The 50,140-nt window shown below is 71.7% G+C and carries 47 protein-coding genes, 4 pseudogenes and 1 riboswitch; of the genes and pseudogenes, 32 read left to right on the forward strand and 19 right to left on the reverse strand.

Annotation, left to right across the window (positions count from 1 at the left end; all coding sequences use genetic code 11):
- A pseudogene (locus ABD207_RS06340) lies at positions 1 to 310 on the reverse strand (hypothetical protein); the annotation flags it as partial.
- 151 nt (positions 311 to 461) lie between these two features.
- Positions 462 to 671, reverse strand: coding sequence for a hypothetical protein (locus tag ABD207_RS06345; RefSeq protein ID WP_344010709.1), 210 nt, complete (start codon positions 669 to 671; stop codon positions 462 to 464).
- Positions 672 to 799: 128 nt separating this feature from the next.
- Between ABD207_RS06345 and ABD207_RS06350 the strand changes: the two genes are divergently transcribed.
- Positions 800 to 1,774, forward strand: a complete 975-nt coding sequence (locus tag ABD207_RS06350; protein ID WP_344010711.1) for a carbohydrate kinase family protein — start codon at positions 800 to 802, stop codon at positions 1,772 to 1,774.
- Positions 1,775 to 1,794: 20 nt separating this feature from the next.
- Here the strand turns inward: ABD207_RS06350 and ABD207_RS06355 are convergent, their stop codons facing one another.
- Complete coding sequence (locus ABD207_RS06355; protein WP_344010712.1) at positions 1,795 to 3,174, reverse strand: cysteine desulfurase/sulfurtransferase TusA family protein; 1,380 nt, start codon at positions 3,172 to 3,174, stop codon at positions 1,795 to 1,797.
- A gap of 283 nt (positions 3,175 to 3,457) precedes the next feature.
- Between ABD207_RS06355 and ctaC the strand changes: the two genes are divergently transcribed.
- The 4 genes from ctaC to ABD207_RS06375 all read left to right on the forward strand — a co-directional run bounded on the left by ctaC (position 3,458) and on the right by ABD207_RS06375 (position 7,929).
- Positions 3,458 to 4,417, forward strand: a complete 960-nt coding sequence (gene ctaC / locus ABD207_RS06360; protein WP_344010714.1) for an aa3-type cytochrome oxidase subunit II — start codon at positions 3,458 to 3,460, stop codon at positions 4,415 to 4,417.
- Positions 4,414 to 6,150, forward strand: a complete 1,737-nt coding sequence (gene ctaD / locus ABD207_RS06365; protein WP_344010716.1) for an aa3-type cytochrome oxidase subunit I — start codon at positions 4,414 to 4,416, stop codon at positions 6,148 to 6,150. Before ctaC ends, ctaD begins: the two co-directional genes overlap by 4 nt.
- Positions 6,147 to 6,545 (forward strand): cytochrome c oxidase subunit 4, encoded by a 399-nt coding sequence (locus tag ABD207_RS06370; RefSeq protein WP_344010718.1) that lies wholly within the window; start codon positions 6,147 to 6,149, stop codon positions 6,543 to 6,545. Before ctaD ends, ABD207_RS06370 begins: the two co-directional genes overlap by 4 nt.
- A 130-nt stretch (positions 6,546 to 6,675) precedes the next feature.
- Complete coding sequence (locus tag ABD207_RS06375) at positions 6,676 to 7,929, forward strand: L,D-transpeptidase (RefSeq protein ID WP_344010719.1); 1,254 nt, start codon at positions 6,676 to 6,678, stop codon at positions 7,927 to 7,929.
- A 145-nt stretch (positions 7,930 to 8,074) separates the two neighbouring features.
- Here the strand turns inward: ABD207_RS06375 and ABD207_RS06380 are convergent, their stop codons facing one another.
- Entirely contained in the window at positions 8,075 to 8,476 is a 402-nt protein-coding gene (locus tag ABD207_RS06380) for a DNA-binding transcriptional response regulator (protein ID WP_344010721.1), read from the reverse strand.
- Between the two features lie 153 nt (positions 8,477 to 8,629).
- Between ABD207_RS06380 and ctaE the strand changes: the two genes are divergently transcribed.
- The 6 genes from ctaE to ABD207_RS06410 all read left to right on the forward strand — a co-directional run bounded on the left by ctaE (position 8,630) and on the right by ABD207_RS06410 (position 15,754).
- Positions 8,630 to 9,241, forward strand: coding sequence for an aa3-type cytochrome oxidase subunit III (ctaE, locus tag ABD207_RS06385; protein WP_344010722.1), 612 nt, complete (start codon positions 8,630 to 8,632; stop codon positions 9,239 to 9,241).
- Positions 9,242 to 9,323: 82 nt separating this feature from the next.
- Positions 9,324 to 10,136, forward strand: a complete 813-nt coding sequence (qcrC, locus tag ABD207_RS06390; RefSeq protein WP_344010723.1) for a cytochrome bc1 complex diheme cytochrome c subunit — start codon at positions 9,324 to 9,326, stop codon at positions 10,134 to 10,136.
- Positions 10,133 to 11,191 carry a cytochrome bc1 complex Rieske iron-sulfur subunit gene (qcrA, locus tag ABD207_RS06395; protein WP_344010724.1) on the forward strand — a complete coding sequence of 353 codons (1,059 nt, stop codon included), beginning with the start codon at positions 10,133 to 10,135 and terminating at the stop codon, positions 11,189 to 11,191. The genes qcrC and qcrA overlap by 4 nt, the downstream gene beginning before the upstream one ends.
- A complete protein-coding gene (gene qcrB, locus ABD207_RS06400) occupies positions 11,188 to 12,825 on the forward strand; it encodes a cytochrome bc1 complex cytochrome b subunit (protein WP_344010725.1) in 1,638 nt (545 codons plus the stop codon). Before qcrA ends, qcrB begins: the two co-directional genes overlap by 4 nt.
- A 127-nt stretch (positions 12,826 to 12,952) precedes the next feature.
- On the forward strand, positions 12,953 to 14,017 hold the full coding sequence (gene trpD, locus ABD207_RS06405) for an anthranilate phosphoribosyltransferase (protein WP_344010726.1): 1,065 nt from the start codon (positions 12,953 to 12,955) through the stop codon (positions 14,015 to 14,017).
- Between the two features lie 74 nt (positions 14,018 to 14,091).
- A riboswitch (SAM riboswitch) is annotated at positions 14,092 to 14,209 on the forward strand.
- Between the two features lie 177 nt (positions 14,210 to 14,386).
- Positions 14,387 to 15,754 carry an aminotransferase class V-fold PLP-dependent enzyme gene (locus ABD207_RS06410; RefSeq protein ID WP_344010727.1) on the forward strand — a complete coding sequence of 456 codons (1,368 nt, stop codon included), beginning with the start codon at positions 14,387 to 14,389 and terminating at the stop codon, positions 15,752 to 15,754.
- Positions 15,755 to 15,779: 25 nt separating this feature from the next.
- Here the strand turns inward: ABD207_RS06410 and ABD207_RS06415 are convergent, their stop codons facing one another.
- Together ABD207_RS06415 and ABD207_RS06420 are read right to left on the reverse strand one after the other, a co-directional pair.
- Positions 15,780 to 16,061: an Lrp/AsnC family transcriptional regulator gene (locus ABD207_RS06415; RefSeq protein ID WP_344001129.1), complete on the reverse strand. Its 282-nt coding sequence runs from the start codon at positions 16,059 to 16,061 to the stop codon at positions 15,780 to 15,782.
- Positions 16,058 to 16,798, reverse strand: coding sequence for a rhomboid family intramembrane serine protease (locus tag ABD207_RS06420; protein WP_344010728.1), 741 nt, complete (start codon positions 16,796 to 16,798; stop codon positions 16,058 to 16,060). The genes ABD207_RS06415 and ABD207_RS06420 overlap by 4 nt, the downstream gene beginning before the upstream one ends.
- Positions 16,799 to 16,964: 166 nt before the next feature.
- On the opposite strand from ABD207_RS06420, the gene ABD207_RS06425 reads away from it, so the two are divergent.
- The 5 genes from ABD207_RS06425 to ABD207_RS06445 all read left to right on the forward strand — a co-directional run bounded on the left by ABD207_RS06425 (position 16,965) and on the right by ABD207_RS06445 (position 22,405).
- Positions 16,965 to 17,204, forward strand: coding sequence for a hypothetical protein (locus ABD207_RS06425; protein ID WP_344010729.1), 240 nt, complete (start codon positions 16,965 to 16,967; stop codon positions 17,202 to 17,204).
- Positions 17,205 to 17,269: 65 nt separating this feature from the next.
- Positions 17,270 to 18,613: an NYN domain-containing protein gene (locus ABD207_RS06430; protein ID WP_344010731.1), complete on the forward strand. Its 1,344-nt coding sequence runs from the start codon at positions 17,270 to 17,272 to the stop codon at positions 18,611 to 18,613.
- Positions 18,614 to 18,889: 276 nt separating this feature from the next.
- Complete coding sequence (locus ABD207_RS06435) at positions 18,890 to 19,930, forward strand: C40 family peptidase (RefSeq protein WP_344010733.1); 1,041 nt, start codon at positions 18,890 to 18,892, stop codon at positions 19,928 to 19,930.
- Positions 19,931 to 20,164: 234 nt separating this feature from the next.
- Positions 20,165 to 21,181, forward strand: coding sequence for a C40 family peptidase (locus ABD207_RS06440; RefSeq protein WP_344010734.1), 1,017 nt, complete (start codon positions 20,165 to 20,167; stop codon positions 21,179 to 21,181).
- A gap of 33 nt (positions 21,182 to 21,214) precedes the next feature.
- On the forward strand, positions 21,215 to 22,405 hold the full coding sequence (locus tag ABD207_RS06445; RefSeq protein ID WP_344010735.1) for a hypothetical protein: 1,191 nt from the start codon (positions 21,215 to 21,217) through the stop codon (positions 22,403 to 22,405).
- Here the strand turns inward: ABD207_RS06445 and ABD207_RS06450 are convergent.
- Positions 22,381 to 22,611, reverse strand: a pseudogene (locus tag ABD207_RS06450) (PadR family transcriptional regulator); the annotation flags it as partial. The gene ABD207_RS06445 and the pseudogene ABD207_RS06450 overlap by 25 nt on opposite strands.
- 2 nt (positions 22,612 to 22,613) lie before the next feature.
- Between ABD207_RS06450 and ABD207_RS06455 the strand changes: the two are divergent.
- Positions 22,614 to 22,868: pseudogene (locus ABD207_RS06455) on the forward strand (MATE family efflux transporter); the annotation flags it as partial.
- Here ABD207_RS06455 and ABD207_RS06460 read toward each other — a convergent pair.
- Positions 22,826 to 24,070: a glycosyltransferase 87 family protein gene (locus ABD207_RS06460; protein WP_344010737.1), complete on the reverse strand. Its 1,245-nt coding sequence runs from the start codon at positions 24,068 to 24,070 to the stop codon at positions 22,826 to 22,828. The pseudogene ABD207_RS06455 and the gene ABD207_RS06460 sit on opposite strands and share 43 nt — an antisense overlap.
- A gap of 110 nt (positions 24,071 to 24,180) precedes the next feature.
- Here ABD207_RS06460 and ABD207_RS06465 point away from each other — a divergent pair, with 110 nt between their 5' ends.
- Complete coding sequence (locus ABD207_RS06465) at positions 24,181 to 25,323, forward strand: glycosyltransferase family 4 protein (RefSeq protein ID WP_344010738.1); 1,143 nt, start codon at positions 24,181 to 24,183, stop codon at positions 25,321 to 25,323.
- Positions 25,324 to 25,773: 450 nt separating this feature from the next.
- Here the strand turns inward: ABD207_RS06465 and ABD207_RS06470 are convergent, their stop codons facing one another.
- Positions 25,774 to 27,570 carry an AMP-dependent synthetase/ligase gene (locus tag ABD207_RS06470; RefSeq protein WP_344010739.1) on the reverse strand — a complete coding sequence of 599 codons (1,797 nt, stop codon included), beginning with the start codon at positions 27,568 to 27,570 and terminating at the stop codon, positions 25,774 to 25,776.
- Positions 27,571 to 27,853: 283 nt separating this feature from the next.
- On the opposite strand from ABD207_RS06470, the gene ABD207_RS06475 reads away from it, so the two are divergent.
- The 6 genes from ABD207_RS06475 to ABD207_RS06500 all read left to right on the forward strand — a co-directional run bounded on the left by ABD207_RS06475 (position 27,854) and on the right by ABD207_RS06500 (position 33,285).
- Positions 27,854 to 28,651 carry a metallophosphoesterase family protein gene (locus ABD207_RS06475; RefSeq protein WP_344010740.1) on the forward strand — a complete coding sequence of 266 codons (798 nt, stop codon included), beginning with the start codon at positions 27,854 to 27,856 and terminating at the stop codon, positions 28,649 to 28,651.
- 126 nt (positions 28,652 to 28,777) lie between these two features.
- On the forward strand, positions 28,778 to 29,218 hold the full coding sequence (locus tag ABD207_RS06480; RefSeq protein ID WP_344010741.1) for an SRPBCC family protein: 441 nt from the start codon (positions 28,778 to 28,780) through the stop codon (positions 29,216 to 29,218).
- Between the two features lie 292 nt (positions 29,219 to 29,510).
- Positions 29,511 to 30,659, forward strand: a complete 1,149-nt coding sequence (locus ABD207_RS06485) for an ArsA family ATPase (protein WP_344010743.1) — start codon at positions 29,511 to 29,513, stop codon at positions 30,657 to 30,659.
- A gap of 57 nt (positions 30,660 to 30,716) precedes the next feature.
- Positions 30,717 to 31,331 carry a DUF5304 domain-containing protein gene (locus ABD207_RS06490; RefSeq protein ID WP_344010744.1) on the forward strand — a complete coding sequence of 205 codons (615 nt, stop codon included), beginning with the start codon at positions 30,717 to 30,719 and terminating at the stop codon, positions 31,329 to 31,331.
- Positions 31,332 to 31,450: 119 nt separating this feature from the next.
- Positions 31,451 to 32,404 (forward strand): ROK family glucokinase, encoded by a 954-nt coding sequence (locus ABD207_RS06495; protein ID WP_344010746.1) that lies wholly within the window; start codon positions 31,451 to 31,453, stop codon positions 32,402 to 32,404.
- 134 nt (positions 32,405 to 32,538) lie between these two features.
- Positions 32,539 to 33,285 (forward strand): endonuclease/exonuclease/phosphatase family protein, encoded by a 747-nt coding sequence (locus ABD207_RS06500; RefSeq protein WP_344010748.1) that lies wholly within the window; start codon positions 32,539 to 32,541, stop codon positions 33,283 to 33,285.
- A 37-nt stretch (positions 33,286 to 33,322) separates the two neighbouring features.
- Here ABD207_RS06500 and ABD207_RS06505 read toward each other — a convergent pair whose 3' ends face one another.
- Both ABD207_RS06505 and ABD207_RS06510 read right to left on the reverse strand, forming a co-directional pair.
- Positions 33,323 to 34,024: a hypothetical protein gene (locus ABD207_RS06505; protein ID WP_344010751.1), complete on the reverse strand. Its 702-nt coding sequence runs from the start codon at positions 34,022 to 34,024 to the stop codon at positions 33,323 to 33,325.
- The gene (locus ABD207_RS06510; protein WP_344010753.1) at positions 34,017 to 34,814 is read right to left on the reverse strand and encodes an alpha/beta hydrolase; all 798 of its coding nucleotides are present in this window, start codon (positions 34,812 to 34,814) and stop codon (positions 34,017 to 34,019) included. The genes ABD207_RS06505 and ABD207_RS06510 overlap by 8 nt, the downstream gene beginning before the upstream one ends.
- 150 nt (positions 34,815 to 34,964) lie before the next feature.
- Between ABD207_RS06510 and ABD207_RS06515 the strand changes: the two genes are divergently transcribed.
- The 5 genes from ABD207_RS06515 to ABD207_RS06535 all read left to right on the forward strand — a co-directional run bounded on the left by ABD207_RS06515 (position 34,965) and on the right by ABD207_RS06535 (position 39,896).
- Positions 34,965 to 35,702, forward strand: coding sequence for a lysophospholipid acyltransferase family protein (locus ABD207_RS06515; protein WP_344010802.1), 738 nt, complete (start codon positions 34,965 to 34,967; stop codon positions 35,700 to 35,702).
- Between the two features lie 31 nt (positions 35,703 to 35,733).
- Positions 35,734 to 36,984 (forward strand): MacS family sensor histidine kinase, encoded by a 1,251-nt coding sequence (gene macS / locus ABD207_RS06520; protein WP_344010755.1) that lies wholly within the window; start codon positions 35,734 to 35,736, stop codon positions 36,982 to 36,984.
- Positions 36,981 to 37,667, forward strand: coding sequence for a response regulator (locus ABD207_RS06525; RefSeq protein ID WP_344010757.1), 687 nt, complete (start codon positions 36,981 to 36,983; stop codon positions 37,665 to 37,667). The genes macS and ABD207_RS06525 overlap by 4 nt, the downstream gene beginning before the upstream one ends.
- 53 nt (positions 37,668 to 37,720) lie before the next feature.
- A complete protein-coding gene (locus ABD207_RS06530) occupies positions 37,721 to 38,749 on the forward strand; it encodes a 6-phosphofructokinase (protein ID WP_344010758.1) in 1,029 nt (342 codons plus the stop codon).
- A 151-nt stretch (positions 38,750 to 38,900) separates the two neighbouring features.
- On the forward strand, positions 38,901 to 39,896 hold the full coding sequence (locus ABD207_RS06535) for a 2-hydroxyacid dehydrogenase (RefSeq protein WP_344010760.1): 996 nt from the start codon (positions 38,901 to 38,903) through the stop codon (positions 39,894 to 39,896).
- Here the strand turns inward: ABD207_RS06535 and ABD207_RS06540 are convergent.
- The gene (locus tag ABD207_RS06540; RefSeq protein WP_344010762.1) at positions 39,848 to 41,728 is read right to left on the reverse strand and encodes an anthranilate synthase family protein; all 1,881 of its coding nucleotides are present in this window, start codon (positions 41,726 to 41,728) and stop codon (positions 39,848 to 39,850) included. The two genes, ABD207_RS06535 and ABD207_RS06540, sit on opposite strands and share 49 nt — an antisense overlap.
- 118 nt (positions 41,729 to 41,846) lie before the next feature.
- Positions 41,847 to 41,909, reverse strand: coding sequence for a trp operon leader peptide (locus ABD207_RS32095; protein ID WP_425580635.1), 63 nt, complete (start codon positions 41,907 to 41,909; stop codon positions 41,847 to 41,849).
- A gap of 111 nt (positions 41,910 to 42,020) precedes the next feature.
- Between ABD207_RS32095 and ABD207_RS06545 the strand changes: the two genes are divergently transcribed.
- Both ABD207_RS06545 and ABD207_RS06550 read left to right on the forward strand, forming a co-directional pair.
- Positions 42,021 to 43,373 carry a class II 3-deoxy-7-phosphoheptulonate synthase gene (locus ABD207_RS06545; RefSeq protein WP_344010763.1) on the forward strand — a complete coding sequence of 451 codons (1,353 nt, stop codon included), beginning with the start codon at positions 42,021 to 42,023 and terminating at the stop codon, positions 43,371 to 43,373.
- 173 nt (positions 43,374 to 43,546) lie between these two features.
- Positions 43,547 to 43,780, forward strand: a complete 234-nt coding sequence (locus tag ABD207_RS06550; protein ID WP_344010765.1) for a (2Fe-2S)-binding protein — start codon at positions 43,547 to 43,549, stop codon at positions 43,778 to 43,780.
- 25 nt (positions 43,781 to 43,805) lie between these two features.
- On the opposite strand, the gene bfr is transcribed toward ABD207_RS06550, so the two are convergent.
- Complete coding sequence (gene bfr, locus ABD207_RS06555) at positions 43,806 to 44,285, reverse strand: bacterioferritin (RefSeq protein WP_344010766.1); 480 nt, start codon at positions 44,283 to 44,285, stop codon at positions 43,806 to 43,808.
- A gap of 199 nt (positions 44,286 to 44,484) precedes the next feature.
- Here bfr and ABD207_RS06560 point away from each other — a divergent pair, with 199 nt between their 5' ends.
- A complete protein-coding gene (locus ABD207_RS06560; RefSeq protein ID WP_344010768.1) occupies positions 44,485 to 45,132 on the forward strand; it encodes a sulfite oxidase-like oxidoreductase in 648 nt (215 codons plus the stop codon).
- Positions 45,133 to 45,181: 49 nt separating this feature from the next.
- Here ABD207_RS06560 and ABD207_RS06565 read toward each other — a convergent pair whose 3' ends face one another.
- From ABD207_RS06565 to ABD207_RS06585, 5 genes and pseudogenes are all read right to left on the reverse strand, one after another.
- The gene (locus ABD207_RS06565) at positions 45,182 to 46,051 is read right to left on the reverse strand and encodes a deoxyribonuclease IV (RefSeq protein ID WP_344010771.1); all 870 of its coding nucleotides are present in this window, start codon (positions 46,049 to 46,051) and stop codon (positions 45,182 to 45,184) included.
- Positions 46,052 to 46,111: 60 nt separating this feature from the next.
- Positions 46,112 to 48,046 (reverse strand): Stk1 family PASTA domain-containing Ser/Thr kinase, encoded by a 1,935-nt coding sequence (pknB, locus tag ABD207_RS06570; protein ID WP_344010773.1) that lies wholly within the window; start codon positions 48,044 to 48,046, stop codon positions 46,112 to 46,114.
- 291 nt (positions 48,047 to 48,337) lie between these two features.
- Complete coding sequence (locus ABD207_RS06575; protein WP_344010775.1) at positions 48,338 to 49,132, reverse strand: thiazole synthase; 795 nt, start codon at positions 49,130 to 49,132, stop codon at positions 48,338 to 48,340.
- 2 nt (positions 49,133 to 49,134) lie between these two features.
- Positions 49,135 to 49,335 (reverse strand): annotated as a pseudogene (thiS, locus tag ABD207_RS06580) (sulfur carrier protein ThiS); the annotation flags it as partial.
- 116 nt (positions 49,336 to 49,451) lie between these two features.
- Positions 49,452 to 50,140: FAD-dependent oxidoreductase (locus tag ABD207_RS06585; RefSeq protein WP_344010776.1), on the reverse strand; the 689-nt coding region annotated here is incomplete at its 5' end.

Genomic DNA, 50,140 nt, shown 5'->3' on the forward strand with positions numbered 1-50,140 from the left:
CGTTCTGCTCCGGCGTCCCGGCACCTGCGGCTTCTTGCTCGGGCGCCCCTGTCTCGGTGGCGTCCTGCTCCGGCGTCCCGGCATCCGCGGCCTCCCGCTCGGGCGCGGCGGCGCCCTCCGCCGCCCCTGCCTCGGAGGAGGCCGGGTCCGCTCCGGCCGGGGACTCACCGGCGTCGCGCTCGCCGCCGCCGGTGACCGCCCCTGCCTCGGGGGAAACCGTCTCCTCACTGCCCGGAGCTTCCCCGGTGCCGCGCACGCTGCCGTCGGCCTTCGCCTCGGCGTCGTCGTTGTCGGGTCGCTCGGTGTTCACCGCATCGCTCCTTCGGCTGCACAGCTGTCCCGGTAGACCCATGCCCGGTCGTACCCGGACTGCTGGTGGGTCGTATCCCGCATCCCCATTTCGGGGGACGGCGATGGGACGCAGCGGGGGAGCGCGCGGTTCCCCTGAAGGAACGGATCCGTCAGTCGCCGTAGTCCGGCATCGCGTCCACCAGCCGCGCCGACGACGAGGGCACCCGCACGCCGTGGATCAGGGACGGCGGGACCGGCCGGGACGCGGCCCGCTCCGGAGCCGCCCAGTGGGGAACCATGCGGGCACAGTCACCCTGGAGCGACGCCAGGTCGCCGTCGAGGTAGGCCGGGTCGGGAGCGTGGACTTCGAGGTTCGTCATGTCCGCACCGTATGCACGCCGAAGGTCACGAAGAAAGATCTACTATCGGGTAGTTTCGGCGCTTCAGCGCGCCGTCGCCACCCGGTAGCGTGAAGTGTCAAACCGCCTCCCTCAGGAGAGACCACGCCGTGCGCATCGCAGTCACCGGCTCCATCGCCACCGATCACCTCATGACCTTCCCCGGGCGCTTCGCCGACCAGCTCGTCGCGGACCAGCTCCACACGGTCTCGCTGTCGTTCCTGGTCGACAACCTCGACGTGCGCCGGGGCGGCGTGGGGGCGAACATCGCCTTCGGGATGGGCCAGCTCGGCACCCGCCCGATCCTCGTCGGCGCGGCCGGCTTCGACTTCGAGGACTACCGGGCCTGGCTGGAGAGGCACGGCGTCGACACCGACTCCGTCCGCATCTCCGACACGCTGCACACCGCCCGCTTCGTGTGCACCACCGACGCCGACCACAACCAGATCGGCTCCTTCTACACGGGCGCCATGAGCGAGGCCCGGCTGATCGAGCTGAAGACGGTCGCCGACCGGGTGGGCGGCCTCGACCTGGTCTCCATCGGCGCCGACGACCCGGAGGCGATGCTGCGGCACACCGAGGAGTGCCGCGCGCGGGGCATCCCGTTCGCCGCGGACTTCTCCCAGCAGATCGCCCGGATGAACGGGGAGGAGATCCGGATACTGCTGGACGGGGCGACCTACCTCTTCTCCAACGAGTACGAGAAGGGGCTCATCGAGGCCAAGACCGGCTGGAGCGACGCGGAGATCCTGCGGCGGGTGGGCCACCGGGTCACCACGCTCGGCGCTCAGGGCGTGCGGATCGAGAAGGCCGGCGAGGAGCCGGTCGAGGTCGGCTGCCCGGAGGAGGAGCGCAAGGCCGACCCGACGGGCGTCGGCGACGCCTTCCGGGCCGGCTTCCTGTCCGGGCTGGCGTGGGGCGTCTCGCTGGAGCGCGCCGCCCAGGTGGGCTGCATGCTCGCCACCCTCGTCATCGAGACCGTCGGCACCCAGGAGTACCAGCTGCGGCGCGGCCACTTCATGGAGCGCTTCACCAAGGCCTACGGGGACGAGGCGGCCGAGGAGGTCCGCAAGCACCTGCGGTAGCCCCCGGCCCCGCACGCGCCTCAGCCGACCCGGCGGACCAGGTACGCCGTGCCCTGCTCCGCCGGTTCCTCCCCCACGTACTCCTGCCCGCGCATCTCGCACCAGGCCGGGATGTCCAGGCGGGCCGCCTCGTCGTCGGCGAGCACCCGGACCAGGCCGCCCACCGGCACCCGGTCGATCACCCTGGCCAGTTCGATGACGGGGATCGGGCAGCGCCGGCCGAGGGCGTCCACCACCAGGGCGTCCTCCTGCACGGCCGCCGCGGCCGGCGCCGGCGCCCCCAGCTTCTCCCGCACCTCGCCCACCACCCCGGGCAGCACGGACAGGAACCGCTCCACGTCCTCCTCCGCCGTGCCCGGCGGCAGCGACACGCGGACGTTGCCCTCGCTCAGGACGCCCATCGCCTTCAGCACATGGCTCGGCATCAGCGTGCTGCTGGTGCAGGACGAACCGGACGAGACGGAGAAACCGGCCCGGTCCAGCTCGTGCAGCACGGTCTCGCCGTCGACATAGAGACACGAGAAGGTGACGATGCCGGGCAGCCGCCGCTCCGGATCGCCGACCACCTCCACGTCCGGCACCAGCCGCGGCACCCGCTCCCGGATCCGGTCCGTCAGTTCCCGCAGCCGCGCCGCCTCCTCGGCCGCCTCCGCCCGCACCGCCCGCAGCGCCGCCACCGCGGCCACGATCGCCGGGATGTTCTCGAAACCGGGCGCCCGTCCCGACTCCCGCTCGTCCACCGGGCCCTGGGGCGCGAAGCGGACGCCCTTGCGCACCACCAGCAGCCCGACCCCGGCCGGGCCGCCCCACTTGTGGGCGCTGGCGGTCAGCAGCGACCAGTCGCCCGGCACCGGGCCCCAGCCCAGCGACTGCGCCGCGTCCACCAGCAGCGGCACCCCGGCGGCCCGGCACACCTCGGCCACCTCGGCCACCGGCTGGACGGTCCCCACCTCGTGATTGGCCGACTGCAGACACGCCAGCGCGGTGTCCGGCCGCAGCGCCTCGGCGTACCCGGACGGAGCAACGGCGCCCTGCCGGTCCACCGGCACCTCGGTGACCGACCCTCCGCCGGCCCGGTGAACTTCCCCCGCGTGGAGCACCGAAGAGTGTTCGACCGCGGACACGACCAGGTGATCCCCGACCCGCCGCCGGCCCGCCAGCGCCCCCGCGATCCCCGAGTGCACCGCCACGGTCCCGGACGGGGTGAACACCACCTCGTCCGCCCGGCACCCCACGGCCTCGGCCGCGGCCTCGCGCGCGGCGTCCAGCAGCATCCGGGCCCGGCGCCCCTCCCGGTACAACCGCGCGGGATCGGCCCACCCTTCGTCCAGCGACGCCACCAACGCCTGCCGGGCGACGGGATGCAGAGGAAGACCGGAAGCGGCGTCGAAGTAGGCCATACGCCAACGTTAGAACCCCGCTAGCTGCACCAACCCCAAGGGGCGCGGGGCAGTGTCGAAATGCGGCTTCGCCGCGGGGCGCGACCAGCCCCGACGCACCCGCAGCCGCCAAACCAGCGAACCACCCGAGCTACTAGGCACCCCTCCCCGCGAACCCCCGGAGGGCGTCGGCTAGGGTTTGGTCCGCATAAACATCCAAACCCCTGCCCGTCGCAGGGCGGCGACCGACCAGCGAGAAGGCCGCAGCCACCACGCGCGGGCGAGACTCTCGGGAAGGCGCTACGTGAGTCCCAACGGCTCCGACCGCTCGCCGCGGCGCCCGATGCGGCGGAAGCTGCTGCAGGCACTGACCGCGGGCCTGGTCCTGGCGACCGCCACCGGTTGCACATGGGAGGACTTCCCCCGCCTTGGTATGCCCACCCCGACCACGGAAGAGGCTCCGCGGATCCTCTCCCTGTGGCAGGGATCCTGGGCTGCCGCGCTCGCCGTCGGCGTGCTGGTGTGGGGCCTGATCCTGTGGAGTGCTTTCTTCCACCGGCGCAGCCGCACCAAGGTCGAAGTTCCTCCGCAGACCCGGTACAACATGCCCATCGAGGCGCTGTACACGGTCGTTCCGCTCCTCGTCGTCTCGGTGCTGTTCTACTTCACGGCCCGTGACGAGTCCGAGCTGCTGAAGCTCGAGAAGAAGCCCGACGTCACGGTCAACGTGGTCGGCTTCCAGTGGAGCTGGTGCTTCAACTACGTCGAGAAGGTCGAGGGCTCCTCCGGCGACGCCAGGAAGTCCCCCGAGCTCGACGCGATCCCGAACCGCTACAAGGACGCCTTCCCGGCCAACGCCGGCGGCGTCTACGACTGCGGTACCCCCGGCACCCGCAACGCGCAGACCGGCAACCCGGGCCCCACCCTGTGGCTGCCCGAGGGCAAGCGGGTCCGCTTCGTCCTGACCTCTCGTGACGTCATCCACTCCTTCTGGGTGGTGCCGTTCCTGATGAAGCAGGACGTCATCCCGGGCCACACCAACGCCTTCGAGGTGACCCCCAACAAGGAGGGCACCTTCCTGGGCAAGTGCGCCGAGCTGTGCGGAGTGGACCACTCCCGGATGCTGTTCAACGTCAAGGTCGTCTCCCCTGAGCGCTACGAGCAGCACCTGAAGGACCTCGTGAAGAAGGGGCAGACCGGTTACGTGCCCGCGGGCATCCCGCAGTCGGGCCACGAGAAGAACCGGGAGTCGAACATCCTGTGAGCATCCTCAACGAACCCCAGGGTGCCGCGGCAGCAGGGTCCCACTACGAGGACGAGCTGCCGGTCCGGCGCCAGAACCGTGGCAGCGTCGTGGTCAAGTGGCTGACGACCACCGACCACAAGACCATCGGCACGCTGTACCTGGTGACGTCGTTCGCGTTCTTCCTGATCGGCGGCGTGATGGCGCTCTTCATGCGCGCCGAGCTGGCCCGTCCGGGCACGCAGATCATGTCGAACGAGCAGTTCAACCAGGCCTTCACCATGCACGGCACGGTGATGCTGCTGATGTTCGCGACGCCGCTGTTCGCCGGCTTCGCGAACTGGATCATGCCGCTGCAGATCGGCGCGCCCGACGTGGCCTTCCCGCGGCTGAACATGTTCGCCTACTGGCTGTACTCGTTCGGCTCGCTGATCGCGCTCGGTGGTTTCCTCACGCCGGCCGGCGCCGCCGACTTCGGCTGGTTCGCCTACTCCCCGCTGTCGGACGCGGTCCGCTCGCCGGGCATCGGCGCCGACATGTGGATCATGGGTCTGGCCCTGTCCGGCTTCGGCACCATCCTCGGCTCGGTCAACTTCATCACCACGATCATCTGCATGCGCGCCCCGGGCATGACGATGTTCCGCATGCCGATCTTCACCTGGAACGTGCTGCTGACCGGTGTGCTGGTCCTGCTGGCCTTCCCGGTGCTGGCCGCCGCGCTCTTCGCGCTGGAGGCGGACCGCAAGTTCGGCTCGCACATCTTCGACTCGGCCAACGGCGGAGCGCTGCTGTGGCAGCACCTCTTCTGGTTCTTCGGCCACCCCGAGGTGTACATCATCGCGCTGCCGTTCTTCGGCATCATCAGTGAGGTCGTCCCGGTCTTCTCCCGCAAGCCGATGTTCGGCTACATGGGTCTGATCGGCGCGACCATCGCGATCGCGGGCCTGTCCGTGACGGTGTGGGCCCACCACATGTACGTCACCGGCGGTGTGCTGCTGCCGTTCTTCTCCTTCATGACCTTCCTGATCGCGGTCCCGACCGGTGTGAAGTTCTTCAACTGGATCGGCACCATGTGGAAGGGCTCGCTCTCCTTCGAGACGCCGATGCTGTGGGCGGCCGGCTTCCTCATCACCTTCACCTTCGGTGGTCTGACCGGCGTGATCCTGGCCTCGCCGCCGCTGGACTTCCACGTCTCCGACTCGTACTTCGTGGTGGCGCACTTCCACTACGTGGTGTTCGGCACCGTGGTGTTCGCGATGTTCTCGGGCTTCCACTTCTGGTGGCCCAAGTTCACCGGCAAGATGCTCGACGAGCGTCTCGGCAAGATCACCTTCTGGACGCTGTTCATCGGCTTCCACGGCACCTTCCTGGTCCAGCACTGGCTGGGTGCCGAGGGCATGCCGCGCCGGTACGCGGACTACCTCGCGGCCGACGGCTTCACCGCGCTGAACACCGTCTCCACGATCTCGTCCTTCCTGCTCGGCCTGTCGATCCTGCCGTTCCTCTACAACGTCTGGAAGACGGCCAAGTACGGCAAGCCGGTCGGTGTGGACGACCCGTGGGGCTACGGCCGCTCCCTGGAGTGGGCGACCTCCTGCCCGCCGCCGCGGCACAACTTCCTCACCCTGCCGCGCATCCGCAGCGAATCCCCGGCGTTCGACCTGCACCACCCTGAGATCGCCGCGCTCGACGAGCTCGAGAACATCGGTCACGGCGAGAAGGCCGTCGCTGGCAGCAAGGAGGCCGGCAAGTGAAGATCCAGGGCAAGATGTTCATGTGGCTGAGCGTCTTCCTCCTCATCATGGCCGTGGTCTACGGCGTGTGGTCGAAGGAGCCGGCCGGTACCACCGCCCTCTTCCTGGCCTTCGGCCTGGCGATCATGATCGGCTTCTACCTCGGCTTCACGGCCAGGCGGGTCGACGTGGGCGCGCAGGACAACAAGGAGGCGGACGTCGCCGACGACGCCGGCGAGCTCGGGTTCTTCAGCCCGCACAGCTGGCAGCCGCTCTTCCTGGGCCTCGGCGGTTCCTTCGCGTTCCTGTCCGTCGCCATCGGCTGGTGGCTGATGTACTTCGCGGCACCGCTGATCCTGGCCAGCATCTGGGGCTGGGTCTTCGAGTACTACCGCGGTGAGAACCGCACCCAGTAGCGGGACCACTCGGGCAGGGGCCCGGACGCTCCGTCAGGAGGGTCCGGGCCCCTGCCTTTGGGCACAATCCCCGTCACTCGTTCGAGTCTCTCAGCGCGCCACGGTTGACGGGCCTTCCTAGCGTGAGGCCATGAGACACCACCCGCGCACCCGTACCGTCGTCGGCTGCACGCTGCTGGTGATCGCCCTCGGCGCGGGCGTCACCGGCTGCAGCTCGGACGGCAACCCGCTGTCCGCCGAGCCGTACGACGCGGCGGACCAGATCTCGTTCAGCGGCCCCGCCGGCGACAAGAAGACCGTCGACCCGGACAAGCCTCTGGAGGTCGTCGCCGAGGACGACGACGGCCGCATCACGGACGTCACCGCCCGCGACGCCACAGGCCGCTATGTCGCGGGTGAACTCGCCGCCGACGGCAGCCGGTGGCACAGCACATCACCGCTGGCCGCCAGCGCCCAGTACACGGTCCGGGTGAGCACCGAGAACGAGGACGGGGCGCCCGGCCGCAAGGTGATCACCTTCACCACGGGCAAGCCCTCCACCACCAAGCGCCTGGGCGTCACCTTCGGCCCCAAGGCGGGCACCTACGGCGTCGGCCAGCCCATCACCGTCGAGCTGAGCGCACCGGTCAAGGACCGCGCCCAGCGGGCGGTGGTGGAGCGCGGGCTGAAGGTCACCTCCACGCCCGCGGTGACCGGCAGCTGGTACTGGGTGGACGACAAGAAGCTCCACTTCCGCCCCAAGGACTACTGGCCGGCCCGCACCACCGTCCAGGTGCGCAGCAACCTGGAGGGCATCAAGATCAACGACCGGCTCCGCGGCGGGAAGGCCAAGCCGCTCACCATCACCACGGGCGACCAGGTCATAGCCGTGACCGACGCAGCCGCCCACCGGCTGACGGTGTACAAGAACGGCGAGGAGGTCAAGGCGATCCCCGTCACGACCGGCAAGCCGGGCTTCGAGACCCGCAACGGCGTCAAGGTGGTCCTCGGCAAGGAACGCTTCGTACGTATGCGCAGCACCACCGTGGGCATAGCCGAGGGCTCGTCGGAGTCCTACGACCTCGATGTGCAGTTCGCCACCCGCGTCACCTGGAGCGGCGAGTACGTCCACGCCGCCCCCTGGTCGGTCGGCTCCCAGGGCTACGCCAACGTCAGCCACGGCTGCGTCGGCATGAGCACCGCCAACGCCGAGTGGTTCTTCGACAACGTCCGCGAGGGCGACCTGGTGAAGGTCGTGAACTCCGACGGCGACACGATGGAGCCGTTCGGCAACGGCTTCGGCGACTGGAACGTCCCGTGGGAGAAGTGGCAGCAGGGCAGCGCGCTCACGGCCGGCCCCGCGGCACCCCAGGAGGCGGCACGGCTGCGCCCGGCGGCTGCCTGAGACGCCCCACGGAGGGCACGGGAGCCGCGCACCGGACACGGACCGCGCACCGGACACGGGACCGCGCGCCGGACACGGCGGCCCGCAGGCCCGCAGCCCCGCAAGGCCGCCGGACGGGACGCCCCGGCCCCCGAGGAGGCTCGAGCTAGGCGCTCTGCAGGCGCCGGGAGCGCAGCAGGGAGGCCAGCGCCGAGGCGAACTCCGCCGGGTCCACCGGCAGGGTCACCGCGGCCTCAGCCCGGCTCCAGGTGGCCAGCCAGGCGTCCTGGGGCCGCCCGATGAGCAGCAGCACCGGGGGAGCCTGGAAGATCTCGTCCTTGATCTGTCGGCACAGCCCCATGCCGCCCATCGGCACGGCCTCGCCGTCAAGCACGCAGACGTCGATCCCGCCCTTGTCCAGCTCGCGGATCACCGCGGCCGGGGTCGCGCACTCCACGAACTCCACCACAGGGACGTCCGGAGCCGGCCGTCGGCCGGTGGCCAACCGCACCTGTTCCCGCGTGTTCGCGTCGTCGCTGTACACCAGCACCGTGGCGGTCGGCTGCATGCTTCCTCCGTGACGTCAGCGTCGTAAGGACAAGCCCGTTGGGCCGGATGCTACTCCCTTGAACACCACGTCAACACCGGTGCGGCGGGTCGAGACACTCCGAACGGCACCCCCCGGAGTGAGGGCGGGATAAGCGACCGACATAATGTCGGCGTGGCGACAGCAACGACAGTAGATACCGGGCACGCGCACCCGTCGGTCAACCGGCCGAACCTCACCAGCGTCGGAACCATCATCTGGCTGAGTTCCGAGCTGATGTTCTTCGCGGCCCTCTTCGCGATGTACTTCACCCTGCGATCGGTGACCGGACCCGACTTCTGGTCGGAGAAGGCCGACGCGCTGAACTTCCCGTTCTCGGCGACGAACACCACGATCCTGGTGCTCTCCTCGCTCACCTGCCAGCTCGGCGTCTTCGCCGCCGAGCGCGGTGACGTGAAGAAGCTCCGGGGCTGGTTCATCGTCACCTTCATCATGGGCGCGATCTTCATCGGCGGCCAGGTCTTCGAGTACACCGAGCTGGTCAAGCACGAGGGCCTGTCGCTCTCGTCCGACCCGTACGGCTCGGTGTTCTACCTGACCACCGGCTTCCACGGCCTGCACGTGACGGGCGGTCTGATCGCCTTCCTGCTGGTCCTGGGACGCACCTACGCGGCCCGGAGGTTCACCCACGAGCAGGCGACCGCGGCCATCGTCGTGTCCTACTACTGGCACTTCGTCGACGTCGTCTGGATCGGCCTCTTCGCCACGATCTACATGATCAAGTAGCCGGGTCCGCAATCGCGCGCGCTTGAAGAAGCGCACCAAGCCAGAAGCATCGACGCAGAAGATCCTGACACCGGGGTAATCCGTGAAAAAGCTCTCCGCACGACGACGCCACCCGGCGGCGGCGCTCGTCGTCCTACTCCTCGCGCTGGCATGCACCGGGGGGCTGTACGCCGTGTTCGCGCCCGCGGACAAGGCGCAGGCCGACGAAACCGCCCAGTCCCTGACCATCGAGGAGGGGAAGAAGCTCTACGCGGTCGGCTGCGCCAGCTGCCACGGCACCGGCGGTCAGGGCACCTCCGACGGGCCGAGCCTGGTGGGCGTGGGCGCCGCGGCCGTGGACTTCCAGGTGGGCACCGGCCGCATGCCGGCCGCCACCTCGCAGGGCGCGCAGGTCCCGCGCAAGAAGCCGGTCTACACCCAGGCCGAGATCGACGCGCTGGCGGCGTACGTCGCCTCCCTCGGCGCCGGCCCGGCCATCCCGGCCGAGTCGCAGTACAGCCCCGAGGGTGCCGACATCGCCAAGGGCGGCGAACTGTTCCGCAACAACTGCGCGCAGTGCCACAACTTCACCGGCAAGGGCGGCGCCCTGACCCACGGCAAGTACGCGCCGAATCTCGAGGACGTCGACCCGAAACACATCTACGAGGCCATGCTCACCGGCCCGCAGAACATGCCTTCCTTCCCCGACAGCACCCTGTCGGAGCAGAACAAGAAGGACATCATCGCGTACCTGGACGAGGTCAACAGCCAGGACACCGAGAACCCCGGCGGCCTTGAGCTGGGCGGGCTCGGCCCGGTCAGCGAGGGTCTGTTCGGCTGGATCTTCGGTCTCGGCGGTCTGATCGCCGTCGCTGTGTGGGTCGCCGCTCGGACCGCAAAGGCCAGGAAGTCATGAGTAGCCAAGACATTCCAGAAGAGAACCTGCCCGCAGCGCAGGACGACGCCCACGGCGCGGTGCGTGTGGCGGACGAGAAGAACCCGTTCGCCGACCCGGGGCTGCCGCCTCACGAGCACCGGAGGCAGGACATCGACGAGCGGGCCGCCAAGCGGTCCGAGCGCACGGTCGCCCTGCTGTTCACGGTCTCGATGCTGGCCACCATCGGCTTCATCGCCGCGTTCGTGGCGATCCCGGTCGACGAGATCGTCTACATCTTCCCGTTCGGTCACGTCAGCGCGCTGAACTTCGCGCTCGGTGTGACGCTCGGCCTGTCGCTGTTCACCATCGGCGCGGGTGCGGTCCACTGGGCCCGCACGCTGATGTCCGACGAGGAGCTGACCGACGAGCGGCACGCGATCGAGGCCGAGCCCCAGGTCCGTGCCAAGGTCATGGACGACTTCCGCCAGGGCGCGAAGGAGTCCCAGCTCGGCCGGCGCAAGCTCATCCGCAACACCATGTTCGGTGCGCTGGCCCTGGTGCCGCTGTCCGGCGTCGTGCTGATGCGCGAACTGGGCCCGCTGCCCGAGGACAAGCTGCGCCACACCCTGTGGTCCAAGGGCAAGCTGATCATCAACATGAACACCGGGGAGCCGATGCGCCCCTCGGACATCGTGACCGGCTCCCTCACCTTCGCCAAGCCGGAGGGCCTGGAGGAGCACGACCACGACTTTCAGAACGAGATCGCCAAGGCCGCCCTGATGCTCGTCCGCATCCAGCCGGAGGACATCAAGGACAAGCGCACGCTGGAGTGGGGACACGAGGGCATCCTCGCGTACTCGAAGATCTGCACCCACGTCGGTTGCCCGATCTCCCTGTACGAGCAGCAGACGCACCACGTGCTCTGCCCCTGCCACCAGTCCACCTTCGACCTCTCCGACGGCGCCAAGGTGATCTTCGGTCCCGCCGGTCACGCTCTCCCGCAGCTGCGGATCGGCGTGAACGACGAGGGCTACCTCGAAGCGCTCAGTGACTTCGAAGAGCCCGTCGGTCCTGCATTCTGGGAGCGCGGATGAGCACCAACACCAGCACACAGCCCCGCTCTCGCGGGAAGGCGCCGGCCGGCGAGCGCGTCGCCGACTGGGCCGACGGCCGGCTGGGGATCTACTCCCTGGCCAAGGCCAACATGCGCAAGATCTTCCCGGACCACTGGTCCTTCATGCTGGGCGAGATCTGCCTGTACAGCTTCCTGATCATCATCCTCACGGGTGTGTATCTGACGCTGTTCTTCCACCCGTCGATGAACGAGGTGGAGTACCACGGCAGCTACGTCCCGATGCAGGGCCAGCTGATGTCGGAGGCGTACGCCTCCACGCTGAGGATCAGCTTCGACGTGCGGGGCGGTCTGCTCATCCGGCAGATCCACCACTGGGCCGCGGTCGTCTTCCTCGCCGGCATGTTCGTGCACATGATGCGCGTCTTCTTCACCGGCGCGTTCCGCAAGCCGCGTGAGATCAACTGGCTGTTCGGCTTCCTGCTGTTCGTGCTCGGCATGTTCACCGGCTTCACCGGCTACTCGCTGCCGGACGACCTGCTCTCCGGCACCGGTGTCCGCTTCACCCAGGGCGCGATCCTCTCCGTGCCGATCGTCGGCACGTACCTGTCGATGTTCCTGTTCGGCGGGGAGTTCCCCGGCACCGACTTCGTCGCGCGGTTCTACTCGATCCACATCCTGCTGCTGCCGGGCATCATGCTCGGTCTGGTGGTCGGCCACCTGATCCTGGTCTTCTACCACAAGCACACGCAGTTCGCGGGTCCCGGACGGAACAACAAGAACGTCGTCGGCATGCCGCTGCTGCCGGTGTACATGGCCAAGGCGGGAGGCTTCTTCTTCCTGGTCTTCGGCTTCATCGCGCTGCTCGCCGGCATCGCCTCGATCAACCCGATCTGGAACCTGGGCCCGTACCGCCCGGACATGGTCTCCACCGGAGCCCAGCCCGACTGGTACATGGGCTTCGCCGAGGGTCTGGTCCGTGCCATGCCCGGCTGGGAGATCAACTTCTGGGGCCACACCCTGGTCCTGGGCGTGTTCGTCCCGCTGGTGCTGTTCGGCCTCTTCCTCGGGGTCATCGCCCTGTACCCGTTCATCGAGTCCTGGATCACCGGGGACAAGCGCGAGCACCACATCCTGGACCGCCCGCGCAACGCCCCGACCCGTACGGCCTTCGGTGTCGCCTGGGTCACCGGCTACATGATCATGCTGATCGGTGGCGGCAACGACATCATCGCCACGCACTTCAACCTCTCGATCAACGCGGTCACCTGGTTCGTCCGGATCGGGTTCTTCGCCGGCCCGGTCATCGCGTTCATCGTCACCAAGCGGATCTGCCTCGGCCTGCAGCGCCGGGACCGGGACAAGGTGCTGCACGGCCGCGAGTCGGGCATCATCAAGCGCCTGCCGCACGGTGAGTTCATCGAGGTGCACGAGCCGCTCAGCCAGGAGGCCCTGTACACGCTCACCGCGCACGAGCAGTACAAGCCGCTGGAGATCGGCCCGACCGTCGACGAGCACGGCGTCGAGCGCAAGGTGAAGGGCACCGAGAAGCTGCGCGCCAAGCTCAGCAAGGCGTACTACGGCGAGGAGTCCCAGATTCCGAAGCCGACCGTCGAGGAGTACAACGAGATCACGAGCGGCCACGGCCACCACTGATCACTGCACTCGCCACGCCACCTGAAGGGCCCCGTCCGGTCTGCGGACGGGGCCCTTCGGCATGCCCCGGGCTGGATAGGGTGGTGCCCGAGACCTATCCGTGTTTCTAGGACCATCAGGAGCGGCTATGAGCGCTGTGACCCCCGCTGGAGGCGACACCGCGGCGGGCCGCTCCTGGCCAGTCCTGCTGAACGGGCTGCTGGACGGCCGGGACCTCACCGCGGACGACACCGCCTGGGCGATGGACCTGATCATGCGGGGCGAGGCCACCGATGCGCAGATCGCCGGGTTCGTGGTGTCGCTGCGCGCCAAGGGGGAGACGGTCGAGGAGATCACCGGCTGCGTCCGGGCCCTGTACGAGCACGCCAATGTCATCGAGGTGCCCGGGGAGACCGTCGACATCGTCGGCACCGGCGGCGACGGCGCCCGCACCGTCAACATCTCCACGATGTCCTCGATCGTGGTCGCCGGCACCGGCGCCAAGGTGGTCAAGCACGGCAACCGGGCCGCCTCCTCGGCCTCCGGCGCCTCCGACGTCCTGGAGAAGCTCGGCGTCAATCTGGAGCTGACCCCGCGGCGGGTGGCCGAGGTCGCCGAGGAGGCCGGGATCACCTTCTGCTTCGCGGTGAAGTTCCACCCCGCGCTGCGCCATGTGGCCGCCGCCCGTTCGCAGCTGGGCATCCGCACGGTGTTCAACTTCCTCGGGCCGCTGGCCAACCCCGCCCGGGTCAAGTGCCAGGCGGTCGGCGTCGCCGACCCCCGGATGGCGCCCATCATGGCGGGCGTGTTCGCCGAGCGCGGCAACTCCTCGCTGGTGTTCCGCGGCGACGACGGGCTGGACGAGCTGACCACCACCGCCACCTCCCGGGTGTGGGTGGTCCGCGACGGCACGGTCACCGAGGAGACCTTCGACCCGCGGGACGTCGGCATCGAGCTGGTGCCCGTCGAGGCGCTGCGCGGCGCCGACGCCTCCTACAACGCGGAGGTCGCCCGGCGGGTGCTGGACGGCGAGCGGGGCCCGGTGCGCGACGCGGTGCTGCTGAACTCGGCGGCGGCGCTGGTCGCGCTGCGGCCGGGCAGCGGCTCGCTCACCGAGCAGATCCGGGCCGGGATGGAGCAGGCCGCCGAGTCGATCGACTCCGGCGCCGCCCGGCGCGTACTGGAACGCTGGGTGGCCGTCAGCAACGCCTGACGCCCCACGGACGATGTCCCGCGATCCGGACACGGGTTGCGGGACATCGCTGTGATCGCCTACGTTCCTGTCCAGGTCATGAGTGACAGTCATCAGGCCCCGGCCGACTGTCCGGCAACCCTCCGTCCGTGGCGGGGTGCCCCGGGTGAAGACCAGGCCGTACGGCAGCAAGGCCTACGGCAAGCGCGGACCCCTCGCGACACCAGGGGTCCTGGTCCATCGAGGGAGTCTTCCGTGAGCAAGCGAATGCGCTAGGGCCGTTTCTCCGGCCCGCCTCCGCACACTCTTCTTACTCCTTTCGCCTTTCGCCTTTCGCCTTTCGGCCGGTGCCGCGTTCCCCGGTGCCTCTGCCTTCACGGGAGTTCCCCCATGTCTGTCGTCACCCCTGCCGCCGACGTGTCCGTTTGTGCCCCGCTGCCCGTTCTGGGGCGGGATGTCACCGTCCCGCTCGTCACCGGCGGCGAGGTCACCTACGCCGCGCTCGACTACGCCGCCAGCGCCCCCGCCCTCCAGCGCGTCTGGGACGACGTCGCCGCCTACGCCCCCTACTACGGCAGCGTGCACCGCGGCGCCGGATACCTCTCCCAGCTCTCCACCGACCTGTTCGAGAACTCCCGCCGGACCGTCGCCGAGTTCCTCGACTGCCGCGCGGACGACCAGGTCGTCTTCACCCGGTCCACTACCGACTCGCTCAACCTGCTGGCCTCCGCGCTCCCCACCGGCTGCCAGGTCTTCGTCTTCGAGACCGAGCACCATGCCTCCCTGCTGCCCTGGCGCGACGCGCACGTCACCTACCTCGACGCGCCGGACAGCCCCCGGCGAGCCGTGGAGACCCTGGAGCGGGCGCTGTCCGGCCGCGACCCGCACGGCCCGGCCCTGGTCTGCGTCACCGGCGCCTCCAACGTCACCGGCGAGCTGTGGCCGGTACGGGAACTGGCCGCCGCCGCCCACGCGCACGGCGTCCGGATCGTGCTGGACGCGGCCCAGCTCGCCCCGCACCACCCGGTGAGCGTCCGCGACCTGGACGTCGACTGGGTCGCCTTCTCCGGGCACAAGCTGTACGCCCCCTTCGGCTCCGGTGTCCTCGCCGGGCGGTCCGACTGGCTGCGCGCGGCCGAGCCGTACCTGGCGGGGGGCGGCGCCAGCCGCAAGGTCGGCCGGCGCGCGGACGGGGGAGTGGACGTCGAGTGGCACGAGGGCGCCGCCCGGCACGAGGCCAGCTCGCCCAACGTCATCGGCGCCTACGCCATCGCCTCCGCCTGCAAGGCGCTCACCGAGGCCGGCTTCGACACGCTGGTGGCGCGGGAGCAGTACCTGATCCGCCGGGTGCGCGAGGGACTGGCCGACGTGCCCGAGGTGCGCTTCCTGTCGCTGTTCGGCGAGGACGCCCCGCGCGTCGGCGTGCTGTCCTTCGTCGTCGACGGCTGGAACAGCTCCCACTTCGCCGCCGCGCTGTCCGCCGAGTACGGCATCGGCGTGCGGGACGGCCTGTTCTGCGCCCACCCGCTGGTGCGGACCCTGCTCGGCGCCGAGGCCCAGGCCCAGGGCGAGTGCGGCGCGCCCGAGGCAGCGCCGGGGGAGAAGTCCCTCAACGCCGTCCGGGTCAGCTTCGGCGCGGGCACCCCCGACGAGCACGTCGACCGCTTCGTGGCCGCGGTCAGGGAACTGGTCCGCGACGGCGCCCGCTGGACCTACCGCACGGTGGACGGCCGCTGCGTGCCGGACACCTCCGCCTGAGCGTCCGGCGCAGGTGGGCGGAGCGCTAGTTGTCCAGCCCGATGGCGAACGCGGCCTCGAGGTCGTGCTGCGAGTACGTGCGGAAGGCGACGTGCGTGTCGGTCGCCTCCACCCCCGGGATCTTGCTGATGCGGCCCGGGATGACCTCCGCCAGGTCCTCGTGCTCCTTCACGCGCACCATGGCGATCAGGTCGTAGGTGCCGGTCACGGAGAAGACCTCGCTGACGTTCTCCAGCGCGGCGATCTGCTCCGCGATCTCGGGGATCCGGTCCACGCTGGTCTTGATGAGGACGATCGCGGTGATCACGGCTGGTTCTCTCCCTCGGAGGCCGGTGCAGGGGCGGCCTTCACTCTAGTCGTACGGCCGAAGCGGACCCAGGCGAAGAGGAAGCCCAGGCCGAAGCCCACCAGATGGGCCAGATAGGCCACCCCCGGACCGTCCGGGGCCTGCTGCCGTGCCGCCGCCCACTGCAGCGCCGCCCAGAACGGCAGGACCACCCAGGCGGGCAGCCGCACCGGCAGGAAGAAGGCGAACGGCAGCAGACTGGTGACCCGGGCGCGCGGGAACAGGAAGAGGAACGCGCCGAGGACCGCCGAGATCGCCCCGGAGGCGCCCACCAGGGGCTGCTCCGACCGCGCGTTGGCCGCCGCGTACCCCAGCAGCGCGAGGCAGCCGCAGCCGAGGCAGAAGAAGGTGAACTGCACGCGGCCCATCCGCGCCTCGGTCATCACCCCGAAGACGTGGAGGAAGAGCATGTTGCCGAGCAGGTGCACCCAGCTCGCGTGCACGAACAGGGCGGTGGCCGGGGTGAGCACCGCCGCCGGGGACCCCTCGAACAGGTCTGCGGGGATCACGCCCCAGCGCCGGAACCAGGCCCGCTGCGCCGCGAGCAGCTCGTCCCCGGCGCCGTACAGCGGATTGAGGCCGCAGGCCGGTCCGAGCAGGAAGACCACGCAGCACAGGATGATCAGGGTGCGGGTCACCGGGGCCGGCGAGCTGAGGCCCGCCCCGTCGGCGGCCGGCGCGCTCCAGATGCGGATCATGGCTACAGAGCATGACGTAACCGGACGCAACCGCACAGAATGCCTCGCCGCCGTGGACGGGCGGGCGGCGGGGAGGCGCCAGGCCGTAGGGTTACGAGCCATGACGGACCGCGTGCGCGGGGCGTCGCCGACAATGGAAGCCCAGAAGGAAAAGAGCTAAGGCACGATGACGGTTCCCCTGCCGACCGCCACGACGCGGTGGCGCTGCACGCTCTGCGGCAATCTCACCCGCTTCGACGTGACCCGCTCGTCGAAGGCCGTGGAGTACGTCCACCTCGATCTGGCCGGAGAGCCCAAGGTCGAGGAGCGCGAGGTGCTCAGTGAGACGATCGAGTCGGTGCGGTGCCGCTGGTGCAACGCCGTGGACCAGGTGGAACTCGTGGACAGGCCGGGCGCCGGCTCCTGAGCGGAGCGGGCCCGCTGACGGTGACCCCGCTCGCGGGGTCACGCACAGGCATTGGGGTGTGACGGATGGTGGAGACCGGAGGCGGGGGGCCGCAGGACGGCACCGCTGAGGTGCTCGACCGTCCGCTGCCCGACGGGGTGCGCCGCCGCGTCGTGCAGATCGTCTCCGCCGGTTTCGGGCAGCTGACCGTCTCGGAGCTGCCCGCCCAGCTGCGGCAGTACGCGCGCTTCGCCCCGAACCGCAGAGCCAAGTTCGCGGGCAATGCCATGGCCGCCGCGCTGGAGACCGACCCGCTGTTCCGGCAGCGGATCGGGGAGAAGCTCAGAGAGGCCCAGCCGGAACTCGCCGGCGCCCTCGACTCCGGCTCCCCGCCCCCGGCCGCGGATCCGCTCGACGTGGCGGCCGCGGCCTATGTTCTGCGCCCGCCGGGCTGGGTGAAGCTGGTGGCCGCCGCCGGCGAGGAGGCCCAGCGGGCCGACGCCGAGCGCGCCGACGAGGAGATGCGGGCCGAGGTGGAGCGGCTGCGCGCCGAACTCGCCCGGGCCCGCGAGCACACCAAGTCGGAGACCGAGCGGCTGCGCGGCGAGCTGGAGACGGCCCGCAAGGAGGCCGAGTCGCTGCAGCGCAAGCTGCGCAGCGCGCTCAGCGACGTCAAGCGCGGCGAGGCGGCGCTGCGCAAGCTGCAGGGCGAGATGGAGGCCGTGCGCGCCGAGGGGCAGGCCCAGGTGTCCGCCGCCGAGAGCGAGACCCGGCGGCTCAAGGCCCGCCTCGGCGAGACGGAGGCCGCGCTGGAGGCGGCCCGCCGGGCGGCCCGGGAGGGCCGCAGCGTGGAGGACATGCGGGTGCGGCTGCTGCTCGACACCGTGCTGGACGCCGCCCAGGGACTGCGCCGCGAACTCGCCCTGCCGCCGGTGTCCGTGCGGCCCGCCGAGACCGTGGACGCCGTGGAGCCGGGCCGCATGACCCCGAAGGACATCGCCGCCCGCGCGCTCTCCGAGAACGACCCGGCCATCCTGGACCAGCTGCTCGCGCTGCCGCAGGCCCATCTGGTCGTCGACGGCTACAACGTCACCAAGACCGGCTATCCCCAGATGCCCCTGGAGAAGCAGCGCCTCAGGCTGCTGGGGCAGCTGGCCCAGCTCGCCGCGCAGACCGGCGCCGAGGTCACCTGCGTCTTCGACGGGGCCGAACTGGCCGCGCCGGTGCTGCTGGCGCCGCCGCGCGGGGTGCGGGTGCTGTTCTCCAAGCCCGGGGTCACCGCCGACGAGCTGATCCGCCAGCTGGTGCGCGCCGAACCGCCGGGCCGGCCCGTCATCGTCGTCTCCACCGACCGCGAGGTCGCCGACGGGGTCGCCCGCGCCGGCGCACGCCCGGTGGCATCGGCGGTGCTTCTCAAGCGGCTTTCCTGATACTCGGCCCGTACTCTCATCCCGCAGTCGGCAAGCGGCTTTCCTGATACTCGGATCACTTCCGTCCCCCGTGCAACGTAGCGTCCCTATGCCCGAATTGACGGAACCTTCACGCAACGTAGCGTCAACCCGGCATCACTGCAGGTGAGTTGAGGGTAAATAAACGCACTGTGGCGGAGATTTTGTGGCCGGGGATTTGAACTGATCACAAGAACATCATTAGGGTCTGCTCGAACCCGCGACCGCGCGATCACTCTCGAGAAGGAGCTCGTCTCCGTGGCGTCCCACCGTCGTCCCAAGCAGCCGAGCCGTGCACGTGTGACCGTGCTCACCACCGCTGCTGCTGCCGCTGTTGCCCTCAGCTCTCAGGCCGCCAACGCCGCTCCGAGCGAGAAGCCGAGCAAGGACGAGGTCAAGGCCAAGGTCGACAAGCTCTACGAACAGGCCGAGAAGGCCACCGAGAAGTACAACGGGGCCAAGGAGAAGCAGGAGAAGCTCCAGAAGGAGATCTCCACCATCCAGGACGACGTGGCCCGCGGTCAGCAGGAACTCAACGAACTGCGCGACGGCCTCGGTTCGATGGCCAGCGCCCAGTACCGCAGCGGCGGCATCGACCCCTCCGTCCAGCTGCTGCTCTCCTCCGACCCGGACGACTACCTCGACAAGGCGTCCACCCTCGACCAGCTCAGCGGACAGCAGGTCGAGGCGCTGAAGAAGATCCAGGAGAAGCAGCGCGAACTCGCCCAGCAGCGCTCCGAGGCGGCCGAGAAGCTCAAGGACCTCTCCTCCACCCGCACCGAGCTGGGCAAGAAGAAGAAGGAGGTCCAGAGCAAGCTCGCCGCCGCGCAGAAGCTGCTCAACAGCCTCACCGCCGAGGAGAAGGCACAGCTCGCCGAGGAGCAGAACCGCGCCAGCCGCGCCGCCGAGCGCGACGCCCTCAGCTCCAATGTCCCGCCCAGCTCCGGCCGCGCCGCCGCCGCCTTCGCCGCCGCGCAGAGCAAGCTCGGCAGCCCCTATGTCTACGGCGCCACCGGCCCGTCCTCCTTCGACTGCTCGGGCCTGACCTCCTGGGCGTACGCGCAGGCCGGCGTTCAGCTCCCGCGCACCTCCCAGGCCCAGACCGGCGCCGGCACCAAGATCTACTCGGTGGACCAGCTCAAGGTCGGCGACCTGGTCTTCTTCTTCAACGACCTGCACCACGTGGGTCTGTACGCGGGCAACGGCCAGATCATCCACGCCCCGCGCACCGGCACCGTGGTGCGTTACGAGTCGATGAACACCATCGGCGGCCCGTTCATGTTCGGCGTCCGCGTCTGACGGACCCTGCACCTGGTCTGACGGACCCCGCACCAGGTCCTGACGGACCCCCGCACCAGGTGCCTCCGTTCGGGGGAATCACCGCGCCGCCCGGCAAGCCTCCGCCCCGCCTGTGACCTGCGTCGCAGGCGGGGCGTCACCGTGTGTGGCGGCCGAGGTCGTTGGCCGGCCTGCGGGCTCGGGGCTACTGTCTGCCGCGTTTCCCGTCCGCGAGCGGAAGGAGTGCGGCTTCCCGTGGGGTCCCATCGCCGCCTTGCACCGTCCTCCGGTGTCGACCGGGGGGCCACCGTCGCCGTCGGTCTGCTCTCCGCGGCGGCCGCCGCCCTGGCCGCCGTACCGGCCGCGGCCGCACCCGCCGACGACACCCGCTCCGAGGTGGACCGACTCCACCGGCAGGCCGAGAAGGCGATCGAGGCGTACAACAAGGCCGACGAGCGGGCCGACCGGCTGCGCGGGCAGATCCGCACCGCCCAGGACGAGATCGCCCGGCAGCAGGAGCGGGTCAACACCCTGCGGGAGTCGCTGGGTTCGCTCGCCGGGGCCCAGTACCGCTCCGGCGGCCTCGACCCCTCCCTGGAGCTGCTGTTCTCCGACGACCCGGACGACTACCTCGACAAGGCGTCCGTGCTGGACCGGATCACCGGCCGCCAGGCCGGACAGCTCAGAACCCTGCACCAGGCGCTGCGCACCCTCGCCCAGGAGCGTTCCGCCGCGTCCGGGAAGCTGTCCGAGCTGGAGCGCAGCCGCAAGGCCGCCGCCGCGCACAAGCGGACCGTCGAGCGCAAGCTCGCGAAGGCGCGGCGGCTGCTCGACTCCCTTCCCGGCGCCGAGCGCGCCGCCTACGAACGCGCCACCCGCTCCGGCCGCGGCGACCTGCCCGGCCCCCTCGGCGCCGCCCCCGCCTCCTCGCGTGCGGCGGCCGCCGTCGCCGCCGCCCGCTCCGCCCTCGGCAGGCCCTACGCCTGGGGCGCCAACGGGCCCTCCGGGTTCGACTGCTCCGGGCTGACCCAGTGGGCGTACCGGCAGGCCGGGGTGTCCCTGCCGCGGACCTCGCAGGGCCAGCGGTACGCCGGCCGCCAGGTCCCGCTGTCCGAGGCGCGCCCCGGCGACCTGGTGATCTACCGCTCCGACGCCAGTCATGTCGGCATGTACATGGGCAACGGTCAGGTGATCCACGCCCCGTATCCCGGCGCGCCGGTGCGGTACGACCCGGTCGGCATGATGCCCGTCTCGTCGGTCACCAGGGTCTGACCACAGCGGGCGGGCGCCCGTACCCTCGGAAAGGTGGCTGGTCGAAGGCGGGTGTCGGGGGCGTCGGTGGTGGCGCTGTGTCTGCTGCTCGTCGCCCTGGTGGCGTGCGGCGGACCGCCGGTCGCCGACTCCGCGCGCGCCGAGGTGCAGTCGCTGCTCGACCGGCGGGCCCGTGCCGTCCTCGACCGCGACCCCGTGGCCTACGCCCGTACCGGCGACCGCACCGGCTACGACAGGCTCAGCGCCGTCCCGCTGGCCGACTGGTCCTACCGGGTGACCGCCGTGCGGCGCTCCGGCGACACCGCCACCGCCCAGGCCGACCTGAGCTACCGCGTCCGGGGCCACGACCGCGCCCCGGTCACCACCGCCCGCACCCTGCGGCTGAGCCGCGGTGCCGACGACCGCTGGAGCGTCGACTCCGACCGCCCGGCCCGCAAGGCCGGCCAGCAGCTGTGGGACCAGGGCACGGTGCGCGTCGCCCGGGGCGAGCGCAGCCTGGTGCTGGGCGTGGGCCGGCCCGCGGACCAGCTGCGCGGCTACGCCGAGCTCGCCGACCGCGCGGTCCCCGCCGTCTCGGACGCCTGGCAACGCCCCTGGCCCCGCCGCGTGGTCGTCCTGGTCCCCGATTCCCTGCAGGGCATGGCGGGCCTGCTGAACTCGCCCGCCTCCTCCTACCGGGGCATCGCCGCCGTCACCACCGGCGAGACCGGCACCGGCAGACGGGCGCCCGCGGACCGGATCATCGTCAACCCGGACGCCTTCGGCCTGCTCGGCGACTCGGGCCGCCGGGTGGTCCTCACCCACGAGACCACCCATGTCGCCACCCGCACCCACACCACGGCCGCCACCCCGCTGTGGCTCTCCGAGGGCTTCGCCGACTGGGTCGGCTACCGAAGCGGTGCACGCGCCCCCGCCGAGGCCGCCCCCGAGCTCGCCTACGCCGTCGGGCGCGGCGACCTGCCCACCGCCCTCCCCGACGACGAGGACTTCGGCTTCTCCGGCGACGCCGACCGCCTCGCCCGCGCCTACGAGAGCGGCTGGCTCGCCTGCCGCCTGATCGCCGACCGCTGGGGCGAGGACCGCCTGGGCGAGTTCTACCGCGCCGTGGGCGCCCACGGGCAGCGCGAGGGCGCGGTCGATTCCGCCATGAAGACCGTCCTCGGCACCACCCGCGAGGCCTTCACCGCCCAGTGGCGCGACTACCTGCGCTCCGAACTCGGCTGATCCAGCTCGGCGAGCGCCTCCCGCAGCCAGGCGCGTTCCGCCTCGCCCGTGGCCCGGGCCACCCGCAGCACCCCCTGCCGGAAGATGTCGTCCGCCTCCTCCGCCCGCACCGGATCGCCGTCCCGGTAGAAGAAGCTCGACGGGGTCTCGAGGAACTCCAGCCGGCGCCTGAGCACCGCGGCCTGCTCGCGGCGGTCCGGCAGATGAGCTGCTGACGGCCTGCTTCATCGCGCTCGGCGGAGTCCTCGAGGGCAGCGGCGCCCCCGTGCTGCTGCGCATCACCGTGTTCGGCACGGCCGTCCAGCTGGTCCTCGCCCACGCCCTCACCGGACTCGGGCTGCCCGGGGTGGCGCTGGCGCCGGCGCTCGCCATGGCCGTGCAGTGCGCCGGGCTGATGGTCCCGCTGCGGCGCACCCGGCCTCAGGAGGAGGGGACGCCCGCCTCGGGGGTGCGGGCCCGGTGAGCGGGGGCCGGGGAGGACGGCACGGGCCGGGGGACGGTGCCGGTCCACAGGCGGCGGGCCGCCAGCAGCGTGGCGGCCACCAGCAGGCCGTTGCGCAGGGCGAGCAGGGCGATGCCGAGGGCGTCGCCGGCCACCACCTCGGCGAAGAAGACGGGGAACTCCAGCACCGTGACCGGGCAGGCGGCCAGGACCAGGACGGCCGGGAGCGTCATGCGGCTGCTGCGGAAGCACAGGCACACCGCGGCCAGACCGACCAGCCACACCATGTACTGCGGGCTGATCACCCGGCTGGTGGTGGTGAACAGCAGGACGGCCGTGAAGGCCGCGTCGGCGACGGTGTGCGCCTCGAAGCGGGCGGCCAGCGCCCGCCACAGCAGCAGCCAGGCCAGGGCCAGGCCGGTGAGGACGAGCGCGCCCGTGCTCACCCAGGACACATGCGGTCCGAGGAACTCCACCGAGCCGTAGTTGAGCAGCACCTCGCCCTCCCAGCCGTGGTGCCGGGCGACATGGAAGACCAGCGCGCCCAGCGACTCGACCTCGGTACCCCGGTCCCGCTGGAAGGTCAGGAAGGCGAAGGAGCCCGGCATCAGCATCGCGAACAGGACGGCGACGGCGGCGGCCGTCGCCAGCGCCGACGTCCAGGTGCGGCGCCGGCGCGCCCCGAGCAGCAGCATCGCCGGCCACACCTTCAGCATCGCCCCGAACCCGGCGAGCGCCCCCATCAGCCGCGGGTGCCGGGCGCCGGCGACCACCGCGGCGACCGCCACCGCGGTCACCATCACGTCGTAGCGGGCGTACACCGTCGGCCCGAGCAGCGGCACCCCCGCCACCCACATCCACGCCCCGCGGCCGGACCGTCCGGCCCGCCGGCCCGCGTGCACCAGCAGGGCCAGCGTGACCGCGTCGGCGACGCAGGCCAGCACGAAGAACGCGGTGGCGTACTCGAGGAACGGCAGCAGGCCGGGGGAGAGGATCGCCAGGGCGGCGGCGGGCGGGTACTGCCAGGTGACGTCGTCCAGCGGGAACGTTCGGTCGCCCAGGACGCCGTACCAGCGCTGGTAGATCACGGAGACGTCGCTGGTGACGTCCGGGCCGGGGAAGGTGATCACCTTCAGGACGAACAGCAGCAGCGCGGCGCGGGTGAGACCCCAGACGGTCAGGAGCCCGGCGAGGGCTGCCCCCCGTGCGGCCGTCGTCTTCACGTGATCTCGTCCCGTCGCTCCGGGGGCTGCTGACCGGCCCATGATGTCCCGAGAAGCTGTGCGGGATCCAGCAAGCCCGGCTCCGACCGGGTCGGCTAGGGTCGGCGGCGATGCACAAGACCCTGATCGTGACCAACGACTTCCCGCCCCGCCCCGGCGGCATCCAGGCCTTCCTGCACAACATGGCGCTGCGCCTGGACCCGGACCGGCTGGTCGTCTACGCCTCCACCTGGAAGCGCTCCCGGGAGGGCATCGCGGCCACCGCCGCCTTCGACGCCGAGCAGCCCTTCACCGTCGTACGCGACCGCACGACGATGCTGCTGCCGACCCCCGGCGCCACCCGGCGGGCCGTCGGCCTGCTGCGCGAGCACGGCTGCACCTCGGTGTGGTTCGGCGCGGCGGCCCCGCTCGGGCTGATGGCACCGGCGCTGCGCCGCGCGGGCGCCGAGCGGATCGTGGCCACCACCCACGGCCACGAGGCCGGCTGGGCCCAGCTGCCCGCCGCCCGGCAGCTGCTGCGCCGCATCGGCGAGTCCACGGACACGATCACCTACCTCGGCGAGTACACCCGCTCGCGCATCGCCACGGCACTGACGCCCGAGGCCGCCTCCCGGATGGTGCAGCTGCCGCCCGGCGTCGACGAGAAGACCTTCCACCCGGCGTCCGGCGGCGACGAGATCCGGGCGCGGCTCGGGCTGACCGACCGGCCCGTCGTCGTCTGCGTCTCCCGGCTGGTGCGCCGCAAGGGCCAGGACACCCTGATCCGGGCGATGCCCGCGATCCTGGCGGCCGAGCCCGACACCGTGCTGCTGATCGTCGGCGGCGGCCCCTACGAGAAGGACCTGCGCCGGCTCGCCCGTGAGACCGGTGTCGCCGCCTCCGTCCGCTTCACCGGCCCGGTGCCCTGGGAGGAGCTGCCCGCCCACTACGGCGCCGGGGACGTCTTCGCCATGCCCTGCCGCACCCGGCGCGGCGGCCTGGACGTCGAGGGCCTCGGCATCGTCTACCTGGAGGCCTCCGCCACCGGCCTGCCCGTCGTCGCCGGCGACTCCGGCGGCGCCCCGGACGCGGTCCTCGACGGCGAGACCGGCTGGGTCGTCCGCGGCGGCGACGAGACCCAGACCGCCGACCGCATCATCACCCTCCTCGCCGACCCGGACCTCCGCCGCCGCATGGGCGACCGAGGCCGCTCCTGGGTGGAGGAACGCTGGCGCTGGGACCTCCTCGCCGAGCGCCTCAAAACCCTGCTGTAGAGCAACTCCCCCCAGGGCCGCGGGGACCACCTGCAACCCCGGGCGCGCCCAACACCCTTAGGGGCGCGGGGAACTGCGCGCCCAGCCCCACCCCACCCGCACTCCCCGACGGCGGCCAAGGGGCACCCGGGACCGGGCCCTGCCCACCGACCACCTGAAACCCGGCGCCGGGCCAACTCCCCCCAGGGGCGCGGGGAACCGCGCGCCCAGCCCCACCCCACCCGCACTCCCCGACGGCGGCCAAGGGGCGCCCGGGACCGGGCCCTGCCCACCGACCACCTGAAACCCGGCGGCGGGCCAACTCCCCCCAGGGGCGCGGGGAACTGCGCGCCCAGCCCCACCCCACCCGCATCCGCCCACCACGACAAACCACAACGGCGCTGAACGCGGCAAAACGGCGCCCCCGGGAAAACTCCCGAGGGCGCCGCAAACCTGCACAATCCCGAAGGACTACTTCGCGTAGATCGCCTCGATCTCGTGCGCGTAATCCTTCGCAACAACGTTCCGCTTCAGCTTCAGCGACGGAGTCAGATGCCCCGACTCCTCCGTGAACTGCGCCGGCAGAATCCGGAACTTCCGCACCGACTCCGCCTTCGACACCGCCGCATTGCCGTCGTCGATCGCCTTCTGGATCGCCGCGATCAGATCCGGATCGTCCCGCAGCGACGCCGCCGTGGAGCCGGCCGGCTTGCCGTTCTCCTCGCACCAGCGGGCCAGGAACTCCTCGTCGATGGTGACCAGCGCGCCCACGAACGGCCGCCCGTCGCCCACCACCATGCACTCCGCGACCAGCGCGTGCGCCCGGATCCGGTCCTCGATCACCGCCGGCGCGACGTTCTTGCCGCCCGCCGTCACCAGGATCTCCTTCTTGCGCCCGGTGATCCGCAGGTAGCCGTCCTCGTCCAGGGTGCCGATGTCCCCGGTGTGGAACCAGCCGTCGGCCAGCGCCTCGGCCGTGGCGGCCGGGTTGTTCCAGTACTCCTTGAACAGGTGCTCGCCGTGCAGCAGCACCTCGCCGTCGTCGGCTATCCGCACCACGGACCCCGGCAGCGGCTGACCGACCGTGCCGATCTTCTGCCGGTCCCACGGGTTGAAGGCGGTCGCCGCGCAGGACTCGGTCAGGCCGTAGCCCTCCAGCACAGTGAAGCCGATGCCGCGGAAGAAGTGGCCGAGCCGCTCGCCCAGCGGGGCGCCGCCGGAGATGGCGTACTCGCCGCGTCCGCCCAGCACCGCCCGCAGCTTGCCGTAGACGAGCTTGTCGAACACCTTGTGCTTGATCTTCAGGCCCAGCGCCGGGCCGGACGGGGTGTCCAGCGCCTGGCTGTAGGCGATCGCCGTGTCGGCGGCCTTGTCGAAGATCTTGCCCTTGCCCTCGGCCTGCGCCTTGGCCCGCGCCGAGTTGTAGACCTTCTCGAAGACCCGCGGCACACCCAGCACCAGCGTCGGCCGGAAGGCGGCCAGCTCGTCCGTGAGCTGTTTGATGTCCGGCACACAGCCCAGCTTGATCGGCGCCATCATCGGCGCGATCTGCACCAGGCGGCCGAAGACGTGCGCCAGCGGCAGGAACAGCAGCACCGAGCACTCGCCGGTGCGGAACAGCGGACGCAGCCGCTCCACGATGTTGCCGCACTCGGCGAAGAAGCTGCGGTGGGTGAGCACACAGCCCTTGGGGCGGCCGGTGGTGCCGGAGGTGTAGACGATGGTCGCCGGGTCGTCGGCCTTGGCGACCGAGCTGCGCTCGTCGACCGTCTCCTCGGTGACGCCCTGCCCCAGACGCCCCAGCTCCTCCAGCGCGCCCGCCTCGATCTGCCACACGTGCTTCAGCTCGGGCAGCCGGTCGCGCACCGACTCCACGGCGGCGGCATGGGCGTCGAGCTCCACCAGGCAGGCGGTGGCACCCGAGTCGCCGAGGATCCACGCCACCTGCTCCGGTGAGCTGGTCTCGTACACCGGCACGGTGATCGCGCCGGCGCTCCAGATCGCGAAGTCCAGCAGCGTCCACTCGTAGCGGGTGCGGGACATCAGGCCGACGCGGTCGCCGGGCTGGATGCCCGCCGCGATCAGACCCTTGGCGGCCGCCCGCACCTCCGCGAAGAAGGCGGTGGCGGTCACGTCCTGCCAGGCCCCGGCGACCTTACGGGCGATGACGGCGACATCCGGGTGCTGCGCGGCGTTTCTGCGGACGATGTCGGCCAGATTGCCGTCCGCTGGGACCTCGTACAAAGCCGGAAGGCTGAACTCGCGCAAGACTGCTGCTCCTCTTAGGGCGCCGACGCCACGACGGTGTGCGATGCGACGGTGCGGTCCAAGGCTCGGGAGTGCTCGCGACATTCAGAAGTTGAAATCCCGAGCACGACTGGACTGCCCGGACGTTACCCGCCGGTATGGCTTCTACGACAGGGGGCCCGGCGAGATGTTCGCTGCGTCACACAGGTTGGGGTTCCCAAGCGCACAGTAGTCCACCCCGCTCCCGACGAGCCAGTAAGCGCAGGTCCCGGCCCCAGGGTCTGCACAAGTACGCTGCATCTTCATGGCATCCACACCTGGCGGAAACCGGAGGACGCGTGTCCATGTGGTCAGCGACGTGCACGGCAACGTGCGCGACCTGGCCCGGGCCGGGGAGGGCGCCGACGCCCTGATCTGCCTGGGTGACCTGGTGCTCTTCCTCGACTACGCCGACCACTCGCGCGGCATCTTCCCCGACCTGTTCGGCGTGGAGAACGCCGACCGCATCGTGGAGCTGCGCACCGCGCGCCGCTTCGAGGAGGCGCGCGAGTTCGGCAGACGGCTGTGGGCCGGTATCGGCATGGACCGGGCGGCGGCCATCGAGAAGGCGGTGCGCAAGCAGTACGCCGAGCTGTTCGCCGCGTTCCCCACCCCGACGTACGCCACCTACGGCAATGTCGACATACCGCCCCTGTGGCCGGAGTACGCCACCGACGGCACCACCGTCCTGGACGGCGAGCGGGTCGAGATCGGCGGCTGGACCTTCGGCTTCGTCGGCGGCGGCCTGCGCACGCCGATGCGCACTCCGTACGAGATCAGCGACGAGGAGTACGCGGCGAAGATCGAGGCGGTCGGCGAGGTCGACGTGCTGTGCACCCACATCCCGCCGGAGGTCCCGGAGCTGGTCTACGACACCGTGGCGCGCCGCTTCGAGCGCGGCAGCCGGGCCCTGCTGGACGCGATCCGGCGCACCCGGCCGCGGTACGCGCTGTTCGGGCATGTGCACCAGCCGCTGGTCCGGCGCATGCGGATCGGAGCCACCGAGTGCGTGAATGTCGGCCATTTCGCGGGCACCGGGCGGCCCTGGGTGCTCGAGTGGTGACGCGATGTCCCAGGTCGGGTGAGTTCGGCCGGACCGGCGCGCGGTAGCCTTCACGCTGCACCGAACGTGCGCGTGCAGCTTGCGCACGGCGATCCGACACGGCCCGCATCCGGAGGAGCCACGGCGATGGCGGAACACACCAGCTCGAGCATCACGATCGAGGCGGCACCGGCCGAGGTCATGGGGGTGATCGCCGACTTCGCCCGGTACCCGGAGTGGACCGGTGAGGTGAAGGAGGCGGAGGTCCTCAAGAAGGACGACCAGGGCCGCGCCGAGCAGGTGCGCCTCGTCATGGACGCGGGGGCGATCAAGGACGATCAGACGCTGGCGTACACGTGGAGCGGGGAGCACGAGGTTTCCTGGACGCTGGTGAAGTCGCAGATGCTGCGGGCTCTCGACGGGTCGTACGTCCTGAAGCCGACGGGGAGCGGTTCCACCGAGGTCACGTATCAGCTGACGGTCGATGTGAAGATTCCGATGCTGGGGATGATCAAGCGGAAGGCGGAGAAGGTCATCATCGACCGGGCGCTGGCGGGGTTGAAGAAGCGGGTGGAGTCGGGGGTCTGAGCCTCGGCGCGTCTGCCGGTTTGATGAGGGTCGTCCGTCGGCCGGTCGTGGTCGGCTGCGGCCGGGTGGGGGCTGGTCGCGCAGTTCCCCGCGCCCCTTGGGTGAGGGCAGTCGCCTTGGGCGTCAGGTGCCCGGTGTGCGGGTGATGTGCGCGGTTCCCCGCGCCCCTGGGGGAAGTGCAGTCGCCCTGGTTGGCAGGTGCCCGGTGTTCCGGTGAGGTGCGCGGTTCCCCGCGCCCCTGAGTGGGTGGCCCGGCGTTCCAAGGGACTGGGGTCCGTTACCGTTCACGTTCATGCGCACCCTCCTGATCACCGGGCCGGGGGGCAGTGGACGTACGACCGTTGCCGCCGCCACCGCCGTTGCCGCGGCCCGTGCGGGCGCCCGGACGCTGCTGCTGGCCACCGACCGGACCGACACGCTGACCCCGGTGCTCGGTACCGGGGCCGTCCCGGGGCTGACCACCCGCTTCCTGGATGCCGCCGCCGGCTTCCGGGACGACCTCGCCGCCCTGCAGGAGCGTGCCGCCTCCGTCCTCGACCTGCTCGGCGCCTCCCGCCTGGACCCCGAGGAGATCACCCCGCTGCCCGGCGCCGGGGAACTGGCGCTGCTGCGGGCGCTGCGGGATGCCGCGCCGGCCGAGGAGCACGATGTGCTCGTCGTCGACCTGCCTCCCTTCGCCCGCGCCCTGGAACTGCTCGCTCTCCCCGAGGAGCTGCGGCGCTGTCTGCGCCGGCTGCTGCCGCCCGAGCGGCAGGCCGCCCGTGCGCTGCGCCCGGTGCTCGGGCGGCTGGCCGGAGTCCCGCTGCCCGCCGAGTGGCTGTACGAGACGGCGGCCCGGTGGGATGTCGAGCTCGGCGCCGCCGAGGCGGTGCTCGCCGATCCCGGCACCTCCGTCCGTCTGGTCGCCGAGCCCGGTCCGGCCGGTGCCGACGCGGTCCGCACCGCCACGCTCGGCCTGGCCCTGCGCGGTCTGCGCACCGATCTGCTGATCGCCAGCCGGGTCCTGCCGGAGCATGGGGCGGACGCCTGGCTGGCCACTCCGGTCGCCCAGCAGCGCAAGGTGCTGGAGGAGTGGCGGGAGACCCACCGGGTCCATGCCGTCCCGCATCTCGGCCGGGATCCGCGCGGCCTGGACGACCTCGCCGAGCTGGGCCTGCCCGGCGCCGATGCCGCGCCCGGCCGGGTCCGGTGGCCGGTCACCGACCGGCTCGCCGAGGACGGGGTGCTGGTCTGGCACATCCCGCTGCCCGGCGCCCGCCGCGAGGACCTGGACCTGATCCGGCGCGGCGACGAACTCGCGGTCACCGCGGGCCCCTTCCGCAGGACCGTTCCGCTGCCGTCGGCGCTGCGCCGCTGCACCGTGGACGGGGCCTCCCTGCGCGAGGGCGAGCTGCGCATCCGGTTCCGGCCGGATCCGGCGCTGTGGCCGCGCGGCCGGTGATGGCCGTGCGGCCGTTCGGGTAACGTCGGAGGGGCTCACCGTAGTCAGGAGTCCGTCATGAGCGAACAGCTCCCCCCGCCCGACGACGCACGCGACGGCGCTCGCGACCACGCAGGGGACGAGGCCCCGGACGACGCACGGGCGGACAAGGCCCCCGCCGAGGACGTCCCTGTCGAGGACGTCCCCGTCGAAGATGTTCCCGTGGTGGACGCACCCGCCGCCGGCCGGCCCCGGGAGGCCGACCCGGACGCCTGGGCGACCGCCGTCGCCGAGGACCTCGAGGCGGAGAAGGCCCGCCGCCGCGCTCAGCACGGACCGCCCCCGGGCTCCGCCGCCGAGGAGCTGAAGAAGCTCGTCGACACCGTGGCCGAGAAGCTCTCCGGCCTGCAGTCGCCGCTGCTCGGCGCCGTCGCCGGGCCCGCCGCGCAGCAGGTCGTGCGCCAGGTCGTGGAGCAGGCCAAAGCCGCGGTGGAACCGGTCATCGAACGCAATCCGGACGTCTTCGACCACCTCGCCGCGGCCGGCGGCGAGCTGCTCGCCGCCTACCGCTCCGCCGTGCAGGGCCAGGAGCGCCGCTGGACCTCCGGTGGCCGGCGCGACGCCCGCGACGTCACCGAGCGGCGCGACCGCGGGGACGAGTCCGGGCCCGGCGAGCGCATCGATCTGGACTGAGGGGGCCCGAAGGGGAGCCGGTCCCTCGGAACCCGTTCACCGTACGGGCGCCGCGAAATCCGGGGCAGCGCCTCGGGTACCGTGGGCGGTAGCGGGGCTCGACCGAAACTGAGGGATTCATGGGACTCACCATCGGCGTCGACATCGGCGGCACGAAGATCGCGGCCGGCGTGGTCGACGAGGAAGGCAACATCCTCTCGACCCACAAGGTGCCGACCCCGGGCACGCCCGAGGGAATCGTGGACGCCATCTCCTCCGCGGTGGAGGGAGCGCGCGCGGGACACGACATCGTCGGCGTGGGAATCGGTGCGGCCGGCTACGTCAACCGTCAGCGTTCCGAGGTGTACTTCGCGCCCAACATCCACTGGCGCAACGAGCCGCTGAAGCAGAAGGTCGAGGCCCGGGTGGGCCTCCCGGTCGTCGTGGAGAACGACGCCAACGCAGCGGCCTGGGGCGAGTACAAGTTCGGCGCGGGCAAGGGACACCGCAACGTCATCTGCATCACGCTCGGCACCGGCCTCGGCGGCGGCATCATCATCGGCAACAAGCTGCGCCGCGGCCACTTCGGCGTGGCGGCCGAGTTCGGCCACGTCCGCATGGTGCCGGACGGCCTGCTGTGCGGCTGCGGCTCGCAGGGCTGCTGGGAGCAGTACGCCTCCGGCCGCGCCCTGGTCCGCTACGCCAAGCAGCGCGCCAACGCCACCCCGGAGAACGCGGAGCTGCTGCTCTCCCTGGGCGACGGCACCCCGGACGGCATCGAGGGCAAGCACATCTCCATGGCCGCCCGCCAGGGCGACCGGGTCGCCATCGACTCCTACCGCGAGCTGGCCCGCTGGGTCGGCGCGGGCCTCGCCGACCTGGCCTCGCTCTTCGACCCCTCGGCGTTCATCGTCGGCGGCGGCCTCTCCGACGAGGGCGAGCTGGTCCTCGGCCCGATCCGCAAGTCCTACAAGCGCTGGCTGGTGGGCGGCAACTGGCGCCCGGTGGCCGAGGTCCTCGCCGCCCAGCTGGGCAACAAGGCGGGCCTGGTGGGCGCGGCGGACCTGGCCCGCGAGCCCGACCCGGTCATGTAACGCCGTCCAGGAGACCACGGGACCACAAGGCGACTGCCGTACCTTCAGGGGCGCGGGGACTGCGCGGCCGGGCGCGACGCACCGGCACCGGCGCACGACCTCGCGCCCCGGTCCGCGGGCGTACATTGATCCGCATGGAGCCGCTGCCCAACTCCCGCACCGAGCCGGACGGTTCTCCCCTTCTCCGCGTGCTGAGCTACAACGTCCGCTCGCTGCGCGACGACACGGCCGCCCTGGCCCGGGTCATCAAGGCATGCGCCCCCGACCTGGTCCTGGTCCAGGAGGCCCCCCGCTTCTTCCGCTGGCGCAAGAAGCTCGCCCAGCTCGCCCACGCCGCCGACCTGGTGATCCTCACCGGAGGCGCCACCGCTGCCGGCCCGGCGATCCTCTGCTCGCTCAGGGCGACGGCCGAGCGCACCGAGGACGTCCTGCTCCCGCTCACCCCCGGCCTGCACCGGCGCGGCTTCGCCACCGCCGTCGTCCGTTTCGCCGGGGCCCGCCTCGGCGTGCTCAGCTGCCATCTGTCCCTGGACACGAACGAGCGGTACGAGCAGGGCGGCATGCTCCTGGACCGGCTGGCGGCCCTGGGCACCGAGCACGCGATCGCCGGCGGCGACCTCAACGAACGCCCGGACGGCCGCACCTTCCGCCGGCTGGCCGCCGAGCTCCAGGACTGCTGGGCCACCGCCCCCTGGGGCACGGAGCACACCTGGACGCCGGGCAACCCCTACCAGCGCATCGACGCGATCTTCGCGACCAAGGGCATCGAGGTCCTGGGCTGCGGCGTCCCCACGGGGCACCCCGGGGTGACCGAGGCGGACCTCAGGGCGGCCAGCGACCACCTGCCGGTGCTGGCCGCGCTCAGGGTCCCGGCGGGGTGAGCGGCGGGCCCGCCCGCGGCGGGCCGATCAGCAGTGGCTAGACGACCGCGCCGCGCCCCGGGTCGTCGTCCTCCTCGTCGTCCGTGCGCATCCGCATCACCAGGGTGGCGACGCCGCCCAGGAAGCCGCCGATGGTCGCCGTGGTCAGCCACCACGACATCTCCCAGCCCAGCACCACCGCCAGCAGGAGCAGCACCGGACTGCCCAGCACTCCCAGCCAGGCGAACCTGGCGGTGGTGTCGGCCTCCGGCAGCGGGGGCGGCTCCGGCGGCACGAAGTGGCCCTCGTCGCTCTCGTCGAGGTCGTCGTCGGACGGCTCGGGCACGCTGTAGTCGCGCGGGCCGACACCGGGGGCGAAGGCGACCGAGCTGCCGAGCGGCCTGGCCGGTCCGCCCTCCGTCTTCTTCGGCGCCTCTTGCTTGGGCGCCTCTGGGTCCGCCGCGCTCTCGCCGTTGGTGTCGGACTCCAGCAGCGCCAGGTCCTCCACCGACTTGAAGGGCTTGGCGCCGGGCGGGTCCGGCGGCTCCTCGCCGTACCCGGCGACGATCGCCGCCCACGCGGCCTCCTCGTCGAAGGGGACGTTCTGCTCCCCGGGCTCACGGTCCTCGCGGTCCTCGCGGTCCTCGCGGTCCTCGCGGTCCTCGCGGTCCTCGCGGTCCTCGCGGTCCTCGCGGTCCTCGCGGTCCTCGCGGTCCTCGCGGTCCTCGCGCTCCTCGCGCTCCGAGTCGTGCTCAGCCACCTGCGGTCGTCCCTTCCTTGCCGAGACCGGGCTCCTTGACGGCTCCAGGCGCGAGCCGGCCGATGAACGCAGTGCTCTCCTCGAAGATCCGCGCCGCGTCGTAGTCCGACGTCGCCACGTGGTAGCTCTGTTCCAGCAGGACCTCGGTGACGTCCGTCGAGGAGATCCGGGCGAGGATCCGGGCCGGGTCGGCCGGCGGCACCACATGGTCCTGCGGGCTGCGCAGCAAGAGCAGCGGCTGCGTGACCTGGGGCAGCTCCCGGTCCACCAGCCGCAGGAACGTGCGCAGGGAGTGCGCCGCGTGCAGCGGCACCCGGTCGTACCCGGGCTCCCGCTCCACCGGCTTGGCGATGTCGCTGCCGATGCCCCTGGTGGCGGGCACCAGATGCCGCAGCACGGGCAGGGCGTGCGCCCCGAGACCGTGCACCCGGTTGGCCGGGTTGACGACCATCACCCCGCTCACCGCGTCGCCGTGCCGGGCCGCCAGCCGCAGGGCCAGCGCGCCGCCCATCGACAGACCGGCCACGAACACCCGCTCGCACCGCTCCCGCAGCAGCCGCAGCTCGCGGTCCACCTCCGCGTACCAGTCCTGCCAGCCGGTGACCCGCAGGTCCTCCCAGCGCGTGCCGTGCCCGGGCAGCAGCGGCAGCGAGACCGTCAGGCCCTGCCCGGCCAGATGCGCCGCCCACGGGCGCAGCGACGCGGGCGATCCCGTGAAGCCGTGGCAGAGGAGAACGGCGGTCTCGCCGCCCTGGTGGTGATACGGCTCGGCTCCGGTCAGGAGCGGCACGTCGGCCTCCTGTTCCTGGGACGGCGGTTGCAGGACCTTCACCGTACGCGACCGCACTGACACCGACCAGGGCCGTCGGAGCCTTCCGCTGAGCTTGGGGTTAAGGTCTGAGCGACACACACAGGAGGCACTCGGTTGTTGTACGGCGCGATGAAGGTGACCATCGGGGGGCCGCTCAGGCTCGCCTTCAGGCCCTGGGTGGAAGGCCTGGAGAACGTCCCCGCCGAGGGTCCCGCGATCCTGGCCAGCAACCACCTGTCGTTCTCCGACTCGTTCTTCCTGCCGGCTGTGCTGGACCGCAAGGTCACCTTCATCGCCAAGGCCGAGTACTTCACCACACCGGGAGTCAAGGGCCGGCTCACCGCCGCCTTCTTCAAGGGCGTGGGCCAGCTGCCCGTGGACCGCTCCGGGGCGCGCGGCGCCGGTGAGGCCGCCGTGAAGAGCGGCATCGAGGTGCTTCAGCGCGGCGAGCTGTTCGGCATCTACCCCGAGGGGACTCGCTCGCCCGACGGCCGCCTCTACCGCGGCAAGCCCGGCGGCCTGGCCCGGGTGGCGCTCGCCACGGGCGCGCCCGTGATCCCGGTGGCCATGATCGACACGGAGAAGATCCAGCCGCCCGGGAAGATCGTCCCGAAGCTGATGCGCCCGGGCATCCGGATCGGCAAGCCGCTGGACTTCAGCCGCTACCAGGGCATGGAGCACGACCGTTTCGTGCTGCGCGCGGTGACCGACGGGGTCATGTACGAGATCATGAAGCTGTCCGGCCAGGAGTACGTCGACATGTACGCCACCGCCATGAAGCGGCAGCTCGCCGAGGCGGCCAAGGCCGAGAAGGCGGCCAAGGCCAAGCTCGCGCAGGCGGCGAAGGAACAGCGGCAGTCGGAGTAGGCTTCGGGCCCTCCGATCGGGGGTGGGGGAGTTGGCCAAGCGCGAGCGGGTCATGAGGATGTCGGTCGAGCTGCCGCTGTGGCGTGCCCTGACCGCGTACCGCGTGCTCACCATGGTGTACGCCATCGGTCTGTTCGTCACCGCGCACGAGAAGTTCGCCCGCCCCTGGGTCGCCATCGCCTACTACGGGGTGCTCGCGGTGTGGACGCTGGCCACGCTGCCCCGGGTGCAGAACGCGGCGAGCTGCACCAAGGGCTTCCTCGCCGCCGACCTCACCATCGCGCTGTCCGGCATCCTGCTCACCCTGGTCGCCGACTCGCCGGAGCGGATCGAGTCCGGCGGGCCGACCCTGCCGTCGATATGGACCGCCGGTTCGGTGCTGGCCTTCGCCATCAAGGGCGGCTGGCGCTGGGCGGCGCTCGCCTCCAGCCTCGTCGCCGTGGTCAACCTGATCGAACGCGGCAGCCCGGCCCGCGACACCGTGCACAACGTGATCCTGGTGTGGGTCGCCTCCATCGCCATCGGCTACGTCGTCGAGGTGGCCCGCGCCTCCGAGCGCACCCTCGCCCGCGCCCTGGAGATCGAGGCCGCGACCCGCGAGCGGGAGCGGCTCGCCCGGGACATCCACGACGGCGTGCTCCAGGTGCTCGCCATGGTGCAGCGGCGCGGCGCGGTGATCGGCGGCGAGGCGGCCGAACTGGGCCGGCTGGCCGGCGAGCAGGAGGTGGCGCTGCGCACCCTGGTCTCCGGCGGCCTGGTGCCGGTGTCCCGGGCCTCGGAGGACGCCGCCGAGGGAGCGGTGGTGCGCACCGTGGAGGAGCCCGACGAGGACACCGGGGACGAACCGGCCGATCTGCGGGCCCTGCTCGCCCCGTACGCCGGCGCCCGGGTCAGCCTCGCCGAGCCGGGCGCGCCGGTGCGGCTGGCACCGGCCGCGGCGCGGGAGGTGGCCGCAGCCGTCGGCGCGGCCCTGGACAACGTGCGCAAGCACGCCGGGGAGCAGGCGCGGGCCTGGATCCTGGTCGAGGACGAGCCGGACGAGGTGATCGTCACCGTCCGCGACGACGGGCCCGGCATCCCCGAGGGCCGGCTCGCCCAGGCCGAGGGCGAGGGCCGGCTCGGGGTGGCCCTGTCCATCCGGGGCCGGCTGCGCGACCTGGGCGGCAGCGCGGACGTGGTGTCGGTGCCCGGCCAGGGCACGGAGGTCGAGCTGAGGATTCCCAGGGCCGGGAACGGCCCGGACGAGACGAAGGACGCACGGGGGAAGGCGGAACGGAGATGACGGACACGAACGAAGGCGGCGGGCCGGTCAAGGTCATGGTGGTCGACGACCACCCGATGTGGCGCGACGCGGTCGCCCGCGACCTGTCCGAGTCGGGCTTCGAGGTGGTCGCCACGGCCGGCGACGGCGACCAGGCGGTCCGCCGTGCCAAGGCCACCGCCCCCGACGTGCTGGTCCTCGACCTGAACCTGCCCGGAAAGCCCGGCGTCCAGGTCTGCAAGGAGGTCGTGGCCGGCAACCCGGCGATACGGGTGCTGGTGCTGTCGGCGAGCGGGGAGCACGCCGACGTGCTGGAGGCGGTGAAGTCGGGCGCGACCGGCTATCTGCTGAAGTCGGCGTCCACCGAGGAGCTGCAGGACGCGGTCCGCCGCACCGCCGCCGGCGACCCGGTGTTCACCCCGGGCCTGGCCGGGCTGGTCCTCGGCGAGTACCGGCGCCTCGCCTCCGAACCGGCGCCCGCCCCCGACGAGGAGAGGTCCAGGGCGCCCCGGCTGACCGAGCGGGAGACCGAGGTGCTGCGCCTGGTCGCCAAGGGGCTGAGCTACAAGCAGATCGCCGAACGGCTCGTCATCTCCCACCGCACCGTGCAGAACCACGTGCAGAACACCCTCGGCAAGCTCCAGCTGCACAACCGCGTGGAGCTCGTCCGCTACGCCATCGAACGCGGCCTCGACGACGCGTGAGACGCGGGTCACACTGACCCTTCGTCAGGCACCTGCGGCGAAGGGACTGTGCCATGCGCGTCGGAGTACTGACCGGGGGCGGCGACTGCCCCGGCCTCAACGCGGTCATCCGGGCCGTCGTCCGCAAGGGCGTCCAGGAGTACGGCTGCACCTTCACCGGCTTCCGGGACGGCTGGCGGGGCCCGCTGCAGGACCGCACCGTCCCCCTCGGCATCCCGGCCGTCCGCGGCATCCTGCCCCGCGGCGGCACCGTCCTCGGCTCCTCCCGCACCAACCCGCTGAACGAGGAGGACGGCATCCGCCGCATCCAGGACACCCTGCGGCGGCGGGAGATCGACGCCCTCATCACCATCGGCGGCGAGGACACCCTCGGCGTGGCCGCGCTGCTCGCCGACGAGCACGGCATCCCCTGCGTGGGCGTCCCCAAGACCATCGACAACGACCTGTCCGCCACCGACTACACCTTCGGCTTCGACACCGCCGTCAACATCGCCACCGAGGCCATCGACCGGCTGCACACCACCGCCGAGTCCCACATGCGGGTCCTGGTCGTGGAGGTGATGGGCCGTCACGCCGGCTGGATCGCCCTGCACTCCGGACTCGCCGGCGGCGCCAACGTCATCCTGATCCCCGAGCAGCCCTTCGACATCGACCAGGTGTGCGCCTGGGTGACCTCCCGCTTCAAGGCCTCCTACGCGCCGATCGTGGTGGTCGCCGAGGGGGCCGTGCCCAAGGACGGCGACCTGGTGCTCAAGGACCAGTCGCTGGACTCCTTCGGGCATGTGCGGCTGTCGGGCATCGGGGAGTGGCTGGCGAAACAGATAGAGAAGCGGACCGGCCACGAGGCCCGCACCACCGTCCTCGGGCACATCCAGCGCGGCGGCACGCCCAGCGCCTTCGACCGCTGGCTCGCCACCCGCTTCGGCCTGCACGCCATCGACTGTGTGCGCGACCGCGACTTCGGCACGATGGTCGCCCTGCGCGGCACGAACATCGTGCGCGTGCCGCTCGCCGCCGCCACCGCCCGCCTGAAGACCGTCGACCCGGCGCTGTACCAGGAGGCCGGCGTCTTCTTCGGCTGACACCCGCGTGTTCTTCTTCGGCTGATGCCCGCATGTTCACGGGCCGTACGGCGGCGGACCAGGGACCATGGGACGCAGACCGGACACGCAGCCGGCGGCAGACTGGTGACGGAGCAGGCAGCAGACCCGGTACGACCCCCGGAGGGCACCCGTGGAGATCCTGGCGTTCGGCGTGCAGGCCGACGAGACACCCCTGCTGGCGAAGGCCTTCCGGGGCCACCACGAGGTGCGCTGCCTCGACGTCTTCCTCAACGCCGACACCGCCCCCATCGCGGCCGGCCACGAGGCGATCTCCACCAGCGTCAACTGCGACCTCGGCCCCGAGGTGCTGGACTGCCTCGCGGCCGGCGGCACCCGGATGATCGCCCAGCGCTCCACCGGCTTCAACAACATCGACCTCGACGTCGCCGAACGGCTCGGCCTGACGGTCGCCCGGGTGAAGTACTACTCGCCCTATTCCGTGGCCGAGTTCGCCTGGGCGCTCGCCATGGCCGTCAACCGCCGGATCGTGCGCGCCTCCCGGCGCACCCGCGACTTCGACTTCCGCCTCGACGGCCTGATGGGCCGCGACATGCACGGCCGCACCGCCGGCATCCTCGGCACCGGACGGATCGGCGAGGCCTTCGCCCGCATCGCCCACGGCTTCGGCATGCGGCTGCTCGGCTGGGACGTCGCCGAGAACCCCGCCTGCCTGGACCTCGGCATGACCTATGTGCCCAAGGAACGGCTGCTGGCCGAGTCCGACCTGGTCAGCCTGCACGTGCCGCTGGTGCCGGAGACCAGCAGGCTCATCGACGGGCCCGCCCTGAAGGCCATGCGGGACGACGCCGTCCTGATCAACTCCAGCCGCGGCGGCCTCATCGACACCGCCGCGCTCGTCGACGAGCTGCGCGCCGGCCGCTTCACCGGCATCGGCCTCGACGTGTACGAGGCGGAGGCGGGCCTGTTCTTCCTCGACAAGTCCCTCACCCCCGTCGAGGACGACGTCCTGGCCCGCCTCGTCACCTTCCCGAACGTGCTGGTCACCTCGCACCAGGCGTACTACACCGTGGACGCCGTCACCGAGATCATCGAGACCACGGTGCGCAACGTCCTCGACTACACCGCAGGCCGCCGCTCGGAGAACGTGCTGGTGCCGCGCAGCTGACCGATCAGCTCACGGACGATCGCCGCCCCGTTCAGCGTCAGCACCGACTCCGGGTGGAACTGCACGCCCGCGAAGCCCGGGCCGCGCAGGGCGTGCACCTCGCCCGAGGGGTCGCGGCTCACCTCCACCCGGTGCGCGGCCAGTTCCGCGGCCGCCTCGTCGTCGCAGTGCGCCACGAAGCTGTTGTAGAAGCCGACCGTCTCCGGCCGCCCGAACAGGTCGATCCTGGTCTGCGCGCCCTGGTGGGGCACCTGCTTGCGGACGATCTCCAGCCCCAGCTCGGCCGCGATCAGCTCGTGCCCGAGGCAGACCCCGAGCACCCCGTGCCGGTGCGATGCCAGCGCCTCGGCGGTCAGGGCGCGCAGCAGGCGCATCTTCGGATCGCCGAGGTCGGAGGGGTCGCCGGGGCCGGGCCCGAGCACCAGCGGCCCCTCGTGCCCGAGCACCGTCTCGCGCAGCCCCGGCTCGTCGTAGCGCCGGACGGTCACCTCCAGGCCGCCGGAGCGCAGCACATGCGCGAGCATCGCGGTGAAGGTGTCCTCCCCGTCCACCACCAGGGCGTGCCCGGTCAGCTCGGCGGACCGCTGCTGCATCCGCAGCCAGAACGGCGCGAGCGAGGCCCGCCGCCCGTCCAGCGCGGCCCGCACCCGGGGGTCGTCGGCCAGCCGGGGACGTGCCCGCTCCGCCCGCGGACGGGCGGGCCGCACGCCCAGCGCGGCGAGCACCCCGGCCGCCTTGGCATGGGTCTCCGCCACCTCGCCCGCCGGGTCCGAGCCGCGCACCAGCGTGGCCCCGACCGGCACCCGCAGCCGGCCGGCCGCGTCGATGTCGGCGGTGCGGATGAGGATGGGCGAGTCCAGGGTCTGGGCGCCGCCCGCGTCCCGGCCGAGCAGCGCCAGCGCGCCCGCGTAGTAGCCGCGCCCGCCGGGCTCGTACCGCTCGATCACCCGGCAGGCGTTCTGCACCGGCGAGCCGGTGACGGTGGCCGCGAACATGGTCTCCTTCAGCACCTCGCGCACATCCAGCGTGGACCGGCCGCGCAGCTCGTACTCGGTGTGCGCCAGGTGGGCCATCTCCTTCAGCCGGGGCCCGACCACCACACCGCCCATGTCGCCGACGGTGCACATCATCTTCAGCTCCTCGTCGACCACCATCGACAGCTCCTCGATCTCCTTGCCGTCGGCGAGGAAGCCGAGCAGGTGCTCGGGGGTGGGCCCCTCGGCGGGGTAGCGGTAGGTCCCGCTGATCGGGTTCATCACGACGGTCCCGCCGGACACCCGCACATGCACCTCGGGGCTGGCGCCCACCAGCGTGCGCTCCCCGGTGTGCACCACGAAGGTCCAGTAGGCGCCCCGCTCGCTCACCAGCAGCCGCCGGAACAGGGCGAGGGCGTCGGCCCGGCCGAACCCGGGGATCTCGCCCCGGTACGTGCGCCGGATCACGAAGTTCGCGCCCTCGCCGCGCCCGATCTCGTCCCGCAGCACCCGGCCGACGATCTCGCCGTACTCCTCGTCGCCGACGTCGAAGCCGCCGCCCGCCACCCGCACCGCGTGGTCCGGGAGCTGCTCCAGCGCCTCGGACAGGGGCAGCGTGCCGGACTCCTCGGGGGTCAGCACACAAAGCGGTGTCCCGTCGTCGCGGACGTCGAAGCCGCGCTCGCGGATCTGCCGGAAGGGGACCAGGGCGAGGCCCTCGCCGGGCAGGTCGGCGAGGCGCTCGTGCCGCGTGACGGGTCCGACGAGGACCTCGACCGTGTCGTGGTCGTGCCCCGGGGTGCGGCGGCGCAGCAGGGCGAACGGGCGGGGATCGTCGAGCAGACCGAGCAGGTTCACGGGTCCGGGCTCCTTGTCGGGGTGTCGTGGGAGACGACCGGAACGAGGGAGCGGGCCCGCCGCGAAACGCCGAAGGCCGCCCCTCGGGCGGCCTTCGCGAAGTTCTGGGAACGCGCAGTCAGCGGGCCGCCGGACGAGCGGTCCACCACCAGTTCTGGTTCTGGGTCGAATGCGCGAGCATGCCCCGACCCTAGCGCATCGGCGGCGCCGGCGGCGGGCGGCGCGGGACAGCCTCGTCTCACTTGGTGAGCTGCGGGATGGACGGGGCGGCCGACCCCGTAATGTGGACGTCGTGACCGTGAACGCTAAGACCAGCACGAGCGCTGGCAACACCTGGCGAAACCTGCCCGCGGCGCAGCAGCCCGAGTACCCCGACCCCGAGGCTCTGCGCGCAGTGATCGCGGACCTCGAGTCGTATCCGCCGCTCGTCTTCGCGGGCGAGTGCGACCAGCTGCGCGCCCGGATGGCGGCCGTCGCCAAGGGAGAGGCGTTCCTCCTCCAGGGCGGCGACTGCGCCGAGGCGTTCGACGCGGTGTCCGCCGACCAGATCCGCAACAAGCTGAAGACGCTGCTCCAGATGGGCGCCGTGCTCACGTACGCCGCCTCGGTGCCCGTGGTGAAGGTGGGCCGGATCGCCGGCCAGTACTCCAAGCCGCGCTCCAAGCCGACCGAGACCCGCGACGGCGTGACCCTGCCGTCCTACCGGGGCGACTCGGTCAACGGCTTCGAGTTCACCGAGGAGGCCCGCGTCCCGGACCCCGAGCGGCTCAAGCGGATGTACCACGCCTCGGCCTCCACGCTGAACCTGGTGCGCGCCTTCACCACCGGCGGCTACGCCGACCTGCGCCAGGTGCACGCCTGGAACCAGGACTTCGTGAAGTCGTCCCCGTCCGGGCAGCGCTACGAGCAGCTCGCCCGCGAGATCGACAACGCGCTGAACTTCATGCACGCCTGCGGGGCCGACCCGGAGGAGTTCAAGACCGTCGAGTTCTACTCCTCGCACGAGGCGCTGCTGCTCGACTACGAGTCGGCGCTCACCCGCGTCGACTCGCGCACCGGGCTGCTGTACGACGTCTCGGCGCACATGCTGTGGATCGGTGAGCGCACCCGGCAGCTGGACCACGCGCACATCGAGTTCGCCTCGCAGATCCGCAACCCGATCGGCGTCAAGCTGGGCCCGACGACGACGGCCGAGGAGGCGCTGCAGTACATCGAGCGCCTGGACCCGGAGCGCGAGCCGGGCCGGCTGACCTTCATCGTCCGGATGGGCGCGGACAAGATCCGCGACAAGCTGCCCGAGCTGGTCGAGAAGGTCACCGCCTCCGGTGCCACCGTCGCCTGGGTGACCGACCCGATGCACGGCAACACCTTCGAGGCGGCCTCCGGGCACAAGACCCGCCGCTTCGACGACGTGCTCGACGAGGTGAAGGGCTTCTTCGAGGTCCACAAGGCGCTCGGCACGCACCCCGGCGGCATCCATGTGGAGCTGACCGGCGACGACGTCACCGAGTGCGTGGGCGGCGGCGACGAGATCTTCGTCGACGACCTGCACCAGCGGTACGAGACGGCCTGCGACCCGCGGCTCAACCGCAGCCAGTCGCTGGACCTGGCCTTCCTGGTCGCGGAGATGTACCGGGACCAGTGACCGGCCGGCGGCCGCCCACGTGGTGACAGAAGCAAAGAGTGGGGCGCGGATCACATGCGATCCGCGCCCCACGGCACTTTTCCGGTCACCCCCCGACGGGTAAGGTTAGGTTTGCCTCACCGATCCAAGGGTCGGGATGGCATGACCCTTGGACTCGACCGGGAGGTGACCGCGTGTACGTCTGCAGTTGCTTCGGCATCACCGAGCAGCAGGTCAAGAAGCACGCGGACGACGGTGCCTGCACCCCCCGCCAGATAGCGTCCGCCTGCAAGGCCGGCACCGACTGCGGGTCCTGCGTACGCCGCATCCAGGCGCTTCTCGGCCGCGGCACCTGCCCGCGGCGCGAGCTGGCCGACCAGGGCAAGCCGGTACTCGCCGAGGTCACCACATTGAACCGGGCCGCCTAGCCTTCCCGGTCGCGGCCGGCTCCGGTCAGCTCTCCGGCTGCTCGATCACCTGGGCGATGTAGAGCGCCTCGCCGAGCTTCTCCACCAGATCCAGCTGGGTGTCCAGGTAGTCGATGTGGTGCTCCTCGTCGGCGAGGATCGACTCGAAGATGTTCGCGGACGTGATGTCGCCCTTCTCGCGCATCAGCTTGATCCCGCGGCGCAGCCGGTCGATGGCCTCGACCTCGATCTGCTTGTCCGCCTCGAACATCTCCTTGACGGTCTGGCCCACCCGCACATGGAACAGCCGCTGGTAGTTCGGGAGCCCCTCCAGGAACAGGATCCGGTCGGTGAGCACCTCGGCGTGCTTCATCTCGTCGAACGACTCGGCCCGTGTGTACTTGGCCAGCTTGTACCAGCCGAGGTTCTCCTGCATCTTCGCGTGCAGGAAGTACTGGTTGATCGCGGTCAGCTCGGCGGTCAGCTGCTCGTTGAGGTACTCGATGACTTCCGGGTCGCCCTGCATCGCGAAGGCTCCTTCCACATGGAACTGGCGGGTTGCGCCGCATGATTCCACCGGTGTTGAAGATCGTCCAGTAAGTCTCTACTTAGTAAGTAAGTGCAGGCTTAGTCTGTTTTGGCCTGTCTTTTCAGTCTCTTTCGCTTTGCCCTGCTGTAAGGGGGGCAGGTCATGGGCATCGGTCCGGGTCTGTCAGGATGGAGACATGGGTCAGCCGGCGGAACGCGAATCGGGGGAGCGCACAGGAGAAGGAGCGGCACGGCTCGAGCTCCCGCCGGGACAGCGACTGCAGCGGGGCTGGCCGGTCACGCACTACGGACCGGTCCCGAAGTTCCGGCCCGAGCGCTGGGAGTTCCGGGTGTTCGGCGCCACCGCGGACGGCGAGAAGCACTGCTGGACCCACGAGGAGTTCACCGCACTGCCGTACACCACCGTGGTGGCGGATCTGCACTGCGTCACCAAGTTCAGCATGGTCGGCGCCGAGTGGGGCGGCATCCCCGCCCGCACCATCCTCGAGATCGCCCCGCCCGCGCCCGGCGTCACCCATGTGATGGTGTGGGCCGAGTACGGCTACAGCGCCAACCTGAGGCTCAGCGATTTCGCCTCCGAGCGCACCCTGTTCGCCACGCACAAGGACGGCGAGCTGCTCACCGCAGAGCACGGCTTCCCGCTGCGGCTGATCGTCCCCCATCTGTACGCGTGGAAGGGACCCAAATGGGTCCGCGGCGTGGAGTACATGACCGCCGACCGCCGGGGCTTCTGGGAGGAGCGCGGCTACCACAACATCGGCGACCCCTGGAAGGAGCAGCGCTACTCCTACCAGGAGGAGCCCGGGGACGGCCCCGAGCTCTGACGTCAGGGGCCCCGGGCTCTGAGACTCCCGCTCGCGGCGCCCTCGCGGGTCAGCCGTCGCGCAGCTTCTTCAGCCGCTCCACGTCCGCCGCGTGCCCCTCCTTGCCGCCCGGGGTCTCGATGATCAGCGGGACGCCCTCGGTCGCCGGATGGGTCATCAGCGCCCGGAACGGCTCCTCGCCGATGTGGCCGGCGCCGATGTTGGCATGCCGGTCCTTGTGCGCGCCCACCACGTCCAGCGAGTCATTGGCGTGGATCAGCCGGAGCCGGCCCTCGCCGACGGTGTCCACCAGCTGATCCAGCGTCCGGTGCATCCCGTCCGGCCCGGTCAGGTCGTGGCCGGCCGCGAAGACATGGCAGGTGTCCAGGCACACCCCGAGCCTCGGATGGGAATCCAGCGCCTCGAAGTACGGCCCGAGATCCCAGGTCCGCGAACACAGCGAGGCGCCCTGGCCCGCCGTGGGCTCGAGCAGCAGATACGGGTCGTCGTCCCGGGTCAGCTCGTCCAGCAGCGGCAGCATGCGCTCGCGCACCTGCTTCAGCGCCACCGAGCGCTCCCGCCCGCCGGTCGCGCTGCCGGTGTGCACCACCACGCCCAGCGCGCCGATCTCCCGGCCGCGGCGCAGCGAGTGCCGCAGCGAGGCGACCGAGAGCTCGGCGGTCGCCTCCGTGTGGGAGCCGAAGTTGATCAGATACGGGGCGTGCACATACGCCGGGATGCCCTCCTCGGCGCAGGCCGCCCGGAACGCCTCGTCCTGCCGCGGGCTGCCCACCGGGGTGGCCCAGCCGCGCGGGTTGGCGACGAAGACCTGCACGGCCTCGGCGCCCATCTCACGGGCGTAGGTCAGGCCGACGGAGTGCAGACCGCCGGCCACGGGCACATGGCCGCCGACCGGGTTGCGGGGGAGAAGATCCTTCACCCGTTCAGGGTGTCATGACCGCCGGGGACCCCGGACCCGGGCCCCGGACCTCCGCACAGGTCACCGGATCTTGATAGTGATCGTCGAGCCCTTGGGCGCCCTCTCGCCGCCCGGCACCGACTGGCCCTTGACGGTGTCGCCGAACAGCCCGAGCAGACCCCGGTCCTCGTCGACCTCGAACCCGGCCGCCTCCAGCTTCTCCTTGGCCTCGTCCACGCTGTCGCCGGTCACGTCCGGCACCTCGACCATCTCCGGGCCCTTGGACAGCGTCAGCGTCACCGTGTCGCCCTCGGCCGCCCGGCCGCCCGGACCCGGGTTCTGCCGGGCCACCTGGCCCGCCTCGTGCTCGGAGTTGACCCGCTGGGGAGCGACCTTCACCTTCAGCCCGGCCTCCTGCAGCGCCGCCCGCGCGTCCGCCAGGTCGTCGCCGGTCACGTCCGGCACATCCACCGGGCTGCCCTTGCTCACCGTGAGCGCCACCGCCGCGCCGCCGCGGACCTTGGTGCCCTTGCCCGGCTCGGTGGAGATCACCGAGCCGCGCGGCACGCTGTCGCTGAACTCGCGGGTGACCATGCCCGGCTCCAGGCCCTCCTCCTTCAGCAGGGCGCGCGCCTTGTCCAGCGGGTATCCGTCGAGGTCGGGCACCCGCACCCGCTGCGGGCCCTTGGAGATCACCAGCGACACCGAGCCGTTGCCCCGGATCCGGGCGCCCGCCTTCGGGTCCGTGCTGATCACGGTGCCCCGCTCCACGGTGTCGCTGTACTCCTCGGTCACCTCGCCGACCTCGAGGCCCTCCTCGGCCAGCCGGTCCCGGGCCTGCTGCTCGGTCTTCGCCAGCAGCGGCGGAACCTTGGTGAACTGGCCGGAGTTGATGTACCAGATGCCGGTGCCGAGGCCGAGCACCAGCAGCACCGCCACCACCACGGTCATCGGGCCGCGCCGCGCCGCCGGACGCCGCCGGGGCGGCACCGGCGGGGACGCCAGCCGGCTGGTGCGGTGCACGTCGCCCGCGTCCCCGTCGTCCGGTTCGTCCCCGTTCACCGGCAACGGGCGGGGCACGGTCAGCGACCTGGGGATGACGCTCGTACGGTCCTCGGAGATGTCGTGCTCCGAGGACAGGGCCTGCGGCGGCACGGCGTCCAGCTGCTCGTCGTCGAGCCGGGCGCGCGCCTCGCGGACGCGGGCGAGCAGTGCCACCGCGTCCTGCGGGCGGATCCCGGCCGAGCGCGCCGTCGCGGCGGCCACCAGCTCGTCCAGCTCGTACGCCATGCCGGGCACCACGGCCGAGGGCGGCGGCACGTCGTCGTGCAGATGCTTGTACAGCACGGTCGCCGGGGAGTCGCCGTCGTGCGGCTTGTCGCCGGTGAGCATCTCGTAGAGCAGGATGCCGCAGGCGTAGACGTCGACCCGCGGATCGGCGGTGCCGTGCTCGATCTGCTCGGGCGCGAGATAGGAGACCGTGCCGAGCACGGTGCCGGTGGTGTTGGTCACCGAGTCCACGGCGCGCACCAGACCGAAGTCGGCGACCTTGACCCGGCCGTCGTCCCCGATGAGGACGTTCTCCGGCTTCATGTCCCGGTGCACGAAACCGGCGCGGTGCGCGGCGCCGAGCGCGGCCAGCACCGGTTCCAGCACGTCCAGCGCGGCCCGCGGCTGGAGCGCGCCGCGCTCGCGCAGCACGTCCCGGAGGGTGCAGCCGGCGATGTACTCCATCGCCAGGTAGACGTACGCCCCGTCGGTGCCCTGGTCGAAGACCTGCACCACATTGGGGTGGGCCAGGCGTGCGACCGACTTCGCCTCCCGGATGAACCGCTCGACGAACGAGGCGTCGGCGGCGAGGGAGGGGTGCATCACCTTGACGGCGAGCACCCGGTCCAGGCGGGTGTCCAGGGCCCGGTAGACCGTTGCCATACCGCCGACCGCGATCCGGGCGTCGACGCGATACCGGCCGTCGAGCACCTGCCCGACCAGAGGGTCCTGAAGGGTCGTGTCCACGCAGGGAGTCTACGAGCCACAACCGGCCCCCAGACCCCGTTCACCCCTGTCCAGGGCCCCATTGCAGCGGAGCTGTGACGCGTCTCGCACATCCGTTGCGGCCCGGACGGCCGCCCGCCGGAACCCGCCGGCAGGCGGGGCCGCCCCGGATCCGCCGGAGGCCGGGCCGCTCGAGACCGGCCGGAGGCCGGGGTCGCCCACGGATCCGCCGGAGGCCGGGGCTGACGGACCCGCCGGAGGCCGGGGCCGCCGTGGATCCGTCAGCCCCGGACCCTCCGAAGGCGGGCCGCTTCAGAAGGCGGGCCGCTCCGGATCCAGGACCGCGAGCCCCTCGGTCGGGGAGGACGGCTCGGCGAAACGCCGCCGGGGAATGCGTCCGGCCAGCCGCGCGAGCCGGCCCGCCTCCACCGCGCTGCGCATCGCCTGGGCCATCAGCACCGGCTCCTGGGCCCGGGTCACCGCGGACGCCAGCATCACCCCCGCACAGCCCAGCTCCATCGCCAGCGCCGCGTCCGACGCCGTACCGGCGCCCGCGTCCAGGATCACCGGCACCCCGGCCCGCTCCACGATCAGCTCGAAGTTGTGCGGGTTGCGGATGCCGAGCCCCGACCCGATGGGGGAGCCCAGTGGCATCACCGCCGCGCAGCCCACGTCCTCCAGCTTCCGGGCCAGCACCGGATCGTCGTTGGTGTACGGCAGCACCGTGAACCCGTCGTCCACCAGCGTCTCCGCCGCGTCCAGCAGCTCCACCGGGTCCGGCAGCAGGGTCCGCTCGTCGGCGATGACCTCCAGCTTGATCAGATCGGTGCCCAGCGCCTCCCGCGCCAGCCGCGCCGTGAGCACCGCCTCTCCGGCGGTGAAGCAGCCGGCCGTGTTCGGCAGCACCTGGATGCCCAGCTTCTGCAGCACCGACAGCACGGATCCGTGCACCGAGGGGTTCACCCGCCGCATCGCGACGGTGGTCAGTTCCGTCCCGGACGCCACCAGCGCCCGCTCCAGCACATCGAGGCTCGGCGCCCCTCCGGTGCCCATGATCAGGCGGGACGTGAAGGACGCACCGCCGAGGACGAGTGGATCGTCGGCCATGGTCAGCCTCCCTGGACGGCGGTGAGGACTTCCACCCGGTCCCCCTCGGACAGGGGAGTGGAGGCCCACTGGGCGCGCGGGACGACGGTCTCGTTGAGGGCCGCGGCCACCCCGGAGGGCGCCGCGGTGAGCGAGGCCACGACGGCGTCCAGCCGGGTGCCGGGCGCCACCTCACGGGTCTCGCCGTTGACCGAGACGGTGAGAGCAGGGTTCGCGTCGGTCTTCGTCTCCGTGTCCGTCTTCGTATCGGTGTGCGTGTGCGTCTTCGTGCCGGTGTGCGTGTGCGTCTTCGTGTCCGTGGCCGGGTTCGTGCTCATGCTCATGCGTGGGTCCATGCGGGCTGCTCCCTGACTGGCTGCTCCGTGACGGCGTCGGCGGTGAAGCGCCGGGGCGTGAAGGGCCGGGCCTCCTCGGGGAGCTCACCGGTGGTCAGCACGTGCGCCATCACGTCCCCGGTGACCGGCGTCAGCAGCACTCCGTTGCGGTAGTGGCCGGTGGCCAGCAGCAGCCCCTCCAGGTCCGTCGGCCCGAGCAGCGGCGCGTTGTCGGGGGAGCCGGGCCGCAGCCCCGCCCGCGTCTCGGTGAGCGGCAGCTCGGTGATGCCCGGCACCAGCTCGTGGGCGTCCCGCAGCAGCTCGTACACCCCGCCGGCGGTGACGGTGGTGTCCCAGCCCAGCTCCTCGCTGGTCGCTCCGATCACCAGCTCGCCGCTCTCGCGCGGCACCAGATAGACCTGGCTGCCCCGCACCACCGCCCGCACCGTCCGGCTCAGGAACGGGCCGTGCCCGTCGGGCATGGTCAGCCTCAGGACCTGCCCCTTCACCGGCCGCACCGGGGGCAGCACCTCCTCGGGCACTCCCGCGAGCCGCCCGCTCAGGCTGCCCGCGGCCAGCACGACCTGCCCGGCGCTCAGCTCGGTGCCGTCCGCGGCGACCGCGCCGGACGCCCGGCGGGACGAGGAGCTGGCCCGGCGGATTGCCGCCGACATCACCGCGCCGGAGCGTGGTG

Source organism: Streptomyces thermospinosisporus, assembly GCF_039526425.1.
In the GTDB taxonomy this organism is placed as follows: Bacteria; Actinomycetota; Actinomycetes; order Streptomycetales; family Streptomycetaceae; genus Streptomyces; species Streptomyces thermocarboxydovorans.

Coding starts and splice junctions, on each gene's coding strand:
- ABD207_RS06345 (WP_344010709.1), bottom strand. CDS start 671: ATGACGAACCTCGAAGTCCACGCTCCCGACCCGGCCTACCTCGACGGC.
- ABD207_RS06355 (WP_344010712.1), bottom strand. CDS start 3,174: ATGGCCTACTTCGACGCCGCTTCCGGTCTTCCTCTGCATCCCGTCGCC.
- ABD207_RS06375 (WP_344010719.1), top strand. CDS start 6,676: ATGAGACACCACCCGCGCACCCGTACCGTCGTCGGCTGCACGCTGCTG.
- ABD207_RS06380 (WP_344010721.1), bottom strand. CDS start 8,476: ATGCAGCCGACCGCCACGGTGCTGGTGTACAGCGACGACGCGAACACG.
- qcrA (WP_344010724.1), top strand. CDS start 10,133: ATGAGTAGCCAAGACATTCCAGAAGAGAACCTGCCCGCAGCGCAGGAC.
- qcrB (WP_344010725.1), top strand. CDS start 11,188: ATGAGCACCAACACCAGCACACAGCCCCGCTCTCGCGGGAAGGCGCCG.
- trpD (WP_344010726.1), top strand. CDS start 12,953: ATGAGCGCTGTGACCCCCGCTGGAGGCGACACCGCGGCGGGCCGCTCC.
- ABD207_RS06410 (WP_344010727.1), top strand. CDS start 14,387: ATGTCTGTCGTCACCCCTGCCGCCGACGTGTCCGTTTGTGCCCCGCTG.
- ABD207_RS06420 (WP_344010728.1), bottom strand. CDS start 16,798: ATGATCCGCATCTGGAGCGCGCCGGCCGCCGACGGGGCGGGCCTCAGC.
- ABD207_RS06425 (WP_344010729.1), top strand. CDS start 16,965: ATGACGGTTCCCCTGCCGACCGCCACGACGCGGTGGCGCTGCACGCTC.
- ABD207_RS06430 (WP_344010731.1), top strand. CDS start 17,270: ATGGTGGAGACCGGAGGCGGGGGGCCGCAGGACGGCACCGCTGAGGTG.
- ABD207_RS06465 (WP_344010738.1), top strand. CDS start 24,181: ATGCACAAGACCCTGATCGTGACCAACGACTTCCCGCCCCGCCCCGGC.
- ABD207_RS06475 (WP_344010740.1), top strand. CDS start 27,854: ATGGCATCCACACCTGGCGGAAACCGGAGGACGCGTGTCCATGTGGTC.
- ABD207_RS06480 (WP_344010741.1), top strand. CDS start 28,778: ATGGCGGAACACACCAGCTCGAGCATCACGATCGAGGCGGCACCGGCC.
- ABD207_RS06485 (WP_344010743.1), top strand. CDS start 29,511: ATGCGCACCCTCCTGATCACCGGGCCGGGGGGCAGTGGACGTACGACC.
- ABD207_RS06490 (WP_344010744.1), top strand. CDS start 30,717: ATGAGCGAACAGCTCCCCCCGCCCGACGACGCACGCGACGGCGCTCGC.
- ABD207_RS06495 (WP_344010746.1), top strand. CDS start 31,451: ATGGGACTCACCATCGGCGTCGACATCGGCGGCACGAAGATCGCGGCC.
- ABD207_RS06500 (WP_344010748.1), top strand. CDS start 32,539: ATGGAGCCGCTGCCCAACTCCCGCACCGAGCCGGACGGTTCTCCCCTT.
- ABD207_RS06515 (WP_344010802.1), top strand. CDS start 34,965: ATGAAGGTGACCATCGGGGGGCCGCTCAGGCTCGCCTTCAGGCCCTGG.
- ABD207_RS06525 (WP_344010757.1), top strand. CDS start 36,981: ATGACGGACACGAACGAAGGCGGCGGGCCGGTCAAGGTCATGGTGGTC.
- ABD207_RS06530 (WP_344010758.1), top strand. CDS start 37,721: ATGCGCGTCGGAGTACTGACCGGGGGCGGCGACTGCCCCGGCCTCAAC.
- bfr (WP_344010766.1), bottom strand. CDS start 44,285: ATGCAGGGCGACCCGGAAGTCATCGAGTACCTCAACGAGCAGCTGACC.
- ABD207_RS06560 (WP_344010768.1), top strand. CDS start 44,485: ATGGGTCAGCCGGCGGAACGCGAATCGGGGGAGCGCACAGGAGAAGGA.
- ABD207_RS06575 (WP_344010775.1), bottom strand. CDS start 49,132: ATGGCCGACGATCCACTCGTCCTCGGCGGTGCGTCCTTCACGTCCCGC.